General features: G+C 43.4%; 52 protein-coding genes, 1 other RNA gene and 1 other annotated feature (2 of these 54 cut by a window edge). Of the genes, 33 read left to right on the top strand and 20 right to left on the bottom strand.

Going from position 1 to position 57,671, the window contains the following annotated elements; translation table 11 throughout:
* On the bottom strand, positions 1–959 hold the start of the coding sequence (locus tag QQK21_RS10240) for a tetratricopeptide repeat protein (RefSeq protein WP_284192094.1). Its footprint begins 1,030 nt before the window's first position; only the first 959 of its 1,989 coding nucleotides appear in the window; the start codon lies at positions 957–959; the stop codon falls past the left edge of the window.
* Positions 960–1,442: 483 nt separating this feature from the next.
* Here QQK21_RS10240 and QQK21_RS10235 point away from each other — a divergent pair, with 483 nt between their 5' ends.
* Together QQK21_RS10235 and ilvN are read left to right on the top strand one after the other, a co-directional pair.
* Positions 1,443–3,167 (top strand): acetolactate synthase 3 large subunit, encoded by a 1,725-nt coding sequence (locus tag QQK21_RS10235; protein ID WP_284192093.1) that lies wholly within the window; start codon positions 1,443–1,445, stop codon positions 3,165–3,167.
* Position 3,168: 1 nt separating this feature from the next.
* Positions 3,169–3,663 (top strand): acetolactate synthase small subunit, encoded by a 495-nt coding sequence (gene ilvN / locus QQK21_RS10230; protein ID WP_284192092.1) that lies wholly within the window; start codon positions 3,169–3,171, stop codon positions 3,661–3,663.
* Positions 3,664–3,728: 65 nt separating this feature from the next.
* On the opposite strand, the gene glpQ is transcribed toward ilvN, so the two are convergent.
* The 7 genes from glpQ to QQK21_RS10195 form a co-directional block, all read right to left on the bottom strand.
* Entirely contained in the window at positions 3,729–4,784 is a 1,056-nt protein-coding gene (glpQ, locus tag QQK21_RS10225) for a glycerophosphodiester phosphodiesterase (protein WP_284192091.1), read from the bottom strand.
* A 51-nt stretch (positions 4,785–4,835) separates the two neighbouring features.
* Entirely contained in the window at positions 4,836–6,194 is a 1,359-nt protein-coding gene (gene glpT / locus QQK21_RS10220; protein WP_284192090.1) for a glycerol-3-phosphate transporter, read from the bottom strand.
* Positions 6,195–6,464: 270 nt separating this feature from the next.
* Entirely contained in the window at positions 6,465–7,694 is a 1,230-nt protein-coding gene (gene serA, locus QQK21_RS10215) for a phosphoglycerate dehydrogenase (RefSeq protein WP_284192089.1), read from the bottom strand.
* 256 nt (positions 7,695–7,950) lie between these two features.
* Entirely contained in the window at positions 7,951–8,607 is a 657-nt protein-coding gene (gene rpiA / locus QQK21_RS10210) for a ribose-5-phosphate isomerase RpiA (RefSeq protein ID WP_284192088.1), read from the bottom strand.
* A 62-nt stretch (positions 8,608–8,669) separates the two neighbouring features.
* A complete protein-coding gene (locus QQK21_RS10205) occupies positions 8,670–9,257 on the bottom strand; it encodes a 5-formyltetrahydrofolate cyclo-ligase (protein WP_284192087.1) in 588 nt (195 codons plus the stop codon).
* A 31-nt stretch (positions 9,258–9,288) separates the two neighbouring features.
* Positions 9,289–9,471: non-coding RNA, 6S RNA (gene ssrS / locus QQK21_RS10200), on the bottom strand.
* 22 nt (positions 9,472–9,493) lie between these two features.
* Positions 9,494–9,802 (bottom strand): cell division protein ZapA, encoded by a 309-nt coding sequence (locus QQK21_RS10195; protein WP_284192086.1) that lies wholly within the window; start codon positions 9,800–9,802, stop codon positions 9,494–9,496.
* 237 nt (positions 9,803–10,039) lie between these two features.
* Here QQK21_RS10195 and QQK21_RS10190 point away from each other — a divergent pair, with 237 nt between their 5' ends.
* The 3 genes from QQK21_RS10190 to QQK21_RS10180 are packed head-to-tail and all read left to right on the top strand — an operon-like array spanning position 10,040 to position 13,056.
* The gene (locus QQK21_RS10190; RefSeq protein WP_284192085.1) at positions 10,040–10,615 is read left to right on the top strand and encodes a YecA/YgfB family protein; all 576 of its coding nucleotides are present in this window, start codon (positions 10,040–10,042) and stop codon (positions 10,613–10,615) included.
* A gap of 12 nt (positions 10,616–10,627) precedes the next feature.
* Complete coding sequence (gene ubiH / locus QQK21_RS10185) at positions 10,628–11,806, top strand: 2-octaprenyl-6-methoxyphenyl hydroxylase (RefSeq protein ID WP_284192084.1); 1,179 nt, start codon at positions 10,628–10,630, stop codon at positions 11,804–11,806.
* Between the two features lie 23 nt (positions 11,807–11,829).
* Entirely contained in the window at positions 11,830–13,056 is a 1,227-nt protein-coding gene (locus QQK21_RS10180; protein WP_284192083.1) for an FAD-dependent 2-octaprenylphenol hydroxylase, read from the top strand.
* Between the two features lie 41 nt (positions 13,057–13,097).
* On the opposite strand, the gene QQK21_RS10175 is transcribed toward QQK21_RS10180, so the two are convergent.
* The 3 genes from QQK21_RS10175 to ygfZ form a co-directional block, all read right to left on the bottom strand.
* Complete coding sequence (locus tag QQK21_RS10175) at positions 13,098–13,304, bottom strand: DUF1107 domain-containing protein (RefSeq protein ID WP_284192082.1); 207 nt, start codon at positions 13,302–13,304, stop codon at positions 13,098–13,100.
* Between the two features lie 614 nt (positions 13,305–13,918).
* Positions 13,919–14,392, bottom strand: a complete 474-nt coding sequence (locus QQK21_RS10170; protein ID WP_284192081.1) for an aminoacyl-tRNA deacylase — start codon at positions 14,390–14,392, stop codon at positions 13,919–13,921.
* Entirely contained in the window at positions 14,382–15,347 is a 966-nt protein-coding gene (gene ygfZ, locus QQK21_RS10165) for a tRNA-modifying protein YgfZ (protein ID WP_284192080.1), read from the bottom strand. The genes QQK21_RS10170 and ygfZ overlap by 11 nt, the downstream gene beginning before the upstream one ends.
* Positions 15,348–15,534: 187 nt before the next feature.
* On the opposite strand from ygfZ, the gene QQK21_RS10160 reads away from it, so the two are divergent.
* Together QQK21_RS10160 and QQK21_RS10155 are read left to right on the top strand one after the other, a co-directional pair.
* Entirely contained in the window at positions 15,535–15,795 is a 261-nt protein-coding gene (locus tag QQK21_RS10160; RefSeq protein WP_284192111.1) for an FAD assembly factor SdhE, read from the top strand.
* Between the two features lie 46 nt (positions 15,796–15,841).
* The gene (locus tag QQK21_RS10155) at positions 15,842–16,171 is read left to right on the top strand and encodes a protein YgfX (protein ID WP_284192079.1); all 330 of its coding nucleotides are present in this window, start codon (positions 15,842–15,844) and stop codon (positions 16,169–16,171) included.
* 11 nt (positions 16,172–16,182) lie between these two features.
* Here the strand turns inward: QQK21_RS10155 and nadB are convergent, their stop codons facing one another.
* Positions 16,183–17,790 (bottom strand): L-aspartate oxidase, encoded by a 1,608-nt coding sequence (nadB, locus tag QQK21_RS10150; protein WP_284192078.1) that lies wholly within the window; start codon positions 17,788–17,790, stop codon positions 16,183–16,185.
* A 383-nt stretch (positions 17,791–18,173) separates the two neighbouring features.
* On the opposite strand from nadB, the gene rpoE reads away from it, so the two are divergent.
* The 11 genes from rpoE to acpS all read left to right on the top strand — a co-directional run bounded on the left by rpoE (position 18,174) and on the right by acpS (position 27,292).
* A complete protein-coding gene (gene rpoE / locus QQK21_RS10145) occupies positions 18,174–18,752 on the top strand; it encodes an RNA polymerase sigma factor RpoE (protein WP_284192077.1) in 579 nt (192 codons plus the stop codon).
* 26 nt (positions 18,753–18,778) lie between these two features.
* The gene (locus QQK21_RS10140) at positions 18,779–19,396 is read left to right on the top strand and encodes an RseA family anti-sigma factor (RefSeq protein ID WP_284192076.1); all 618 of its coding nucleotides are present in this window, start codon (positions 18,779–18,781) and stop codon (positions 19,394–19,396) included.
* Positions 19,393–20,358, top strand: a complete 966-nt coding sequence (gene rseB, locus QQK21_RS10135) for a sigma-E factor regulatory protein RseB (RefSeq protein ID WP_284192075.1) — start codon at positions 19,393–19,395, stop codon at positions 20,356–20,358. Before QQK21_RS10140 ends, rseB begins: the two co-directional genes overlap by 4 nt.
* The gene (locus QQK21_RS10130) at positions 20,355–20,825 is read left to right on the top strand and encodes a SoxR reducing system RseC family protein (protein ID WP_284192074.1); all 471 of its coding nucleotides are present in this window, start codon (positions 20,355–20,357) and stop codon (positions 20,823–20,825) included. The genes rseB and QQK21_RS10130 overlap by 4 nt, the downstream gene beginning before the upstream one ends.
* 105 nt (positions 20,826–20,930) lie before the next feature.
* Positions 20,931–22,724 (top strand): translation elongation factor 4, encoded by a 1,794-nt coding sequence (gene lepA / locus QQK21_RS10125; protein WP_284192073.1) that lies wholly within the window; start codon positions 20,931–20,933, stop codon positions 22,722–22,724.
* An 87-nt stretch (positions 22,725–22,811) separates the two neighbouring features.
* Entirely contained in the window at positions 22,812–23,708 is an 897-nt protein-coding gene (gene lepB, locus QQK21_RS10120) for a signal peptidase I (RefSeq protein ID WP_284192072.1), read from the top strand.
* A gap of 15 nt (positions 23,709–23,723) precedes the next feature.
* Positions 23,724–24,401: a ribonuclease III gene (gene rnc / locus QQK21_RS10115; protein ID WP_284192071.1), complete on the top strand. Its 678-nt coding sequence runs from the start codon at positions 23,724–23,726 to the stop codon at positions 24,399–24,401.
* Positions 24,394–25,368, top strand: coding sequence for a GTPase Era (gene era / locus QQK21_RS10110; protein ID WP_284192070.1), 975 nt, complete (start codon positions 24,394–24,396; stop codon positions 25,366–25,368). Before rnc ends, era begins: the two co-directional genes overlap by 8 nt.
* Positions 25,369–25,446: 78 nt before the next feature.
* Entirely contained in the window at positions 25,447–26,175 is a 729-nt protein-coding gene (gene recO, locus QQK21_RS10105) for a DNA repair protein RecO (protein ID WP_284192110.1), read from the top strand.
* The gene (gene pdxJ, locus QQK21_RS10100; RefSeq protein WP_284192069.1) at positions 26,172–26,903 is read left to right on the top strand and encodes a pyridoxine 5'-phosphate synthase; all 732 of its coding nucleotides are present in this window, start codon (positions 26,172–26,174) and stop codon (positions 26,901–26,903) included. Before recO ends, pdxJ begins: the two co-directional genes overlap by 4 nt.
* Before the next feature lie 5 nt (positions 26,904–26,908).
* On the top strand, positions 26,909–27,292 hold the full coding sequence (gene acpS / locus QQK21_RS10095; RefSeq protein WP_284192068.1) for a holo-ACP synthase: 384 nt from the start codon (positions 26,909–26,911) through the stop codon (positions 27,290–27,292).
* Here acpS and barA read toward each other — a convergent pair.
* The gene (gene barA, locus QQK21_RS10090; RefSeq protein WP_284192067.1) at positions 27,277–30,051 is read right to left on the bottom strand and encodes a two-component sensor histidine kinase BarA; all 2,775 of its coding nucleotides are present in this window, start codon (positions 30,049–30,051) and stop codon (positions 27,277–27,279) included. The genes acpS and barA overlap by 16 nt on opposite strands.
* 170 nt (positions 30,052–30,221) lie before the next feature.
* Here barA and rlmD point away from each other — a divergent pair, with 170 nt between their 5' ends.
* The 5 genes from rlmD (at position 30,222) to eno (ending at position 37,871) form a co-directional block, all read left to right on the top strand.
* The gene (gene rlmD, locus QQK21_RS10085) at positions 30,222–31,541 is read left to right on the top strand and encodes a 23S rRNA (uracil(1939)-C(5))-methyltransferase RlmD (protein ID WP_284192066.1); all 1,320 of its coding nucleotides are present in this window, start codon (positions 30,222–30,224) and stop codon (positions 31,539–31,541) included.
* Positions 31,542–31,607: 66 nt separating this feature from the next.
* Positions 31,608–33,827 (top strand): GTP diphosphokinase, encoded by a 2,220-nt coding sequence (gene relA, locus QQK21_RS10080; RefSeq protein WP_284192065.1) that lies wholly within the window; start codon positions 31,608–31,610, stop codon positions 33,825–33,827.
* A gap of 69 nt (positions 33,828–33,896) precedes the next feature.
* The gene (gene mazG / locus QQK21_RS10075) at positions 33,897–34,691 is read left to right on the top strand and encodes a nucleoside triphosphate pyrophosphohydrolase (protein WP_284192064.1); all 795 of its coding nucleotides are present in this window, start codon (positions 33,897–33,899) and stop codon (positions 34,689–34,691) included.
* A 162-nt stretch (positions 34,692–34,853) separates the two neighbouring features.
* Complete coding sequence (pyrG, locus tag QQK21_RS10070) at positions 34,854–36,494, top strand: CTP synthase (protein ID WP_284192063.1); 1,641 nt, start codon at positions 34,854–34,856, stop codon at positions 36,492–36,494.
* Between the two features lie 78 nt (positions 36,495–36,572).
* On the top strand, positions 36,573–37,871 hold the full coding sequence (eno, locus tag QQK21_RS10065) for a phosphopyruvate hydratase (RefSeq protein WP_284192062.1): 1,299 nt from the start codon (positions 36,573–36,575) through the stop codon (positions 37,869–37,871).
* A 90-nt stretch (positions 37,872–37,961) separates the two neighbouring features.
* Here the strand turns inward: eno and QQK21_RS10060 are convergent, their stop codons facing one another.
* Entirely contained in the window at positions 37,962–39,194 is a 1,233-nt protein-coding gene (locus tag QQK21_RS10060) for a multifunctional CCA addition/repair protein (protein ID WP_284192061.1), read from the bottom strand.
* A 90-nt stretch (positions 39,195–39,284) separates the two neighbouring features.
* On the opposite strand from QQK21_RS10060, the gene QQK21_RS10055 reads away from it, so the two are divergent.
* Positions 39,285–40,883 (top strand): ExeA family protein, encoded by a 1,599-nt coding sequence (locus QQK21_RS10055; protein ID WP_284192060.1) that lies wholly within the window; start codon positions 39,285–39,287, stop codon positions 40,881–40,883.
* Complete coding sequence (locus QQK21_RS10050; RefSeq protein WP_284192059.1) at positions 40,880–41,635, top strand: general secretion pathway protein GspB; 756 nt, start codon at positions 40,880–40,882, stop codon at positions 41,633–41,635. The genes QQK21_RS10055 and QQK21_RS10050 overlap by 4 nt, the downstream gene beginning before the upstream one ends.
* Before the next feature lie 48 nt (positions 41,636–41,683).
* Here the strand turns inward: QQK21_RS10050 and QQK21_RS10045 are convergent, their stop codons facing one another.
* From QQK21_RS10045 to QQK21_RS10035, 3 genes are all read right to left on the bottom strand, one after another.
* Positions 41,684–42,295 carry a TIGR04211 family SH3 domain-containing protein gene (locus QQK21_RS10045; protein ID WP_284192058.1) on the bottom strand — a complete coding sequence of 204 codons (612 nt, stop codon included), beginning with the start codon at positions 42,293–42,295 and terminating at the stop codon, positions 41,684–41,686.
* A 168-nt stretch (positions 42,296–42,463) separates the two neighbouring features.
* A complete protein-coding gene (locus QQK21_RS10040) occupies positions 42,464–43,723 on the bottom strand; it encodes an inorganic phosphate transporter (protein ID WP_284192057.1) in 1,260 nt (419 codons plus the stop codon).
* Positions 43,724–43,843: 120 nt separating this feature from the next.
* On the bottom strand, positions 43,844–44,524 hold the full coding sequence (locus QQK21_RS10035; RefSeq protein WP_284192056.1) for a TIGR00153 family protein: 681 nt from the start codon (positions 44,522–44,524) through the stop codon (positions 43,844–43,846).
* Positions 44,525–44,727: 203 nt separating this feature from the next.
* Here QQK21_RS10035 and QQK21_RS10030 point away from each other — a divergent pair, with 203 nt between their 5' ends.
* Complete coding sequence (locus QQK21_RS10030) at positions 44,728–46,245, top strand: CYTH and CHAD domain-containing protein (RefSeq protein ID WP_284192055.1); 1,518 nt, start codon at positions 44,728–44,730, stop codon at positions 46,243–46,245.
* 30 nt (positions 46,246–46,275) lie between these two features.
* On the opposite strand, the gene QQK21_RS10025 is transcribed toward QQK21_RS10030, so the two are convergent.
* Positions 46,276–47,040 (bottom strand): potassium channel family protein, encoded by a 765-nt coding sequence (locus tag QQK21_RS10025; protein ID WP_284192054.1) that lies wholly within the window; start codon positions 47,038–47,040, stop codon positions 46,276–46,278.
* 122 nt (positions 47,041–47,162) lie between these two features.
* On the opposite strand from QQK21_RS10025, the gene QQK21_RS10020 reads away from it, so the two are divergent.
* The 3 genes from QQK21_RS10020 (at position 47,163) to hldE (ending at position 52,855) form a co-directional block, all read left to right on the top strand.
* Complete coding sequence (locus tag QQK21_RS10020) at positions 47,163–48,419, top strand: methyl-accepting chemotaxis protein (protein ID WP_284192053.1); 1,257 nt, start codon at positions 47,163–47,165, stop codon at positions 48,417–48,419.
* A 100-nt stretch (positions 48,420–48,519) separates the two neighbouring features.
* A complete protein-coding gene (glnE, locus tag QQK21_RS10015) occupies positions 48,520–51,363 on the top strand; it encodes a bifunctional [glutamate--ammonia ligase]-adenylyl-L-tyrosine phosphorylase/[glutamate--ammonia-ligase] adenylyltransferase (RefSeq protein ID WP_284192052.1) in 2,844 nt (947 codons plus the stop codon).
* A gap of 61 nt (positions 51,364–51,424) precedes the next feature.
* Positions 51,425–52,855, top strand: a complete 1,431-nt coding sequence (hldE, locus tag QQK21_RS10010) for a bifunctional D-glycero-beta-D-manno-heptose-7-phosphate kinase/D-glycero-beta-D-manno-heptose 1-phosphate adenylyltransferase HldE (RefSeq protein ID WP_284192051.1) — start codon at positions 51,425–51,427, stop codon at positions 52,853–52,855.
* Between the two features lie 60 nt (positions 52,856–52,915).
* Here hldE and arcA read toward each other — a convergent pair whose 3' ends face one another.
* Complete coding sequence (gene arcA / locus QQK21_RS10005; protein ID WP_284192050.1) at positions 52,916–53,632, bottom strand: two-component system response regulator ArcA; 717 nt, start codon at positions 53,630–53,632, stop codon at positions 52,916–52,918.
* A gap of 324 nt (positions 53,633–53,956) precedes the next feature.
* On the opposite strand from arcA, the gene QQK21_RS10000 reads away from it, so the two are divergent.
* Positions 53,957–54,346 carry a DUF3293 domain-containing protein gene (locus QQK21_RS10000; RefSeq protein ID WP_284192049.1) on the top strand — a complete coding sequence of 130 codons (390 nt, stop codon included), beginning with the start codon at positions 53,957–53,959 and terminating at the stop codon, positions 54,344–54,346.
* A 28-nt stretch (positions 54,347–54,374) separates the two neighbouring features.
* Positions 54,375–54,860, top strand: a complete 486-nt coding sequence (locus QQK21_RS09995) for a putative 4-hydroxy-4-methyl-2-oxoglutarate aldolase (protein WP_284192048.1) — start codon at positions 54,375–54,377, stop codon at positions 54,858–54,860.
* A gap of 19 nt (positions 54,861–54,879) precedes the next feature.
* On the opposite strand, the gene QQK21_RS09990 is transcribed toward QQK21_RS09995, so the two are convergent.
* Positions 54,880–55,341, bottom strand: a complete 462-nt coding sequence (locus tag QQK21_RS09990; protein ID WP_284192047.1) for a hypothetical protein — start codon at positions 55,339–55,341, stop codon at positions 54,880–54,882.
* A 271-nt stretch (positions 55,342–55,612) separates the two neighbouring features.
* Here QQK21_RS09990 and thrL point away from each other — a divergent pair, with 271 nt between their 5' ends.
* Positions 55,613–55,690: a thr operon leader peptide gene (gene thrL / locus QQK21_RS22315; RefSeq protein WP_431313108.1), complete on the top strand. Its 78-nt coding sequence runs from the start codon at positions 55,613–55,615 to the stop codon at positions 55,688–55,690.
* Positions 55,626–55,744 (top strand) — a sequence feature (Thr leader region). (Overlaps the previous gene by 65 nt.)
* 29 nt (positions 55,745–55,773) lie before the next feature.
* Positions 55,774–57,671 carry the 5' portion of a bifunctional aspartate kinase/homoserine dehydrogenase I gene (gene thrA / locus QQK21_RS09985; RefSeq protein WP_284192046.1) on the top strand. It continues 562 nt past the right edge of the window, so 1,898 of the gene's 2,460 nt are visible here — the first part of the coding sequence; its start codon is at positions 55,774–55,776; its stop codon lies beyond the right edge, outside the window.

Below are 57,671 nucleotides of genomic sequence, written 5' to 3'. Positions count from 1 at the left end.
TCTCTATCGTGGATGGCGAAAACTTTTGCCATTAAATACATGGTGGCGTGAGCATGAAAATCCGCGCTAAAATAGCCAATCCGGAGGCGTTTTGGTCTTTTAGTCGGCTGAATATTGGTCGGTAAGTCGAGTGTCAGACGTTTGGATTTTACGAATAATTCAGAGCGAAGCTGATGCCGCTTAGGGCAATCTTCCAGCGTCAGAGCCGCAAAAGGCGAAACAGCTTGGTGATGAATACCAAGATTATCAAGGTGAGATATTTTTTGTTCCATGGCTAACCAATCACAGATTTGTGCTTGTTGATAAAGCATTTTCACTTGTGCTGATTCGTTGTTTGGGCTGATATCCAACACTTTTTGGTAAGCCATAATGGCAAGTTCTGGCTTACTTTGTTGTTCAAGTAATGCCCCCATATTGTCATAGGCTTCAATGTAGTTCGGCTGGAGTGATAGAGCTTTTGTATAGCATTCATAGGCGGGTTTGAGTTGGCCTTGTTCCTGAAAAATAATACCTAAGTTATTATGCGCCTCGGCATAATCTGGTTTTATTGCCAGTGCTTGTTGATAGGAGATAAGGGCTTCTTGCAAGTGGCCAAGATCTCGAAGAGCCACTCCTTTGTTGTTGAATGCTTCTGCATAGTCGGGTTTGAGTTCAATGGCTCGATCGTAATACTCGATCGCTTCTTGCAGTTTACCTTGGTCTCTAAGTACCACAGCCATATTGTTGTAGCCGCCAACATTTTCGGGGCATAAAGTAAGGACATTTCTAAAAGCTTGTGAAGCTCGCTCAATGTTGCCAGTGCTTTTACTTGCAACCCCTAAAATATTCCAAACCATAGGGTGGCTTGGATGCAGTATAGCAAGTGCTTCAGCTTCTTGAATAACTAAGCCCAGCTGGCCTCGATTGTACAGGTTAATGAGTTTATTTAAGGTTTCATTGAGTGGATCGTCAGTTGTCATGTTTTTATTCAACTCTTTGAGCTTTGCACGATTAATGTCATATCTATGAGGTAAAACCTTAACATATCGCGGAGTTTGATAGAGTGAACTCATATCAGCGGAGAGAAATAATCTGCAAATTTCACAAAACGAGCGGGCTACTAGAGTAGACAGCGCATTATCTTCAATATCTAATTATGATATTTATATCTAAATATAATCAAATTTCAATTCTTGAATCTGATTTTAAGATTTTAGTTAGCATGATTCACTGCTATCCCATTGGTAATTAGCATCTTGTTTAAATTGAGATCTAAATCGCATTAGATCATTTTTTGAGAAAACGTTACATTTGTTGCTCGAACTTGTTTTGTGTTACATCACAGCAAGGCATAGCCGAAAAAGTGGAAGTATTTCGATTAGGCTACGAATAAGCCCTAGACTATGTAAACCCAGCCTCTGTTGATTGACCTTATCAATAAGAGCGTTGGCGAGGAGAAAAATATGGCAGTAATGTTGTCCGGTGCAGAGATGGTGGTTCAATCTCTGATCGAGGAAGGTGTTGAACAAATTTTTGGTTATCCAGGCGGTTCTGTGCTGGATATTTATGATGCGCTACACGCCAAGACAGATCAAATTAAGCATGTTCTTGTTCGCCATGAACAAGCTGCAACACATATGGCTGATGGTTACACGAGGGCAACGGGTAAGCCTGGCGTCGTGTTAGTGTGTTCAGGCCCTGGAGCCACCAATACGGTAACCGGTATAGCGACCGCTTACATGGATTCTATTCCCATGATTGTCATTTCAGGCAATGTACCTAATAACCTGATTGGTAATGATGCGTTCCAAGAGTGCGATATCGTTGGTGTGTCTAGACCTATAGTGAAACACAGTTTCTTGGTTAAAGAGGCGAAAGACATACCAGAAACGATGAAAAAGGCGTTTTATATCGCGACTACAGGTCGTCCTGGCCCTGTGGTGATTGATTTACCCAAAGATGTCATGAACCCACTGAATAAACTGCCTTATGAGTATCCTGCTAACCTGTCGATGCGTTCATATAAGCCAACAACAACGGGGCATAAAGGCCAGATCAAAAAAGGCCTAAAAGCACTGCTTGCCGCGAAAAAGCCAGTTCTATACGTGGGCGGTGGTGCCGTCATTTCTCAAGCCGATGAATACCTGCTACAGCTGTCAGAGAAGCTAAATTTGCCAGTCGTGAGCACGCTCATGGGGCTAGGCGCTTTTCCCGGCACACATAAGAATTCTCTCGGTATGCTGGGTATGCATGGACTTTATGAAGCCAATATGGCGATGCACAATGCCGACCTTATCTTTGGTGTTGGTGTGCGATTTGATGACAGAACCACGAATAACCTAGAGAAGTACTGCCCTAATGCTAAAGTGATGCACATAGATATTGATCCCTCATCGATTTCTAAGAATGTGAAGGCTGATCTGCCTATTGTGGGGTCGGCGGAAAAAGTTTTAGCAAGCATGCTGTCATTATTGGAAGAGCAAGGCGCTATCAATGATGCTCAAGCCTTACAAAACTGGTGGGATGATATTCAAACATGGCGCGACAGGAAATGTTTGTCATACGATACGTCTTCTGAGCGTATCAAGCCCCAGCAAGTGATTGAAACGCTTTATAAGTTGACCAATGGTGATGCTTACGTTGCTTCTGATGTTGGGCAGCACCAAATGTTTGCTGCACTTTACTACCCGTTCAATAAATCACGTCGTTGGATCAATTCTGGTGGCCTTGGCACTATGGGTTTTGGTCTTCCTGCAGGTCTTGGGGTTAAGTTTGCTAAACCCGAAGAAGAGGTGGTGGTGGTCACTGGAGACGGTAGTATCCAAATGAATATCCAAGAGTTGTCGACGGCAATGCAATACGACATTCCAGTTAAGATCATAAACCTCAACAATCGATTTCTTGGCATGGTCAAGCAGTGGCAAGACATTGTCTATCAAGGCAGGCACTCGAACTCATACATGAGCTCAGTGCCCGATTTTGTCGCCATTGCCAAAGCCTATGGACATGAAGGGATCAGGATTGAGACGCCAGATCAACTGGAGTCCGGACTCAAGCAAGCATTAGAGATGAAAGACAAGCTGGTTTTTGTTGATATCAGTGTTGATGAAACAGAGCATGTGTATCCGATGCAAATTAAAGGCGAGGGTATGGATAAGATGTGGTTAAGCAAAACGGAGAGAACCTAACATGAGACACATTATTTCATTGCTAATGGAAAACCAACCGGGCGCGTTATCTCGGGTGGTGGGTCTGTTCTCACAGCGTGGCTACAACATTGAATCTTTAACCGTCTCGCCGACCGATGATGAAACCCTTTCACGCTTGAACATTACCACGATTTCAGATGACATGCAGTTAGAGCAAATTCAAAAGCAGCTCAACAAACTGATTGATGTGTTAAAAGTTCAGGAAGTGACGGAATTTGACCATGTTGAACGCGAACTTATGATGGTTAAAGTCAAAGCTAGCGGTATGGCTCGTGAAGAAGTCAAACGTACCGCCGATATTTTTCGCGGCCAGATTGTTGATGTTACTGCTTCACAATATACGGTTCAGCTAGCCGGAACCAGTGAAAAGCTCGATGCGTTTATCCAAGCCATCTCTGAAGTGACCGAAGTGATTGAAGTCGCAAGAAGTGGTGTCGTGGGTATTGCGCGCGGTGAAAGAGCATTGAAAGCATAACAGAATCGTTGTTTAAATAATAAAGCCTTAGCATATGACTAAGGCTTTATTATGGAAAGTTGACGCTATTGGTTTAAAAAGCTCACCGCTTTATCAGGGAAATCAGTGAATAAACCATCGACTTTTACTTGGTTGTAGAATATATCCATCATGCCTTCAAAGCTGTCTGTGTAGGCTGGGATGCGGCCAGAGTCGGCGCGGAAAGTATAGGGATGAACATCCAATCCAGCGTCTTTTGCTTCTTTCATTAGTGGCTTGATGATGATGTTAGTCTTAGTGGATTTATCATCGACCAGCATAGGCTTCCATGGGCCAATGCCTTCAGCGTACTTGGCAACTTCTTTCATGGCGCCGGGCTCAAACATCCAATCGTAGCTGTAAGGCGTTGCTTTATCGCCCTGATAAACCATGGTTTCATTCCAGTCAGTGTAAGCGAGCAATTGAACCAGTTTGAGATCCATACCCATTTGGGGCATCAATTCATCATTGATACGTTTTAGCTCGTTTGCGTCAAAACATTGCAAGTACACTTTATCGTCTTGCGAGTCATAGCCATATTGCTTGAGTACTTTAAGTACCGCAGCTGAAATATCTTTACCTTCATGACGGTGAAACCAAGGTGCTTTGATTTCTGGGTAGATGCCGATATTGTAGCCAAGTGATTTATTTAGACCTTGAATAAGCTCTATTTCTTCCGCGAGTGTTGGTACGCTAAAGTCTGACTTCCACATTGGGAAGCGCTCGGGAAAGCCTGCCGTCTTGTTTCCTTTATCATCGATGTTAAACCCTTCAGTGACTTTAAGCGTTTTGATTTCAGCGAGGGTAAAGTCAATCGCGTAGTAACGACCATCCTTGCGTGCTCTGTCTGGGAAGCGCTCTGCCACATCAGTGACTCTGTCTAGATAATGATCGTGCAGTACGACTAGTTGATCGTCTTTGGTCATCACAACGTCTTGTTCAATGTAGTCAGGCTTCATTGCATACGCCATGGCTTTTGCTTCGAGTGTGTGTTCTGGTAAGTAACCAGAAGCACCGCGATGAGCAATGACAAGAGGTTTGGCGATAGCACCAGCAGAGAAACTTAACGCCAAAAAGGCTGTTGTGAGAGAGAGAGTTTTCATTGTTGTTGTCCTTGATAAAACAAAGGCAGCTAGGCTGCCTTTCATCGTGATTTAAGCAAGTGCGGCTTTTTGTTTTTGTTCATGGTGCGCCTTTTCACCTAAAAAGGCGTAAATGAGACACACTATGGACGTAATGCATGAGCCGACCAAGATGATAAAGCCACCATCCCAACCAAAATGATCGACGGTGTAGCCTAATACAGCATTTGCAGCGACAGCACCTCCTAAGTAACCAAATAAACCGGTAAGTCCAGCGGCGGTTCCCGCTGCTTTTTTCGGAGCAAGTTCAAGAGCATACAGCCCAATTAACATAACAGGACCATAAATTAGAAAGCCAATTGCGACTAAGGCCATCATATCGATAGCGGGATTGCCTGCTGGGTTAAACCAATACACAAGTACGGCAACCGTCACCAACGCCATAAATAAGATACCAGCAGGTGCGCGGCGGCCTTTGAAGAGTTTGTCTGATATCCAACCACACAATAAGGTGCCGGGGATGCCAGCCCATTCGTAAAGAAAGTAGGCCCATGAGGATTTATCAACCGTGAACTCTTTGGCTTCTTTTAAGTACACAGGTGCCCAGTCCAATACGCCATAGCGAATCAAATAGACAAACGCATTGGCAATGGCAATAGACCAAAGTAATTTGTTTGAGAACACATACTTAAAGAAAATTTCTTTGGCCGTCATTTCTTTTTCATGTGAAGTATCGTAGCCCTCAGGGTAGTCATCTTTATATTCTTCAATTGGGGGTAAACCGCATGATTGTGGGGTATCTCTAACCGTCATCCAAATGAATACAGCGACCAATGTGGCAAAGAAGGCCGGAACATAAAATGCAGTTTTCCAATCGTCGCTAAATGCCCACAGTCCGAGTAGGAACATAGGACCAATCAGACCACCGCCCACATTGTGTGCCACGTTCCATACCGAAACTATCTCGCCACGTTCCTTACGTGACCACCAGTGCACCATGGTTCGGCCACATGCAGGCCAGCCCATGCCTTGAAACCAACCATTGAGAAATAGCAGGATGAACATGGCAGTAATACTTCCGGTTGCCCATGGCATAAAACCAAAGCAGAACATCACCAGAGCTGACATTAACAGCCCGCCACTTAGAAAATAGCGAGGGTTTGAGCGATCAGACACACTGCCCATCAAGAACTTTGATAGGCCATAGGCGATAGAAACCGCCGCTAAAGCAACGCCGAGATCACCTCGGCTAAACCCTTGCTCAATCAGATAGGGCATAGCTAAGCTAAAGTTTTTGCGTACTAAGTAGTAGCCTGCATAGCCAACAAAAATACCGATAAAAAGTTGCCAACGTAGGCGTGAATAAGTGCTATCGATCTGACTGGAAGCAAGTCGATCGATATGCGCCTTAGGTTTGAAAATTCCAAACATAGGACCTCATTGTATTTGTGCGATGGTGATAAAAATGAAAACAGAACGAGCAAAATCAATTTCGTTCGAAAGTGTTCGGAATTGTATGAATAATAAAAGCTATTTCTGTGATAAATACTACATAAGTGTTAAATATTGATGAAATTAAGTGATCTAATCTGGAGAACTTGGATCTGGATGCAGTAAAGCGCAATTTTTGAGCTTGTTAGGAAGAATGAATGAGGGGGGAGAATAAAGCCGCCGCTTTGGGTATGCGGCGACGAAATAGGGTTAATGCAGGATACGAGCGCGAATCGTTCCTTCTATGCTCTTCAGTTTCTTTAATGCTTCTTCAGAGCGGTCACTTTCAACGTCGATAACCACATAGCCGATATCTGCATGAGTTTGTAAATACTGACCCGCAATATTGATTCCTTCTTCAGCGAAGATGGTGTTTATTTGAGTCAAAATACCAGGGCGGTTTTTATGGATATGTAGCAAACGTGAGCAATCACGGTGCTCTGGTAATGATACTTCAGGGAAGTTAACGCTCGATAGTGTTGAGCCATTATCTGAATATTTGGCGAGCTTGCCCGCGACTTCAACACCGATATTTTCTTGGGCTTCTTGTGTTGAACCACCGACATGGGGGGTTAAGATCACATTATCAAATTTTTGCAGTGGAGACTCAAACGGATCGGCATTCGTTTTCGGCTCTGTTGGGAACACATCCACGGCGGCTCCAGACAAGTGCCCTGATTCTAATGCATCGCAAAGAGCGGGAATATCAACCACAGTGCCGCGAGCGGCGTTGATAAAAATAGCGCCTGGTTTCATCAGCTCGAATTGCTCCGCTCCCATCATATTTTTGGTTTCTGGCGTTTCTGGTACATGCAGAGAAATGATGTCACATTTGTTGAGCAATTCAGTCATGGTATGTACTTGAGTGGCATTACCAAGGGATAGCTTATTCTCAATGTCATAAAAATAAACTCGCATCCCAAGGTTTTCGGCGATAATGCCAAGTTGCGTACCAATGTGACCATAACCAATGATCCCAAGTCTTTTGCCTCGTGCTTCGTATGAATGGTCTGCACTTTTCTTCCATACACCACGGTGAGCAAGAGCGTTTTTCTCTGGGATACCTCTTAGAAGCAGCAATACTTGTCCAAGAACTAACTCGGCGACACTACGAGTATTGGAAAACGGAGCGTTGAATACTGGAATGCCTTTTGCCGCAGCAGCTCCAAGGTCAACTTGGTTTGTGCCAATACAAAAACAGCCTATGGCCACAAGCTTTTCAGCAGCATTAATCACCGCTTGTGAGAGATGTGTTCGAGAGCGGATTCCGATAAAATGCACGTCTTTCACTGCGTCAAGCAGCTCATCTTCTGGTAAAGAGCCTTTGTGATACTCGATATTGGTGTAACCAGCAGCTTGTAATACTTCGAGTGTCGAAGGGTGAAGTCCTTCGAGAAGCAGAATTTTAATCTTATCTTTTTCCAGTGAAACTCTGGCCATAGTGGTGCTCATCCTTAAAGTTTAAATTTGGGGGCTTAAGTCGCGTGCATGTAACGTAACAGTATTAAAGCCAACATTACTTGAGTTCTTTTTCTGACGCAAACGTTTTCGTTATGTATCTTCTGTACATTAAACTACCAAAAAAATACTCTTTTTGGTAAGAAAATAAAAGTATAAGGAATAATTTTTAATAGGATAGATGAAAAAACAGCACCTAGTGGTGCTGTTTTCAATGAAGCGTCTGAAAGTGTGAGAACTAACTTTCGATTTTTGCACCTTGTGGTGTGCCTGTGATGACGACATCTGCCCCTCTGTGGGCGAATAAACCAACCGTAACCACGCCAGCAATGGCATTCACTTTATCTTCAAACTGTTTTGGGTTGGTAATTTGAAGACTGTGTACATCTAAAATGACATTACCGTTATCGGTCACGACACCTTCTCGATAAACAGGGTCACCACCAAGTTTTACCAGTTCACGAGCTACATAAGAGCGAGCCATAGGGATGACTTCTACTGGCAGAGGAAAACGACCTAAAACGTCAACGGCTTTGGTGCCATCGACAATGCAGACAAATTTATTCGAGATAGCAGCAACAATCTTTTCTCTGGTCAGAGCCGCACCACCACCTTTGATCATTTCACGCGCTGGGTTAATTTCATCAGCACCGTCTACGTACACATCAAGGTATGCAACATCGTTGCAGTCAAAGATTTCAATGCCTAAGGCTTTAAGTTTATCCGTAGAAGCTTCAGAGCTAGACACCGCTCCTTTGATGTCATCTTTTATGCTACCCAGAGCATCGATGAAGTGATTGACTGTCGAGCCTGTACCTACACCTACAATACTGCCTTTTTCTACGTACTTAAGTGCAGCCCAACCCGCTTCCTTTTTCATTTCATCTTGCGTCATGCCCGTCTCCTAAACTGGATGTTATATGCGTCAGAGGATGGGATTATATGATCAATTCAAGGCTATTCCCAATCCCAGATTTGTTTTGCAGTGATGATTTTTGGCAGAGGTACGTCCCATGCTTCAACAGGAAGTTGTTCGACTTCCTGACACGCATGAGCCAGACCAATAGGCTTTGGTCCAGATTGATAATGAAACCAAGGCTCTAGCGTACGATCATAATAGCCACCGCCCATGCCGAGTCGATGGCCGTGCTTATCAAAAGCAACCAAGGGGGTACATATTATATCTAACTGAGCGACAGGTATTATTTTATCTTTTTCAAGTTTTGGTTCAGGGATATGGTAGCGATTATGTACCATAGCGGTAGTCAAATCATAGCGAAGAAATAAAAGGTGACCGCTAGAGAAAGGGTGAATCACAGGAAGATAAATGTTTTTGTTTAGATGACGCAACTGGTCAATAATTATTGAGGTATCTATTTCACCATCGGCAGGCAAGTATAGGGCAATATCTTGCGCTTGTTTTATCTCGGGTAAGGTCAGGAAGTGCGTGGCTAGCGACTCAGCAGATCGTTTTTGTTCTTCTTGAGTCAATTGGTTACGTTGGGTACGAATGAGTGTTCGGTAGTCTTGCCGAGAAAGAGTCATGAGAATACCATAGGTGAAGCTACATTTGGTAGAGTACCCCAGAGTGTCGTTGGAGATTTCGACCCTTGAACCAGCTGGTTCAAGGCGGATCAGCAATGGTAACCGTAGGCTTCTCGGTTCAAGCCGAGCTTGCTCAATAGCTATCAAGTACCAACCCTTATGTATTGCTTATCGGCTCAGGGACTTAATCCCCTAACGAACACTCCAGGGTAAATTCTATTGTTAGTATAACAAGTTTATTGCTGTTTAAGTGTCACTTGACTAAGCGCATCGCTAAGCGACGCCGTCAGTTGTTCTAACTTGTTAGTTAACGCTTTTTTCTGTTCTGCTTCTAATGTATCACGGCTTTCGAGTTCATGACAGACGTTCAGTGCCACAAAGGTGAGTAATTGGACTTCGTTGGTGATTTTTGTTTTTGAAGTCATCTCTTTTAGACGCTCATCAAGTTGCTGAGCTGCATTACGCAACGACTCTTCTTGCCCCTCTGGACAATTTACCCGAGTTAACTTGCCTAAAATTTCAACTTCAACTGCTTGATTACTCATAGCGACTCTAAATACGTTAGTAGGGTGTGATATGTAGATGATCACCAAGGAAGAAACTATAGGAAAAGGCTTGTTAAGATTCAAGCTTTTCCCTGCGAAGTCGAAGAAATCCCTCACAAAGATACACTAATTAATCAAATTGTATAAAAGCCGTCCAGATTACGCTAATCCTTCGTTTTCGCTCCTCTCAGTAAATGCTAGAATCGATATTATTTACTTATTTTTTGGGGCGCTTGTATGAGCGAACATAAGTTGCCAGCTTACCTTACTCTGGCAAGTGAACTACAAACGGCAGGTTTAGCCGTCAATCCTGCTGAATTACACGGTTTACTCGCGGGTATGTTGAGTGGAGGCTTAAGCATAACCGACAATAGCTGGCAGCCGATGATTTTTGATTATACCAATGATGGTATGGGATGGCCGGCGAAACCATTACAACTCGCTCAATCAACCTTGGATGCTACCATTGCTGAGTTTACTGATTCGGCCATGAACATCTCTATCTTGCTTCCAGATGAAGATGCAAGCGCGAGCTTATTTGATGTTGCAGATGGTGTAGCTGAGTGGGTCAATCATTATATTTCTGGACTTGGCTTAGTTGGCATAGAGCTTAAACATGCCTCCAAGGAGAGCAAAGAAGCGCTGACGGACTTAGAAGAAATCTCCAAATTGGCCATCGATGAAGAAGATGATCTTGCAGAACAGGCCCAGCTTCTTGAGCAAGTCATTGAACATATTAAAGTTTGCGCACTAACCATTCACGCTGAATTTGGTCAAAAGCCGATCGAAAAAAAGGCTCCGACTATTCACTAGATAGGACGTTTCATGAAGCAATTTGACATTGTTATCGCCGGAGGTGCAATGGCGGGGATGACACTAGCTCTTGCGATAAATAAGTACTCACAAGGGGCATTATCCATTGCTGTCGTTGAGCCCTATCAGGCTGACTATGATGCTCATCCTGGATTTGATTCGCGTGCAATTGCTTTGTCTTTGGGAACAGTGGATCTTTTCAAGCAATTTGGTCTTTGGCAGGATATCTCTCAATTGGCTACCGCGATAAAGCATATTCACGTGTCCGATTGCGGTCATGCAGGGATGACCGACATTGATCACCAAGAGATCGCGGCTGAGGCACTTGGATACGTTATCGAGTTGGCGGATGTCGGTCGATACTATAATGATAGAGTGAGCGGGTGTGATGGGATTCACATGTTGTGTCCCGCTCATGTTAGTCAGATTGAAAGGTTTCAGCATGAAGTGCGCGTTACATTAAATGATGGGCAGTCGATAGTAGGAAAACTTTTGGTGGCTTCTGATGGTGCGATGTCAACATGTTGCGAGTTGCTAGGCATTGAGTCTAACTTGCATGATTTTGATCAGGTTGCAGTAATTGCAAACGTCAAAACATCCCAAGCTCATCACGGGCATGCTTTTGAGCGCTTCACTTCTTCGGGGCCTTTAGCATTACTGCCTATGAGTGAGCATAGAATGTCCTTGGTTTGGTGCCTTAACCCTGAACAAGCAAAGCGAATGATGTCTTTAAATGACGTCGCTTTTATGCAGTCTTTGCAAAATACATTTGGTTGGCGATTGGGGAAATTTGAAACTATCGGGCAAAGAAGTTGCTACCCATTGACACAAAGTTTTCGTCAGCAAAATGTTTCACATCGATTTGCAGTAGTTGGTAATGCGGCGCAAACCTTACATCCAATAGCGGGTCAGGGCTTTAATTTGGGGATTCGAGATATAGCCACGTTGACGGAATCTATCATGTCTCGACTTGATGATCCCGGTGCCTATCCAGTCTTGAGTGAATATAGACGTCGCCGAGAGCAAGATAGGGTGGCGACGGCTTCACTAACCTCGTCTCTGGTCGGTATTTTTTCCAATGACTATCTAAGTTTTAGAATTGCTCGTAATCTGGGCTTGGCAGCATTGGATAATGTTGCGATGCTTAAAGTACCATTATTAACAAGAACACTAGGTTTGGTTGCTAGATAGTAACCTGAGTGAGGAATGATTCGATGATGCAAAGTGTTGATATCGCCATTGTTGGTGGGGGTATGGTAGGTCTTGCACTTGCCGCGGCCTTTAAAGACACAGAATTGCGAGTGGCAGTAATCGAAAGCCAGATACCAGACTGTGAAATCAATGACCTCCCTGATATCCGAGTGTCGGCTCTTAGTCGCTCGAGTGAAATTATTTTACGCAACTTAGGTGCGTGGGAAGGGATAATACAGCGAAGAGCAGCCCCTTATTCTGCTATGGAAGTTTGGGAGCGGGATAGCTTTGCTCGTATTGAATTTGATGCAAAGAAACTTGCTCAACCAGACTTGGGACACATTGTAGAAAATAGAGTGATTCAATTATCTCTTCTTGATAGAGTCAAGCAAATGCCTAACGTCAGCCTTCATATGCCAGCACAATGCCATTCCATGGCGGTTGGTGAAAGTGAAGTGTGGCTAAACTTGGCCAATGGGCAAGGAATTACAGCCAAACTGGTGGTTGGGGCGGATGGTGCAAACTCATGGGTACGAAGACAGTTAAACATTCCTCTTACTCATTGGGACTATGGACATAGCGCGATAGTGGCCAATATTTGGACGGCTGAAGAACATGGAAAAGTGGCGCGCCAAGTCTTTACTCCTCAAGGGCCACTTGCTTTTTTACCTATGAACCAGAGTAATATGAGTTCAATCGTGTGGTCAACCGATCCAGAGCGAGCTGAGTATTTGGTCGCTATGCCCGACGAAGAGTTTAACAAAGCACTGACGACCGAGTTTGATGCAAGGCTCGGTCTTTGTGAAGTGATTGGCAAGCGTGCTTCGTTTCCCTTAAAAATGCGCTATGCACGAGACTTCGCCGTCGATAGAGTCGCATTGGTTGGCGATGCGGCACATACCATCCATCCTCTGGCTGGACAAGGGGTCAATTTAGGGTTGCTTGATGCTGCGAGTTTAGCTCAAGAAATTCAAGCCAATTGGCGAAGAGGTCATGATATTGGCAGTCGTCGCCATTTACGCAGTTACGAACGCTGGCGTAAGTCGGAAGCGGCTAAAATGATTGCATCCATGCAAGGCTTTAAAGATTTGTTTGCTAGTGATAATCCTGCCAAAAAGCTTATTCGAGGGCTAGGCATGACGCTCGTTGGTCAATTGCCGAGTGCCAAAGATGAGATCATGAAAAGAGCGCTTGGTCTTAAAGGAAAGTTGCCTGCTTTAGCTAAGTATATTGAACAAGAAGTGGTATGACTCAATGACAAAGGGCTGGTTTGCCCAGCCCCTTTAAAATTTTATATGTATGCGCAACGCAGCCGCATAATTTCTTGATTGACTTCTTTCACCGTTTGAAAGTGGCGTTTTTCGGCTCTTTCTGGCAATACCAGCTTCCCATTATCGAATTCAAACTTGCCAACACCGTAAATATAAATCCTTCCCTTAAACAGTCGACTTACGTGTTTAGCAATCATTCCCGGTGTGTAGCGCTTAAACAGTCTCATAGAGTGATCCTTATATGTAGCAAGCTCTGCAAGTATATAATTCCCCATTCGATATTAATGTGATGATACTGGGAATATATGCAGTATAATGAGTTTTTTAAGGTATTTGTGCGTTATTAGAAAAAATTACAGATAAATACCCATTTCTATGTGATGCCTTCCCCAATTATATTCTGCTTATGGAACTTGTTTCGTTGTTCAGTCATGAAATAGTAAACCCGAGATTTATGACATTTTTAAGAATAGTTTAATTTTTTTATTGTGTGACAAGATAAGGTGAATTTTTTGCATAAAAAAAGCCCGCTTGTAGCGGGCAAATAGTCACAGATGCATTACGCAAGAGTAAAATTCGATGTAATCCGTAATTTCACTTTGCGGTTGGAAACCGAGTTAGTACTCGTAACTAAAGGCGAGCACATCAATTACAGGTACAGTTTGGGCTAAGTTCTAGCCACTCGGTATCCAACAAGAGTAAGTGTAATTGAAGAAATGAAAAATGATTTTATATGCCTTCAATTCGAATAAAAATAATCAAGATTTAACCCATTACTGAGTAATGACTCACATTTAAATGTCACTTTTTGGATCGCTTCTAGAGGATAATTAGATATGTATCAGCGACAAATATCAGCGAGTATAGGAGCGCATAGGTTTATCAAATCATCGGTTTTTAACGCGATACCTGCGAGTAATGAGCCACTGCTGATGGTGACCTCTGGCTGAAGTAATATACTGTGGTCAAAAAAAATCGGCATGTATCTAGGCAACAATAAAGGGGTTAGTGTTCCGATTTGAGAGCCAGTAAGAGATTGAACGTCGTCGCGCTCCACACAAGTCATGCGCCGACAGTTGAGTATCTTTCGGACTTTCCTAGGATCAACCAAACGGTCACCGGGGACACAGGCTAACACATATTCGCTGTCCATATCCCGTAGAAGAATGCACTTGACCATCTGTTCTGGCCTAATACCTCTTTGCTTTGCGGCATCCTCTATCGTTGTTGCTGGAGAATGGTGAGGTAGTAATCTAAATGAAACCCGCTGTGATTCAAGATAGCGGGTTATGCTCGTTTCGAATTTATTCGTCATCATCCAATGAGTAAGGCAGAGGTTGAATTTCCCATCTTGTATCAGGTTGGTCTGCGAGACGAAATTGAGTATTTGCGTCTAGATTGTTGGGCAAAACAATAAGACCTATTGCTTTATTATCACTAAACTCATAACTCGCCATTAATGTGCCAGCACTGCGCCAATTATCACCAACTGAGCGTTCTAACTCGGCATTAGCCAGCGGTTTGTTACACTCACCTGATACAATTTGTAAGGCACGTTTATTGATTCCACGGTATTTGGCTCTGGCAACCGTTTCTTGTCCCGTATAACATCCTTTGCTGAAACTGATTCCACCAAGAGCTTGAAGATTCAGTGCTTGTGGAATGTGTTCATTTTGTACAAGGTCTGAAACTATAGGCATGGCTGCTTGAATGTCTAACAGCGTCCAAATCTGATCAGAAACTTTTTGAGCTTCGATAGATTGGCACAGTTTGTTTGCCGCTTCCTCACTGACGGCAAGTAACCACCTTTGTTGATCAATTTTGACCGCGGTACCACCCTCAATCTCTCTCACATCGCTTCGTTGCGATGATAGATTATCTATAGTGGTAGTGGCATGTGTTCCGACAAGGCCAAGCAATACGTCATGGCTCGCTTGAAACTCAACTTTAGAAAAAATGGCATACTTTTTCAGCTCAGCAAGTTCTTTGTCGATGGCTGATTTAGGTTGAAACATTGCGTAACCAGAGAGATGGTGAAACAAGCGAAATATGCTCCACGTTTTGCCTTTTGCATCGCAATGAGCACCTAATGTGCTTTCTTCTTTAGTGAGCTTGACCACATCACATGTGACCTGACCTTGCAAGTAAGACTTTTTGTCATCTCCTTGGGCGATGATCATTCCCCACGAAGTCAAATGAGTCAGTAGGAGTTTGGGAAGGGAGTCATTGCTTGATAGTGAGAGTTGGTCGAAGTCGTTTTGCCAATCCATGATATTTACCTGAATACGATAGTATGTTTGCTATGTTAGCGCTGAATGGCCCCAAGAAACAACCTTTCAAGGGTTTTAGGGAGAGTGAGAAATTTGTTACCTTGATCGGGATTGTGACTAAGTTAGTGGTTGTTCGAACTATGGATTGTTACACTCGCGGCAAATAACCGAAAAGGTGGGAATGAAAATGTATACTCCAGAAGAAAAAGCGCGCATTAAGTGGGCATGTCGCCGAGGTATGTTAGAGCTGGATGTTGTGATTATGCCATTTTTCGAAGAATGTTTTGAAGCGCTTCAAGATGATGAAAAACATGATTTTGTGGCACTTTTAGAGTGTGATGATCCAGATCTGTTTACTTGGATTATGGGGCATGGTCGAAGTGATAATTTAGGCCATGCGTCCATGGTTGACAAAATTGTTGCCCACAACCTCAGTAAAGTACGTTAGGTTATTGGCCACAACGTCATTTTTCTCTTGTCAGGCCAACTTCAGTATGTTGATTTTGGCCTCTTGCTGGTTTTCAGTTTCTGAAATGCCTTTGCCAATCACTGTGTATCTTGTTGGGTACTTGTCGGTATTTCATTTACGTACCAATTGGTTGGCCAATGCGTTCAGAGGCCAGTTAGTTATGTCCAATTCCGGAGTCTGTTTTGTCAATGGGAAAGAGACTCGAATCCAAAAGATAACCACGAGCCTATCTGCGTTTGGCTTGTTAATGCAATTTTCTGACGGCGAAAAATATATCTTGTGGCGCGATAGTGTCTCTGATGAGCACTACAGGCAGTTGTTACTGTCGTTAAAAAGGGAGCGTTACGCTCCCTAGGCGTGTAACCTTTACTTGGTTGGACAAAGAATCGTTGGGCCACTATTTTCTGCTGGCTCTGGATAGTCGAGAGTGTAGTGCAACCCTCGGCTCTCTTTCCTTTCCATTGCACAACGAACCATGAGCTCAGCCACTTGGAGCAGATTGCGCAGTTCAAGCAAATTATTCGATACTCTGAAGTTGCTGTAATACTCGTGTGTTTCTTGTTGAAGTAATTGAATTCGACGTAAGGCTCGTTCAAGACGTTTATCAGTACGGACTATTCCCATGTAGTCCCACATAAATAAACGCAGTTCATGCCAGTTATGTTGTATGACAACTTCTTCATCAGAGCAGCTAACCTGGCTCTCATCCCATGCTGGAAGTGGAGGGGGCAAAGTTGATTTATCGAGTTTTTCTATAATATCGTTGGCAGCAGACCACGCATAAACCACACATTCAAGCAAGGAGTTTGATGCCATACGATTAGCCCCATGAAGACCTGTATAACTGACTTCACCAACCGCATAAAGTTGTGACAAGTCGGTTTCCCCTTGTTTATTCACCATTACGCCACCACAAGTATAATGGGCCGCTGGGACAACAGGAATGGCTTCTTTGGTCATATCAATGCCCAAATCCATGAGACGGCTATATATGGTTGGAAAATGTTTCTCGATAAAATCAGCGGGTTTATGGCTGATATCCAAATACATACAATCCGCCCCAAGACGCTTCATTTCAAAGTCAATTGCTCTCGCTACAACATCACGAGGAGCCAGCTCTTCTCTTTCGTCAAAATCAGGCATAAAGCGAGAGCCATCAGGTCGCCTCAGAAAAGCGCCTTCCCCTCGCAGAGCCTCAGTGAGCAAAAAGTTTCTTGCTTCAGGGTGATATAAACACGTTGGATGGAATTGGTTGAACTCCATATTGGCGACTCGACATCCAGCTCTCCAAGCAATGGCAATACCATCTCCTGAGGAGACATCTGGATTGGAAGTATATTGGTAAACCTTGGAGGCTCCGCCTGTTGCGAGCACAACAAATTTGCTTCTTACGGTTTCGACATGTTCTTGGTTGCGGTTCCAAATATAAGCGCCAATCACTTTGCAAGAATCACCCCCAATTTTGTCTTCGCATATTAAATCGAGAGCATTGTGCCGTTCCAATACGGTAATATTGGGGTGATTATGAGCGTTTTCCTGCAGAGAGTTTTGCATTGCCATGCCTGTTGCATCAGCGGCATGCAGAATTCGTCTGTGGCTATGCCCGCCTTCCCTGGTCAAATGGTAACGAGGCTTATCATCACTGTCTCCATCCTCACGGTCAAAAGGGACACCTCCGTCGATTAACCATTGAACACAGGTTTTTGCATTTTGAGCGATAAACTCCACGGTTTCCTGCTCGCATAAACCAGCACCAGCAATGAGGGTATCTTGAACATGTGATTCGATACTGTCTGACTCATCAAAGACGGCAGCAATACCACCTTGCGCGTAGTATGTCGACCCCTCGCTTCTTGGTCCCTTACTTAAGACTATGACTTTGCCGTATTCGGCTACACGCAACGCTAACGACAGACCAGCCGCGCCACTCCCTACCACTAACACATCACATTGATGTTCACGGTTCGCGTTCATAACACTTTTAAATTCCTGAATAAAATACTACTGACACCCTAATAAACATAGGATATCAGCCATTGAGCATTGTTGCTCGTTAAGCTGATTTATACACCTCAATTTAGCTCTGATAAACAGGCTAAACCGATAATATTAGCATCGGAATGAGTGCAATTCTTTGTAAATAACATTGCTTTTAGGTACGTTCGTCCCCACAATCATTGAGCTAAAGTCTTAGAATCATCACTTATTGGAATAAATTCTGCAGAAAGTTTGAACTTTATCTTTACTGCTGAGTCACAATAGTGCTCAAGTAAGCGGTGGTGTCAATACTACATTTTGAATAATTAATGCTCATATCTGTAAGGTAGGGGTCGATAACAATAGGAGTACACGCTCGAATGAACGAGCAGCTGACCGATCAAGTGCTTATTGAGCGAGTTCAGAATGGAGATAAGCAAGCCTTTAATCTTTTGGTCATAAAATACCAAAATAAAGTCTGTAATCTTATCTCTCGCTACGTCAACAATCCTGGTGATGTGCCAGACGTAGCACAAGAAGCATTTATTAAAGCGTATCGTGCTATACCTAGTTTTCGAGGTGAAAGTGCCTTCTATACTTGGTTATATAGGATAGCTGTCAATACTGCTAAAAACCATATTGTTGCTCAGGGGCGTAGGCCGCCTGCTCAGGATGTGGATACTGAAGAAGCTGAATACTACGAAACAAGTAGTGCACTAAAAGAAATTTCGAACCCTGAGAACTTAACGTTGTCCAAAGAATTGAAGCGGGTAGTTTTTAGTGCGATCGAAGCACTGCCTGATGATTTGAAAACCGCAATGACGTTACGAGAACTTGACGGTTTAAGTTACGAAGAAATTGCGGATGTTATGGATTGTCCTGTTGGAACGGTACGTTCTCGTATCTTCCGGGCTCGTGAAGCGGTTGAAAAGAAAATTCAACCACTGATACAACGCTAATGCCACTAAAGTTAATGGTGAAAAGAATGGCTGACAAAGAAAAAATTTCAGCGCTCATGGATGGAGAGTTGGTTGATAAAGCTCTAATTAGTACGCTAGAGCAAGACCAATCTAACCAACAGACTTGGAACAATTACCATTTAATTGGTGATGTCATGCGAGGCGAAGTTCCGCAAAAAATAGAGTGGAACATAGCCGAACGCGTGGCGCTTGCTCTGGAAGAAGAGGCGGCTCATTCAAGGGTTTCTCTAGAAAGTGTGGCACAAATCCACGCCGCTGTTGAACAGCCTCATCCTGCTAAAGCTCGGCGCCAATTACCTGCTTGGCTGAACCAGTTTGGTCAGGTCGCAGTGGCTGCATGTGTATCCTTGGCTGTCATTATCGGCGTTCAGCAATATGGTGGTGAGACTGGGCAAGCTGAGCTCGAGCAACTTCCAGTACTGCAAACTATCCCATTTACGGGGACTGCGGAACCTGTAAGCTTAACCCGCAGCTCGGTTGAACAGCCAGTCACAAATAATGCAACTAATGTTCAAGAACAGAGGCGTCGAATTAATGCCATGTTACAAGATTATGAATTACAGTTGCGTTTGAATAGCAATGACTCTGAACACAATGACAACTCAAAAACGGTAGTTGAATGAAAAAAATTCTGACCAGTGTACTGACACTGTTCAGTTTGAGTTCGCCACTCGCCTTTGCAGAAGAAAAAACTGCAGAGGCGTTGTTGCATCAAATGAACGAGGCTAGTCAGCACCTCAACTATGAACTGTCTTATATTCTGATCAAGAAAAATAGCATTGAGCCTCTATTGTATCGCCATGCTCGAAGTAATGATCAGCAGCTTGCCCATCTCGTTTATCTCAGTGGTCCATATCGCGAAGTCATAAGACGTGGTGGCGAAGTCAGCTACATTGAACCTGGGGTTGAGCCATTTACGATAGAATCCGGCAATATAGTTGCGCCTACTATTCCGCTGTTGAACAATGATGTAGAGGAACTTAGCCAGTTTTACGATTTTATTGAGGTTGGCCGAGCTCGTGAAGCTGGCGTTGCTTGTCAAGTCCTTAGGGTTGCTTCAAAAGATGGTCTTCGTTATTCCTATATTCTGTGGGTTGATGAGAAAACGAAGTTGCCACTGAGGGCCGATTTAGTTGATCGTGATGGGGAAGTACTCGAGCAGTACCGTACTATATCTTATAGTGTGAATGACAGTATTTCTGAACAATTAAGTACGCTCAATACTAAAAAATTGCCCAGTGTATTATCCCTGCCTAAAGGTGAGTTAGAAAATAGCTTCTGGACAGTTGGTTGGACTCCGATTGGCTTTGAGTCAACAGAGCTGAATCGCTATCGAATAGGCAATTCTGAGCGTATGGTAGAGACGCAGATGTTCAGCGATGGTTTGTTCAGCTTTTCTGTTTATGTTTCAGAGAGTGACAATTATTCATTAAAAGGCCAGCTTGTGCGACAGGGCCGTAGGACACTGCATAGCTATGTTAAAGGTGACAAAGAAATCTCAGTTGTCGGTGATATACCGCCATCTACGGCAAAAAGGATTGCTCAATCTGTTACTATTAACAAAGCCGTGGGCAAGCCGCAATGATGACGGCTCTCGCAACCGTCTCTTCAGTCACTCCGACTAATGGGGGGTATGCTCTGGAGCTAAGCTGTGATCAGCAAACCAGTTGTTCTAGCTGCTCATCGCAAAAAAGCTGTGGCACTGGAATGATCTCCAAGGCTTTGGGAAGCAAGTCTTTGCATTGGTATTTGTATACTAATTTACCGGTTAAACAGGGGCAATTGGTTGAAATAGGTCTTGCCGAAAGAGACATATTGCAGTCTGCTGTTGTCGTTTATCTTGTGCCTTTGCTCTCAATGATTTTTGGTGCTATCGCTGGTGAATGGCTGCTGAGCCCCTTATTAAACCTTGGAGAGGGCCTCACCATTTTGTCTTCAGCCCTTGCTACGCTTGGTGGAATATATTGTGCAAAACGCTTGGTGGCTAAACTTGAGCGGCGATCGCTTCGAGATGTCAAACTGTTGCGAGTGTTAGGTGAACCAATTAGCTAGTGCGAATTGTTTAGAAATTGGTTAGAATCTGCCAACTTTATTGAAGCGCCGCAAAAATGCGGCCTTTTTATGTCCCTATTTTTAAGAGTTTAGTCACACTAAATCATGAAGCACATTCGTAATTTTTCGATAATCGCCCACATCGACCATGGTAAGTCGACCCTATCTGACCGTTTGATCCAAGTATGTGGAGGATTGAGTGACCGTGAAATGGCGGCTCAAGTCCTTGACTCTATGGACTTGGAGCGTGAACGTGGCATCACTATTAAATCTCAGAGTGTGACACTCAATTATACGGCCAAAGATGGTGAAACCTATCAATTAAATTTCATTGATACTCCGGGGCATGTGGATTTTGCCTACGAAGTTTCTCGCTCTCTTGCTGCTTGTGAAGGTGCGCTTCTCGTCGTTGATGCTGGTCAAGGCGTTGAAGCTCAGACCCTCGCAAACTGTTATACGGCAATTGAAATGGACCTAGAAGTGGTCCCTATTTTGAACAAAATTGATTTGCCAGCAGCGGACCCTGAGCGTGTTGCTGAGGAGATTGAAGAAATTGTTGGTATTGATGCAATGGAAGCAACGCGCTGCTCTGCAAAAACAGGGATGGGTATTGAAGATGTGCTGGAAAATATTGTTTCTGCGATCCCCGCACCTGAAGGTGACGAAAATGCCCCATTGCAAGCACTGATTATTGACTCTTGGTTTGATAATTATCTTGGCGTTGTTTCTTTAGTCAGAATTAAAAATGGCACTTTGAAGAAGAATGACAAAATCAAAGTCATGAGCACAGGTCAAGTTTGGGGTGTGGATCGTCTTGGTATCTTTACGCCGAAGCAGGAAGATACGACTCAACTAAATACAGGTGAAGTGGGCTGGGTTGTGTGTGGTATCAAGGATATTCTTGGTGCTCCAGTTGGTGATACGTTGACGCTTGCTAAACATGGCTGCGAAAAGCCGTTGCCAGGCTTTAAAAAAGTGAAACCACAGGTTTATGCAGGTCTTTTCCCTGTATCATCAGATGATTATGAAAACTTTCGTGATGCCTTGGGTAAGCTGAGCCTTAATGATGCTTCTTTGTTTTATGAACCAGAAAACTCAGCAGCACTTGGTTTTGGTTTTCGTTGTGGTTTCCTGGGTATGCTACACATGGAAATCATACAGGAGCGTCTTGAGCGGGAGTACGACTTAGATCTTATCACTACCGCACCGACCGTGGTATATGAAGTCAAGAAAACGGATGGCGATCTACTGTATGTGGACAGTCCAGCCAAACTGCCTGCTGTGAATGATATTGACGAAATACGTGAGCCGATTGCCCGCTGCAATATTCTTGTTCCTTCTGACTATCTAGGTAATGTTATTACTTTGTGTGTAGAGAAGCGCGGTATCCAAGTCGATATGGTTTATCACGGCAATCAGGTCGCAGTCACTTATGATATCCCTATGGCAGAAGTCGTGCTTGATTTCTTTGACCGCCTGAAATCAACTTCGCGTGGTTATGCTTCATTAGACTACAATTTCCAGCGCTTTGAAGCGTCTAATATGGTTCGGGTCGATGTACTGCTTAATGGTGATAAAGTTGACGCTCTGGCGTTGATTACGCATAAAGATAATTCTCAAACTCGTGGTCGCCAGCTCGTCGAAAAGATGAAAGAGTTTATTCCTCGCCAGATGTTTGATATTGCGATTCAAGCTGCAATAGGTAACCACATTATTGCTCGTTCTACGGTGAAACAGCTGCGCAAGAACGTGATTGCAAAATGTTATGGTGGCGATGTAAGTCGTAAGAAAAAATTATTGAAGAAGCAGAAAGAGGGTAAAAAGCGTATGAAGCAGATCGGAAACGTAGAACTGCCTCAAGAAGCTTTCCTTGCGATTCTGCATGTTGGTAAAGATTAGATAATCGTTTTCTGATAAATTAACCTATGACTAAGTGAAGGGGTTACGGCTCTTTCACTTTCGTGTTTTAAGAGATAAGGGAAGTCAATGGCGAATACATTTTCACTGATCCTAGTTATTGTCACTTTGGTAACCGGTATTGTTTGGGTACTGGAAAAGTTGGTGTTTGCGAAAAAACGTCATGCTCAACTCGCGACAATCGAAGCTCAAACTCAAGAGCTTGATGCTGCAGTGACAGAAAAAGTGGTTAAGCAGCCATGGTGGATTGAAAACTGTGTGTCTATTTTTCCGGTGATTGCAGTGGTGCTGGTGTTGCGCTCATTTATTTATGAGCCATTTCAAATTCCATCGGGTTCTATGATGCCAACCTTGCTCGTCGGAGATTTTATCTTAGTAGAAAAATACGCTTATGGTCTTAAAGATCCGGTATGGCGCTCTCAATTGGTTGATGTGGGTAAGCCAGAACGTGGTGATATCATTGTATTTAAGCATCCACCTCAGCCTAGTGTCGACTATATCAAGCGTGTGGTTGGTTTGCCTGGTGATCTGATTCGTTATAGTGATGATAAACAGTTATGTATCCAAAAGGCAGGCACGTCAGTGTGTGAACCTGTTAAACTGTCTAATGTTGAACAAAGTGAGTTCCGTGATCGAGGTATTCAGCAAATTCAAATGACAGAGCAATTGGGCAATGTCGCACATAATATTTTGGTTAATCCGCTGGTTCGTAACCCTATCGAGCAATACTATCCTCGTAGTGGTACCACTGAGTGGGTGGTACCTCAAGGCCAGTACTTTGCAATGGGCGATAACAGGGACAACAGTTCCGACAGCCGTTTTTGGGGGTTTGTACCTGAAGCAAATTTGGTTGGTAAGGCTGTCGCTATATGGATAAGCTTTGAATTTGATCGTGATGCTGACAGTATCTTGCCTTCATGGATCCCAACAGGTGTGCGTTTTAATCGCATCGGTGGTATTAAGTAAATATATCGAGAGAGCATGAATTCTCCCATATCTAAATTAGAAAAAAAGCTTGGCTATTCTTTCAATGATGCTGAGCTTATTCAATTGGCGCTGACACATCGCAGCGCTCATGGAAAACACAATGAACGTCTAGAGTTTCTGGGCGATTCAATTTTAAGTTTTGTCATTGCCGATGATCTTTATCACCGTTTCCCTGAGATTAATGAAGGGGATATGAGCCGTATGCGGGCAACGTTAGTTCGAGGGAATACTCTCGCTGAATTGGGGCGTGAATTCGAGCTTGGAGATTACTTAAAATTAGGTCCAGGTGAGTTAAAAAGTGGCGGTTTTCGCCGTGATTCGATTCTTGCAGACGCGGTTGAAGCTATAATTGGTGCCATTTATCTCGACAGTGATATTGAAGTTGTTCGTGGCATTATCCTAAGTTGGTATCAACAGCGTCTTGAGGCTATTGAGCCTGGAGTCTCGCAAAAAGATCCTAAAACTCGTTTGCAGGAATTTCTGCAAGGGCGAAGAAAACCACTACCTGTCTATACAGTGACTAATATTAAAGGTGAAGCGCACAATCAGCAGTTTACTGTTTCGTGTGATGTGGCGGGCATAGGAACGTCTGTTATTGGTAAAGGCACCAGCCGCCGCAAGGCAGAACAAGCGGCTGCAGAAATAGCATTAGAGCAACTTAGCAATGACTGATTCATCGGACAAAAACGAATTTGACATTGACGCTTTTTTCGCAACGAGTGGCGAAAAAAGCGCTCCAGACAACCAACATTGTGGTTTTATCGCCATAGTGGGGCGACCAAATGTCGGCAAATCAACACTGTTAAATCGAATTCTTGGGCAAAAGATTTCGATAACTTCGCGGAAACCACAGACGACGCGTCACCGAATTATGGGCGTCGACACTCAGGGTGACTATCAAGCCATTTATGTCGATACCCCAGGTCTACATATCGAGGAAAAGCGAGCGATTAACCGCCTGATGAACCGAGCGGCAAACTCGTCGCTTAGTGATGTGAATTTGGTGTTTTTCCTCGTCGATGGAACTCACTGGACAAGCGATGATGAGATGGTGCTCACTAAGCTTCAGAAGTCTAACTTCCCAGTTGTACTGTGTGTGAACAAGGTTGATAACGTTCAAGACCGAAACGAGGTCATGCTGCATATGATGGAAATGTCCAAACGGATGGAATTTGTCGATGTGGTGCCAATCTCTGCCAAGCACGGTAAAAATATTGACGTGTTACGTAAACATGTTCGAGAGCATTTACCTAAAGCAACGCATCACTTTCCAGAAGAATACGTCACGGATCGTTCCCAGCGTTTTATGGCGTCTGAGATTGTTCGAGAGAAGTTGATGAGGTTTACCGGTGAAGAATTACCTTATTCTGTCACTGTAGAAATTGAGCGCTTTGACTACAACCCTGATACAGATGGGTTCCACATTAATGCTTTGATCCTTGTAGAACGTAGTGGCCAGAAAAAAATGGTCATAGGGAAAGGCGGCGAGAAAATTAAGACCATAGGACGAGAGGCTCGTCTAGATATGGAAGAATTGTTTGGTCGCAAAGTATATTTGGAAACTTGGGTTAAAGTGAAATCAGGTTGGGCTGACGATGAACGAGCCTTGAGATCGTTAGGGTATATCGATGATCTTTAATTTGGTGTGAGCCTTTATTGCTCCAGCATCACACAGATAAGGAGCCACTTGGCTCCTTTATTCTTTGGACGGGAAAAAATGATTGCAGAAGGCTTACAACGTTGTTTTGTGCTTCATCGACGTCCTTACAGCGAGTCAAGCCTTATCCTTGATGTATTTAGTGAGGAATATGGGCGGCAGACATTGATGTCCAAAGGCGCTCGAAGCAAACGCTCTCAACTTAAAGGAGCGCTTCAGCCGTTTACCCCTTTGCTGCTAAAATGGTCAGGCAAGGGGGCGATGAAAACACTGCGCCATGCAGAACCTATTAGTCTCGGTCTACCTCTTTCTGGCCTTACCCTGTATTCAGCAATGTATGTAAACGAGCTGTTAGCAAGAGTTTTGATGGCTGAAGTTCCTATGCCTGGTTTGTTTCATGATTATTTGGCTGCGCTCACTGAACTGGCTCAGTGCGAAAATCCTGAGCCTGCTTTAAGGCGCTTTGAATTATCACTTCTGTCAGCAATGGGGTATGGCGTTGACTTTCTGCACTGTGCGGGGACTGGAGAGCTTATTGAGCCTGATATGACCTACAGTTATCGAGCGCAAAAAGGTTTTATTGCTTCAATACGAAAAGATAATCTGACCTTTTGGGGTAATGAGTTGATTGCTATTAGCGAACGTAGATTTACGACAAAAGAGCAATTAAAAGCAGCAAAGCGCTTTACACGCATGGCATTAAAGCCTTATCTTGGCGGTAAACCATTAAAAAGTAGGGAATTATTTACGCAAGTATTAGTCCCCAAACCACGGAGTATCGAAAAATGAGTTCTATTTATCTGGGTGTGAACATTGACCACATTGCGACGCTGCGCAACGCTCGTGGAACCAGATATCCTGATCCTGTTCATGCCGCTGAAATAGCGGAGCGTGCAGGAGCGGATGGTATTACGATCCACCTAAGGGAAGATCGTCGCCACATAAAAGATCGCGATGTGCATATTTTACGTGAAACCATCCAAACTCGCATGAATCTTGAAATGGCAGTGACAGATGAGATGGTTGAAATTGCGCTAAAAACTCAACCTGAGTATGTCTGCCTAGTGCCTGAAAAGCGTGAAGAGCTGACAACAGAAGGTGGACTGGATGTTGTTGGACATTTAGAGAAAATCAAAGCAGCGACCAAAACCTTGACTGATGCTGGAATTAAAGTGTCTTTGTTTATCGATGCAGATAGAGAGCAGATTGATGCAGCGAAAGCGTGTGGTGCGCCATATATTGAGCTTCATACTGGGCACTATGCGGATGCGGAAAATGATGCTGACCAGCAAGATGAGCTGAAAAAAATTGCAGCGGGTGCGAGCTATGCTGCTGATTTGGGTATCACTGTCAATGCTGGGCATGGTTTGACTTATCATAATGTTGCTCCAATTGCTGCTATCCCTGAAATTTATGAGCTCAATATTGGCCACTCAATTATTGGCCGCGCGGCTTTTGATGGTCTGCATAAAGCGGTTGCTGATATGAAAGCGCTAATGGTTGAAGCACGTAAGTAACTAAGATGGCGATTGTAGGTATTGGTACAGATATTACTGAGATAGAGCGGATTGAGAAAGCTTTCCATCGCTCTGGCGACAGTTTTGCACGACGGGTATTAACTGAGCAAGAGCTTGAGAAATTTCAGACTTTAAAACAGCAAGCTCGGTTTTTAGCCAAGCGATTTGCAGCGAAAGAAGCGGCATCTAAGGCGCTAGGGACAGGCATTGCTCAAGGTGTCACATTTCATGATTTTACTATTACCAATGACCAATATGGTGCTCCCTATTTGTCATTATCTGGTAAGGCATTTGAGATTGCGCTAGCAAAACAAGTCGCACACATTCACTTGTCGATATCTGATGAGCGCCACTATGCGGTGGCCACCGTTATCTACGAATCTAAATAATGTGCAGCACTTTTCGTCACCATTTCCATCTCATCTTGTAACTCAAATAATTCTGGCTCAAGCTCTTCGATGCTTGAGCCAGAATTAAGCGCTTTCTCTATCGTGGCACAAATTTGTTTGAGTCGAGGCACGCCACAGTAAGCGCTACTACCGTGAAGCTTGTGAATACAGTGAAGTAACGTTTTATTGTCGACACCTTTCTGGGTCAATGACGACGCCACCACTTCTCTGACTTCAGGTATGTAGTCGATGAGCATTTGTAGCATATCTCGTGCAAGTTCCGCTTTGTTTGCCGATTGTTTTAGTGCAGCTTGCCAATCGATAGTCATTGAATGGTTTAGGCTTATATTATCAGGAGAGTTGTTTTTAACTGTGGTGTCATTACCACACGTACTCTCTTCGTGTTTTGATTTTCCCCAATGTATTAGTACATGTTGAAGGACATGCTCTTCGATGGGCTTAGTGAGGTAATCGTCCATACCTGCTCTAAGTAATCTATCTCTTTCTCCTGTCATTGCATGCGCCGTAACTGCGATGACAGGGGTGTTGGCATTGAATTGCGTCGTTTTGATTTTATGACATGCAGTGACCCCATCCATATGGGGCATTTGAATATCCATAAAAATAATATCAAATTTTTGTTTTTCAGCTTGAAGTACAGCGTCTTGACCATTGGTATGGGTCACAACCTTCTCGACTCTTTCTTGCAGTAAAGCACTAATTAATTTGAGGTTAGCTGGATTGTCGTCTACAGCCATTACAACCAGTGGCAGTGTTTCGCTGTATGTTGGCTCATGCTCTACTATTGGGCGTGCGTCTTGATTTGTTGCCAAAATATGTAGCAGTTTTCTGCGAGATAGAGGCTTGGTAATACAATCAACATCATGAGCTTGGATAAGGTGATCGGCCAGAGCGAGATTTGTGCTAGGAATGCCAACAACCACATGAGGGGCACATTGTTTGACTTGCTGGACCCAGATTTCAACTTGTTCTAACGAGTTGGTTTTGTTTGGTGCTAAATTTAGCAAAATGTAATCATAACAATTTTCCTCGTCATCTGGCACTGACGAGCGATAAGTGACATTCAAACCTTCTTGAGTCAGGTATTGTTGGATAACAGATGCCGCTTGCATATTGGGTTCTATCAGTAGCAAAGTACGCTGTTTAAGAGACTGGGCTTCTACCAAACCATTAACTGGCATATCCGTTGAATGGAGCTTTAAGGTGAACCAGAATGTAGAGCCTTGGTGAAGCCGACTGGTAAGACTAATCTCACCGCCCATTTGACCCACGAGTTTTTGCGTAATAACCAGTCCCAAACCTGTCCCACCATAGCGGCGAGAAATGCTCGCATCCGCTTGGCTGAACGCTTGGAAAAGTTGAGCTTGCTGTCTTTCTGAAATACCGATACCCGTGTCGCGAACCATAAACTGTAGTTCGATGAGGTCTTCTTTTTGAGAGCGTAGTTCAACGCTGATATCTATGTTTCCGCGTTCAGTAAACTTGATAGAATTACCAACTAAATTAGTCAGAACTTGTTGAATGCGCAGTGGATCTCCTACCACACCTACAGGTATTTTAGGATCAATTTTGAGTGTCACTTCAAGACCTTTTTCGTGGGCACTGGTTGCTTGTAAGCTAACCACTTCCTCTAGTGACTCTTGAAAATCAAATGGAATATTTTCCAGCGCGAGTTTTCCTGCTTCAAGTTTTGAGAAGTCAAGAATATCGTTAATAATGGAAAGTAGATTATTAGCTGATTTCTCAATGGTTTGTAGGTAATCAGTTTGGTTGTTGGTTAGCTTGGTTTTGAGCATTTGACGAGTAAAGCCAATCACACCGTTAAGAGGTGTACGGAGTTCATGAGACATGTTAGCCAAAAACTCAGATTTGACTCTCGCGGCCTCTTGAGCACGCTTTTTGGCAATATCTAGCTCAACATTCTGGATTTCAAGCTGTTCGAGTGTTTCTCTTAGATCTGATGTGGCTTGATCTATACTGTGTTGCATCTCGACATGATACTCAGATAACGACACGGCCATGGCATTGATACCATTTTTGAGTGTGTCTAATTCACCGTGCATTTTGCCTTCAATTCTCACATCCAAATGTCCGCGACGAATCCGGTCGACCATATTTTTCATATGTGAGATAGGGCGAGTGACATCATGCATTAATCGGTGAGCAAAGACCGCAGATAGACCGAGTCCCGAAACTAACACTAGGAAGGCAGAAAAAACTTCTTGGTATTGTTGAAGCCGAAGTGAAGAGAGATCCAGTTCTATAGCGATATAGCCCAATGCAGCATTATTATTTTGTCCTTTCGCTGCCGCAAGTAGTCCTGATTCTGCTACTATAGGTGCCCTCAGAATGAGCGTGTTTCCCTCCAAATCAGAAGTAACAAGGAGAGGGATGGGTTCATTTCGAGGGAAAGTCAGAGATTCAAAATTGGGATGAAAGTTAGAGGTAACAAACAGTTCATGGTTGTAATCAAAAACGGCAATGCTTCGAACAAATTTAGAATTTTTGCGGTGAGCATAGCTGATAATTCGTCTGACTGCTTCACGGCTGTTGCTTTTTAAACCGTCTTCACTAGCAATGGCTAGAGGTTCGACAATACTTAAGCCCGAGTTCATCACCTGTTTTTCAAGATCGTGATAGCGGTTAAATGAAAAAAATGCACTCAACAGCAAGCCAATGATTAAGGTTGGCGCTAAGGTAAGTGTAATAACGCGGGCGCGTAAGCCATATCTGGTCATTATTATCTAAACATCGTGGTATGGATATGGGAAAATAACTTCCATGCAAAAAGAAGCCGTCGAATACTTAAGCATAATAAACTCGCTCGGCTCAGACAATCATTCAGGTATGAAAAGGTGATACTTGGATACCAATAACGAGCAATTGTAACAAGGCAAAGAACAGAGTTATGGCGCGTTTCTTCCAACCCAAAAAGAAAACTCAATTGAATACCAAGCATCAAGCACTGACCATCGAAAAGCTTGATCATCATGGTGCAGGTATCGCCTATCAAAACAACAAACCTATTTTTGTTGAAGGGGCATTGCCCAAAGAACAAGTTTTAGCTCAGCTAACCGAGAGTAAAAGTAAGTTTTCACGAGCATCCTTAATTAAAGTTTTGCTTCCAAGTGAAAAACGTATCCAGCCATTTTGTTCCCATTATGAGCAATGTGGTGGTTGTAATTTTCAGCATTTAAGTAGCCAAAGTCAGTGGGAGTACAAACAGCAGACTTTGAGTCAGCTGATGAGAAAATTTGCTGGGAAAACGCTAGATCTAGAACCACCGATCGTTGGACAGACAAAGGGGTATCGCCGACGGGCGCGAGTGAGTGTATTGCGAGATAAAAAAACACACCAGCTCAAGTTTGGTTTTCGTAAAAAACACAGCAAGGATATAGTTACCCTAACCGATTGCCCTGTTTTAGTGCCTGAACTGAATGCGGTATTGCCAGATTTATACCAATTGTTGCAGGCTTTTTCTCAGCCAGAGCATATTGGTCATGTAGAATTAGTCAAAGCCGACAACACATGCATTCTTGTGCTGCGTCATACTCAACCATTATCAAATGGAGATCGGCAAGCTTTGCTCAATTTTGTTAAAATTCGGAAAATGAGTTTGTATGTGATGCCAACGAGTGAGGACCTAGTGCTCGAATTTGGTCAATCAGGTGTTTACAAAGAGACTGGGCTGACGATTCCATTTGAACCGAACAACTTTATTCAGGTTAACCAAGAGGTTAATGCCCAAATGGTGATGCAGGCTTTAGACTGGCTGGAACTTTCGCCGCAGGACAGAGTGCTAGATTTGTTTTGTGGGTTAGGGAATTTTAGTTTACCTATGGCCAAACAAGTGAAGTCAGTCATCGGAGTTGAAGGCGTTGATGAGATGGTTGATAAGGCGACTCAAAATGCCCAGGTAAACAAGATTGAAAATGCGACATTTTTTCAAGCTAATTTGGAACAAGATGTGTCAGAGCAGCCGTGGGCAAAGCACAAATTTGATAAAATACTGCTCGACCCAGCAAGAGCTGGCGCTCAGAGTATTGTAGAGCAAATGTCTGCTTTAGGGGCTAAACGGGTGGTGTATGTGTCTTGCAATCCGGCTACTTTGGCGCGAGATTCTCACCGTTTACTCAATCAAGGTTATGAGTTGAAGCGACTGGGAATGTTGGATATGTTTCCCCACACAAGCCATTTAGAATCCATGGCACTATTCGTTAAGGCTTGATAAGAACTTACCTCGTTTAAAGAAGTCTTACTTCAAGAACATAGAAAGTAAAACAGGATAAAGATAATGGTTGCGGTACGAAGCGCGCACTTGAATCAAGATGAAGAATTTGATTTGGATATTTGGGTCGCGAGTTTAAAACAAGATACCAAGGTGGCTAAACGTCTCAAGGAGGTATACCTCCACTGTGAAACCATTTTGGCAGATAATGAACAAAAGGCTTTGCTGTTGTGGCGTGGCCGTGAAATGATCGAAATCCTGACCACGCTTTCTATGGATCGTGCAACATTGGTTGCTGCTTTATTATATCCGTTGGTATCAAGTGGTGCTTATGGCCGTGAAGCTTTAGAAGATGATTTTGGCAAAGAAACTGTCAAATTGATCGATGGCGTTGAAGAAATGGCCGCGCTCGGTCAACTCAATGTGACAATCGAAGGGAGTGCAGCTTCTACTCAGGTAGATAATGTTCGTCGAATGTTGTTGGCTATGGTGGATGATTTTCGCTGCGTTATTATTAAGCTGGCTGAAAGAATTTCTAACCTGATTGAAGTTAAAAAGGCGCCAGATGAAGTTCGTTGTGCGGCAGCCAAGGAATGTACCAATATATATGCACCTCTTGCTAACCGTTTGGGTATAGGCCAGCTCAAATGGGAAATTGAAGATTATGCATTTCGTTATCAGCAACCAGAAACCTACAAGCAGATAGCCAAGCAGCTCTCCGAGCGACGTATTGTACGTGAACAATATATTAAAGATTTTGTCGATGACCTTTCCAAGGAAATTGAGATCTCTGGGATAAATGCTGAAGTCAGTGGTCGTCCTAAACACATCTATAGCATTTGGCGGAAAATGCAGAAAAAAAGTTTGGCATTTGATGAATTGTTTGATGTTAGAGCAGTGCGTATCATCGCAGATAAACTGCAAGATTGTTATGCAGCATTAGGTGTTGTTCATACCAAATATAAACACTTACCTAGCGAATTTGATGATTACGTAGCCAATCCCAAACCAAATGGTTATCAATCGATACATACAGTCATTCTTGGACCTGAAGGCAAAACCATCGAAATCCAGATTCGTACTAAAGACATGCATGAAGATTCGGAACTTGGCGTGGCGGCTCATTGGAAGTACAAAGAAGGTGGCGGTGGGCGCAGTGGTTATGATGAAAAAATCACTTGGCTGCGTAAGCTGCTCGACTGGCAAGAAGAAATGTCAGATTCTGGTGAGATGCTCGATGAGGTTCGTAGTCAAGTTTTTGATGATCGTGTCTATGCCTTCACCCCTCGTGGTGATGTGGTTGATTTGCCAATGGGTGCAACGCCGCTTGACTTTGCCTACCATATTCACTCTGAAGTAGGTCATCGCTGCATTGGTGCTAAAGTGGCGGGACGAATTGTTCCATTCACTCATAAGTTGGCTATGGGCGATCAAGTTGAAATTATAACCTCTAAGGAACCAAACCCATCTCGTGACTGGCTAAATCCATCGATGGGGTTTGTGACTTCAGGGCGAGCACGAGCGAAGATTAATGCTTGGTTTCGCAAACAATCTCGAGAGAAAAACTTAGAGGCGGGCCGTGAGATCCTTGAAACTGAGTTACATAAAATTGGTGCAACGCTAAAAGATGCTGAGCGCTATGCCCTTAAGCGATTCAATGTTAACAGTGCTGATGAGCTTTATGTTGGGGTGGGTAGTGGTGACTTGCGTATCAACCAGATTATTAATCATATTAATGCCTTGGTTAATAAACCCACGGCTGAAGAGGAAGATCAGCAAGCGCTTGAAAAACTTCAAGAGGCGGAAAACAAAGCGCCAGCCATGAGTCGCCCTCAAAAAGATGCCGTGGTTGTGGAAGGTGTTGATAACCTGATGACACATTTAGCACGCTGCTGCCAGCCTATTCCTGGTGATAATATTGCAGGTTATATTACCCAAGGGCGTGGAATTTCAGTTCATCGCGCAGATTGTGAACAACTTGAAGAGCTTCGCCTTCATATTCCGGAAAGAATTATCGATACCGTTTGGGGAAGTGGCTATGTTGGCTCTTATATCCTCACTGTTCGTGTTGAGGCGATGGAGCGCAGTGGATTGCTAAAAGACATCACCACATTGTTTGCTAACGAAAAAATAAAAGTCACCAGCATGAAAAATAGAGTGGATTATCGCAGCCAGCTATCCATCATGGATTTTGACCTTGAAGTGAGCAATGTTGAGGTGTTATCACGTTTATCTAAACGAGTGGAACAAATAAAAGACGTGGTGTCGGTTAAGAGATTGGGGTAGTCAATTCTCAATTTAATCTAGGGTGAGTGGTGTATTCCACTCGCCTTTTGTTTTTATAGGAGCGCAATAATGAGTCATCCGATTGAAGAATTAGAACAAATAATGACAAAACTACGTGACCCTCAAGAAGGATGTCCGTGGGATTTGCAACAAACCTTTGACACTATTGTGCCTCATACCATAGAAGAAACTTATGAGGTTGTTGATGCTATTCACCAGCGAGACTGGCGTAACCTGCAAGAAGAGTTGGGGGATCTGCTGTTTCAGGTGATTTTCTACAGCCAACTGGCCAAAGAGCAGGGGATGTTTGAATTCTCCGATGTGGTTGATGGCATAAACCAAAAATTGACTCGTCGCCATCCTCATGTGTTTTCCGATGTGGAATTTGCCAATCAAGATGAGATGTCTGACGCTTGGGAAGCGGAAAAGGTGAGAGAGAAAGCCCTGCAAGGGAGCTCTGAATCCAGTATTTTGGAATCGGTTCCAAGTGCATTACCAGCCTTAGCTCGGGCCAATAAAATTCAAAAAAAATGTGCTCGCTATGGATTTGATTGGGATTCTTTGGGGCCGGTGGTGGATAAGGTTCGTGAAGAAATTGATGAAGTGATGGATGAAGCACTCCAAGTGTCACCAAATGAAGAAAAACTCGAGTTGGAGTTGGGGGACTTGCTATTTGCGACGGTCAATTTAAGTCGCCACCTAGGTCAGGACCCAGAATCAGCGTTGAGCAAAGCCAATCATAAATTTATACGCCGGTTTAAAGGGGTTGAGTCGATTGTTGCAACACAAGGTAAGCAGTTGAAAGATTTTGATTTAGAGCAGCTCGATCAGTTTTGGAATCAAGTGAAGCGACAAGAACCCTAGTGTTGACTATCTAAAATTGAACTATTCTAATTTGATTTGAAGCAAAAAATAAAAAACTACTGTGTGATAGATTTCACGTTGTGGGGATGAGGGTCTTCTGGTATAGTTATCTCCCGTCCAGAAGAAATCCATTTCCCTCATTCAACCAATTTCAGGTTAAACATGACGACAAATTATATTTTTGTTACTGGCGGGGTTGTATCCTCTCTAGGTAAAGGTATTGCAGCAGCATCACTTGCCGCTATTCTTGAAGCTCGTGGTCTTAAAGTGACTATGATGAAGCTTGATCCGTACATTAACGTTGATCCAGGCACAATGAGCCCAACTCAGCACGGTGAGGTATTCGTGACAGAGGATGGTGCAGAAACTGATCTAGACCTTGGTCACTATGAGCGTTTTATTCGTACCAAGATGACGAAGCGCAACAATTTCACAGCAGGTCGTGTTTATGCTGATGTTCTTCGTAAAGAGCGTCGCGGTGATTACTTGGGGGCGACCATACAGGTTATTCCTCATATTACCAACGCAATAAAAGATCGCGTTATCGCCGGCTCTGAAGGTCATGATGTGGCCATTGTTGAAGTAGGCGGCACTGTGGGTGATATTGAATCCCTGCCTTTTATGGAAGCGATTCGTCAGTTGGCTGTTGAATTGGGACGCGAACGTGCGATGTTTATGCACCTAACTTTGGTGCCATATCTTGCTGCAGCTGGTGAAGTGAAAACGAAACCCACTCAACACTCAGTGAAAGAGCTCCTTTCTATCGGAATTCAACCTGATATCTTGGTTTGCCGTAGTGATCGTATGATCCCAGCCAATGAACGCAAGAAAATTGCTTTGTTCTGCAATGTGCCAGAGAAAGCGGTCATTTCAATGAAAGACGTTGATTCTATCTACAAGATCCCTCAGCTGATCAAGTCTCAAGGGCTTGATGATCTTGTTTGTGCTCGTTTTGGTATTGACGCTCCTGAAGCGGATCTGTCTGAATGGGAGCAGGTGATATATGAAGAAGCGAATCCAACAGGTGATGTCACCATTGGTATGGTCGGTAAATATATCGAATTACCAGATGCCTATAAGTCAGTGAATGAGGCTCTCAAACACGCAGGTCTAAAGAATCGCCTCAATGTCACCATTAAATATATAGATTCTCAAGATGTCGAGAGTAAAGGGGACGAAGCTCTGACTGGTCTTGATGCGATTCTAGTACCGGGTGGCTTTGGTGACCGTGGTATTGAAGGTAAAATTCGCTCTGCTCAATATGCCCGTGAAAACAATGTGCCCTATTTGGGTATTTGCCTTGGAATGCAGGTTGCCCTTATCGAATATGCACGTAATGTTGCAGGTCTTGAAGGCGCTCATTCAACAGAATTTAATAAAGATACCAAATATCCAGTGATTGGCTTGATCACAGAATGGGTTGATGGTGACGGTAAAGTAGAAGAGCGCACAGAAAGTTCCGATCTTGGCGGTACAATGCGTCTTGGTTCTCAGTTATGCCATTTAGAAAAAGGCACCAAAGCGAGAGAGTTATACGGTAGTGCGACGATACATGAGCGTCACCGCCATCGCTATGAAGTCAATAACGTGCTTCGTCCTAAAATTGAAAAGGCGGGTTTGAAAGTGTCCGGCTTATCGGCGGATAAGAAGTTGGTTGAAATGATTGAAAACCCAGCTCACCCATGGTTTGTAGCGGCTCAATTCCATCCAGAATTTACCTCTACACCGCGCGATGGTCACCCGCTATTTGCTGGTTTTGTAAAATCCGCAGGGCAATACTCCCGCGGTGAGTTTGAGAAATAAAAGAGATACAGGCAGTTGCTAAAGTTGTGCTGCTGCCTATTAAATTTGACATTTATATTTGAACGAGAGGAATCATCAATGTCTAAGATCGTTAAAGTTCTAGGTCGTGAAATTATCGACTCACGTGGTAACCCAACCGTTGAAGCGGAAGTTCATCTAGAAGGTGGTTTCGTGGGTATGGCGGCAGCGCCATCTGGTGCTTCTACTGGTTCACGTGAAGCTCTTGAGCTACGTGATGGTGATAAAGCACGCTTCTTAGGTAAAGGTGTTCTTAAAGCTGTTGAAGCGGTAAATGGTGCGATTGCAGAAGCTCTAGTTGGCAAAGATGCGAAAGATCAAGCTGCTGTTGATGCGGTTATGATTGATCTAGATGGCACAGAAAATAAATCTAACTTCGGTGCGAACGCTATCCTAGCGGTTTCTCTAGCGAATGCTAAAGCCGCTGCCGCTGCCAAAGGTATGCCTTTATTTGAGCATATTGCTGAGCTTAACGGTACTCCAGGTCAATTCTCTATGCCTTTGCCTATGATGAACATCATCAATGGTGGTGAGCATGCAGATAACAACGTTGATATTCAAGAGTTTATGATTCAGCCTGTTGGCGCAAAAACTCTGAAAGAAGGTCTACGTATCGGTGCAGAAGTTTTCCATAACCTAGCGAAAGTACTGAAAGCGAAAGGCATGAGCACAGCAGTTGGTGATGAAGGTGGTTTTGCGCCTAACCTAGAATCAAACGCTGCTGCACTTGCAGCAATCAAAGAAGCGGTTGAACTAGCAGGTTACGAGCTTGGTAAAGACGTTACGCTAGCGATGGACTGCGCTGCATCTGAGTTTTATGACAAAGAAGCGGGTAACTACAACATGAAAGGTGAAGGCAAAGTCTTTACTTCTGAAGAGTTTAACCACTACTTAGCTGGTCTAGTTGAAGAGTACCCAATTGTTTCTATCGAAGACGGCCTCGATGAGTCTGACTGGGATGGCTTTAAGCACCAGACTGAACTTCTTGGCAACAAGATCCAACTGGTGGGTGATGATCTCTTTGTTACTAACACTAAGATCCTTGCTGAAGGTATTGAGAAAGGCATTGCAAACTCAATTCTTATCAAGTTTAACCAAATTGGTTCTTTGACTGAAACACTAGCCGCTATCAAGATGGCTAAAGATGCAGGTTACACAGCGGTTATTTCTCACCGTAGTGGTGAAACTGAAGATGCAACCATTGCTGATCTAGCAGTTGGTACAGCAGCAGGTCAAATCAAAACAGGTTCGATGAGCCGTTCTGATCGTGTTGCTAAATACAACCAGCTAATCCGTATCGAAGAAGCGCTAGGTGAACGTGCTCCTTACAATGGTCTTAAAGAAGTTAAAGGTCAATAATTGATTGATTTTTAGTAAACTTTAGTAGAAGTCGCCGCCAAATTTGGCGGCGATTTTTTATTCGCTTTTTAGATAAGACTTTTTTAAAGCTTAAAAATCCCTATTGGGTCGTATGCCATTTTTTATCGCTGCTATTTTTCGTTTTTCCATTTCTTCTCGAATTGCAGCCCCTTGGTAGCCATCTTTGATAACCTGCTGAGCATTGACAGACAAAGCCGCATTATAGGCTTGCTCAAAAATTGCTTTTTGAGGGTAGTCGATATCTTCATATCCAGTTCGCCCACGGCTGTCTGCCATACAAGCAATAAGTACTTGTTCGAGTCTTTCTGGTTTACGCCAAACATCAAAACTGTTGAGTACCTTGAGCAAAGTTTCGGGCCTCAATTCCGCTGCGCGATGAACATTTGAATGCTGTTGACAGACGATTAATGCTAGCTCTCGATAGTCATTTGGTACTCGTATTCTGTCACACAAAGTGTTAATAATTGCTTGCCCTGTATGGCAGTGCTTTTTGTGACTGGGCCACTCATGTTTTGGCGTGATACCCTTACCCAAATCATGCATTTGTGCGGCGAAACGAATTTTGGTTGAGGGGGTCAATCTTGCTGCTTGTTTGGCAACCAGTAAGTTATGAATCCCTGTATCTATTTCAGGATGCCATTTTTCTGGTTGGGGGACACCAAATAGGCTATCGAGTTCTGGAAGAATAACGTTAAGTGCTCCACAATCACGAAGTACTGATAAAAAGATTTGTGGATCTTGAGTCGACAGAGATTTGTACCATTCTTGCCAAATACGTTCGGCTGTTAAATGTTCAAGTTCTCTAGAGGCAACGATCGCTTTCATCAAATCGAGCGTTTCATCGGCAATAGTAAAGCTAAGATGATGTAATTTAGCGGCAAAGCGAGCAACTCTGAGAACACGCAAAGGATCTTCAACAAAAGCATGAGAAACATGTCTTAAGATACGATTGTTTAGATCGAGTTGACCACCATAAGGGTCGATTAGTTTACCTGTATCATCTTGAGCCATTGCATTGATGGTAAGGTCGCGACGAAGTAGGTCTTCTTCGATGGTAACATCGGGTGAGAAATAACAGTCAAACCCTTTGTAACCGGTTCCTGTTTTTCTCTCTGTTCTCGCCAAAGCATATTCTTGCTTGGTCTCGGGATGCAGAAAGACGGGAAAATCTTTGCCGACAGCAGTAAAGCCCTTTTCGAGTAAGCACTCAGGAGTTGCTCCGACAACAACCCAATCTTGGTCATGTACATCAATATTAAGTAGTTTATCGCGCACAGCGCCACCAACTAGGAGTATTTGCACAGATGTCCCTCTTATATTCAGATATTTGCATTGGCTATTGGTGCTAGCAATGTTACTTTTCTTATCAGTAAATTCCCAGAGACGAGAGACATGTATAAGAAATATTTTGGATTCACCGAGTTACCTTTTTCAATAGTGCCAAACTCTCGTTTTCTCTTTCAAAGCCAGCGACACAAAGAAGCCTTGTTTCGTTTGCAGGCCGGGCTTGGGGAAGGGGGTGGTTTTGCCATGTTGTCAGGTGAAGTTGGTACAGGAAAAACCACTTTAGTGAGGGCATTGCTCAAATCTTTGGGCAATGATACTCAATCGGGTTTAATCCTTAACCCCACATTCTCAAGCATAGAGTTGCTAGAAGCGATCTGCGACGAATTTTCTATTAATTATCCGTCAGGGGCGACACTCAAGCAATGTAATCAAGCGATTCACGAATTCTTGCTCAGTAGCTATGCAAATGGCATTCAAACGTTATTGGTGATCGACGAAGCGCAACACCTCTCTGCTGATGTTCTTGAGCAATTGAGGTTATTGACCAATCTTGAAACGGACAACCAGAAGTTGCTAAAAGTGCTGCTGGTTGGACAACCTGAACTTCAGCAGAGATTACAAATGCCCCAGTTACGTCAATTGGCGCAGCGGATTACCGGTCGTTATCACCTACTACCTTTAGATGTCAAGGAAGCCACACTTTATATTCGTCATCGTCTAGAGTTAGCTGGTGGAGCTAGCGACTTGTTCTCATCTAAATCGTTAAAACTGATATCTGAGTATTCCTTGGGAATTCCACGTCTCATCAACCTGATTTGTGATACCGCATTAAAGCGAGCGTATAGCCTTGGTGAGTCGGTTCCAACTCATGCTAGTGTAGAAGCTGCTTGTCATGAGATCATGAGTTTCCAAACCACCTATCAGCCTGTAGAGCCAGTTTCTCGCAGTTTGAGTTGGTTGAAGGTCAGTGCTCTTAGTGTGTTACTCGCGTTAATCAGCTATTGGGGAGCTCCGAAACTCGCAGAGAACCAAATTCGCCAGCATATTACTCAACTCTATCCACCTCAACCTGTCACTATGGTTGAAGAAGAAGTTTTTCCTCCTCAATTACAAAGGACTTTGTCACAGTCAAATAACTTTCAGCAAGCAATGGAAGACCTTTATCAAGTGTGGGGCATTAAGGCCTCTGTTGTAGAGAGATTATGTCGGCAGGGTGATGAGAGCGTATTTCGCTGTATTAAGTCTCGAGGTACATTGCCAGAATTGAGAAAAGCAAATGTTCCCGTACTACTAACCTTAAACAGTGAAGGGCAGCAAAGCTATGCGGTTTTGTATCAGTTAGGTGATGAAACTGCGCAGCTATTGATTGCAGATCAAAGGGTACAGATGCCCATTGATAAACTTAGAGCGTTATGGAGTGGCGACTACCATCAAATTTGGCAAGGCTATTGGCATCAGACACTGAAACCTAAGATGTCAGGGCCTGCAATTTATGAATTAAACCGACGACTATCAAAAGTTTTGGGCGAATCTGAAACAGATAACGATTTCTACGATAATGAACTCATTCGCAAGGTTAAGTTGTTCCAGCAGTGGCAAGGTTTACATGTCGACGGTATCGCAGGAAATCAAACCTTACAGCGTTTAGAAAAGCTATCTCAGGATAAGGCTCCGTCACTGAGTAACTTCGAAGGGGAAGTATGATGTCAAAAGTATTGCAGGCTCTAGAGCATTCAGAGCAACATCATCAGACATTTAAGATGTTTGACTCAGGTCAAGCGACTATTGATACATCAAAAACTCGCACGATACCAAGTTGGTTACTTGCCACTCTCATTGGTGCTCCTGCCTTGGCTAGCGGTGTGTTGGGCATTTACCAAAACTATGCTGACCAATTGGCAGTATGGCAGACTTCCAATCAGCCTAAATCACAAGTTCAACATATGCCTTTTCAGTATCAAACGCTGGTTTACCCTTCATTTGGTGCTCTTAGAGAGAGTTCAGCGTTGTTACCTTTGTTAAGTGCTTCTCCTCAGTTATCTGAGCAGACACCTAGGTCTAATCTTGCTTCGTCTTCTCAAGAAGAAAAGGTGGCAACAAGCACAGAGAATGATACCTTGTTAGAGGATCTAGACTTGTCAGGATTACCCCCTGAACTTGCGCTACGCGTGGAGTCTGCACTTGAAAATCGCGACGATTTTAATCAAAGCAATTCATCTGATCTTGCTCTAAATGCTCGAGAATGGCAGGGTAAGCTTCCTCCTCTTAACTTTCAAACTCACGTTTATTCAAGCAATCCAAACAAGCGTTGGGTTAAAGTGAATGGCACTGAATATAGAGAGGGAGACTGGATCAACGATAACATTCAGTTGCAGCACATTGACTCACAGCACAGCATAATATCTTTCAATGGTACTGAAATTCAAGTACCGGCACTGTATGATTGGCAGGGATAAAAAAGGTCGCGATGTGCGACCTTTTCAAATTTTTATTGATACGGAGAGTTATGCCCAGCCAGAGGGTGAACGTCTCCTTCGCGGGATAATATGGGGCAGAACTAGCCCAAACAATAATCCAATCCCTGCGACACCACCGCCATACATAAAGTATTTAAGTAGCAGATCATCTTTTTGAGTATCAAGCTTGGCTCTCAGGTTACGCACTTCTTCCTGTGATGCCGTAAGTTGTTGGCTGATTTCACCATAACTTTTCTCTAGATCGGCGATTTGGCGATTTCTTGTTTCCAAAGAGTCCGCTAGCCCCGCTTTTTCTTGATCGGCATTGGAACGTGCATTCGCGAGTTTCGCTTTCACATCCGCAAGCTCTTTTTCAAGTTTGGGCAAACGTAATGCCATACTCTCACGGGTAGTAACGAACCGACTTTCAACCCAGCCTTTACGACCTTTACTGTCTTGGATTTCAGTGTACCCTGTTTCTTTGTTTGCAGTTAGGTAAGTCACCTTATCACCCGCATCGACACTGCCGATAATGCGGAATTGGTTACTCGGACCTGAGTGCATATAAGTAAATAAGTTATCTGCGATATAACGGTTTTGAGCAAAAGCCGCTGGTGCGACCAATATTGAAGCTAAAACCAAGCAAACCAGTTTTTTCACGATCAATCCTTTAACAGTCTTTTCTATCACTTGCTGGGCTCACAAACCCTAATACCAAATAGTAAGTAGTTTCAGATGCTACTGCAACAAAGAAGGGAGGCTAAACCTCCCTTTCTGTGGATTTGAATCAATAATGACAGTGAGTTAACACCTCTTTGACCTTATTGATTAAGCAAACATCGCTTGAATGGCATAGAAGAAAACAACCGCAAGTAGCGCGCCAGCGGGAAGTGTCACTATCCATGAGGCCACAATGTTGCGTACAACGCCCAAGTTTAATGCTGCAATGCCACGCGCAAAGCCAACGCCAAGTACCGCACCAACAAGTGTTTGCGTGGTCGAAATTGGCAGTCCTGTTCCCGAAGCGAGCACGACGGTACAAGCTGTTGCAAGCTGAGCGGCAAATCCACGGCTTGGTGTAAGTTCAGTGATGCCGGTTCCAACAGTTGCCATCACTTTATGTCCAAGTGTGGCTAATCCCACCACGATACCAAAACCGCCTAAAGGCAAAATCCACCACGCGATGGTGCTTTTATCTGTCACTTCACCCATGTGCTCGATTGTTGAAGCAACGGCTGAAAGAGGACCAATTGCGTTGGCAACATCATTGGAGCCATGTGCAAAAGCCATCGCACAGGCGGTAATGACCATCAGGATGCTGAAGATACCTTCTACACCAGCAAAGCCATGGTCGTCTTCACGGCTAGAGAACTTCTTCTGGATGTACAAGTATCCACCAATCATCACGATTGCTGAAATGATTGCTGAACATACCCAAGCTTCACCGTTAGTTAGGTGAAGACCTACGTGCTTTAAGCCCTTTTTTATCGTAACCAGTGCAATCACCATGGTAGTGATGAACATATAAACGGGAACGAAGCGTTTGGCATTAAATAATGGCTTTTCGGTATCAAAAATGAGCCGCTGTGCACTAACAAAAATGACGTAGGCAAAAAAGCCTGAGATCACAGGGGTAATAATCCAGCTGCCTACAATACCTTTGACTGAGCCCCAGTCTACGGCTTCAGTGCCGACGGATACGCAGGCAAAGCCTATAATTGCACCAATGATTGAGTGAGTCGTGGACACTGGCCATCCCATGTAGGAGGCGAGAAGTAGCCATGAGCCGGCGGCAAGTAGAGCGGACATCATACCAAATACTAACACATCCGGTTGGCTTGCAAAGAGTGATGTTTCGATTACACCTTTGCGAATTGTGTCTGTTACTTCACCACCTGCAAGGTAAGCCCCTGCAAACTCAAAGACCATTGCGATAAGGATCGCTTGTTTTACGGTTAATGCTTTAGAACCTACCGATGTTCCCATTGCATTGGCCACATCGTTTGCACCAATACCAATTGCCATCATAAATCCAAAAGCGGCTGCAATAATAATCAGGACAGTACCGTAGTTCGCAAGGATATCCATCGTAATACCTAGTTGTTGATAACAAGCGGAGCAAATTAGACATAATATAACCCCTTAGCGTATCGTTGGTATCGCCTAGTAGGGGGCTAAAATGCTCTTCGTTATTTAGTTACTTATTGTTTATGAGCGAGATAACATGAGTTCAAGACGTGCGCCAACGCGCTGTGCCTGATCTGCTATGCCACCGACCCATTCAAGAATTTTATAAAGGAACATCACATTGATTGGATTCAGATCATGTTCGATCGCCATTAGCTGTTGGCGAAGATCGATCTGCATCGCATCCGTGTCATCTTCAATTACATCGAGTTGGTGGATCATTTCCGCGACAAGTGTCACCTCGCGGCCTTTAAATCCAGTTTCCAATAATTCGTCGAGTTCGTTGATCACTTTTTGCGCCTGATTAGCAGCATCAAGACAGCGCTTGACGTACGCAATGAAGTTTTCTTGGAGTGGTTCGGGGATCACCAATTGACGGCCATAAACTCGGCCAGCAATATCCTTTGCTAGGTTTGCCAGTTTGTCTTGCTGGGTAAGTAGTTCGAGCATATCGCTGCGATCAACGGGCATAAACAAACCGCGAGGAAGTTTGAGACGAATTTCACGTTTTAGAACGTCAGCTTCTTTCTCTAAATGTGAGATTTGTGCACGAATTTCGGATGCTTTTTCCCAGTCACCCTTTGAGCTTACTTCGAAGAAGTTGACTAGATGAGAGCAACATTCGTTTACGCACACGACGTGGCGCTGCAAAGGCTTGATGGGGGACTTTGCAAATAACCCCATAATTGTATTCACTGGCATGGTCATTCAACCTATTCATATAACCTAAAAATAACATATACCATTCATGGCGAAATGTTGAACGATGGCTATAAAGGCGCGCATGTTAACGCATTAAATCCATCATTAAAACTGTTTTAGATCATCATTGGTATGATATTTCTTTCTTGCTCGGTAGGAAAATTGGCAATATTCTGTCTATATCTGCTTTAAAAGGGACAGTTATGGAAAATGAGATAGAACTGAAGTTTTTTGTTTCTCCTGAATTTTCAAACACTTTGCAAGACCTTATTGCACAAGAAAAAGTGCTTCAGCATAGCCAGCGCGAACTCGGCAATATTTATTTTGATACGCCAGAAAATTGGTTACGTGTTCATGATATTGGTTTACGTATTCGTCGTTTTGATGATGTGTATGTTCAGACGGTCAAAACGTCAGGTCGTGTTGTCGCGGGACTACACCAAAGGCCTGAATACAATGCTGAACACAATAGTAATGAACCTCTATTGAATCTCCATCCACTGGATATCTGGCCAGAAGGCAAACATGTTGATGAGCTGCAAGCTGAAATTGAGCCTATCTTTGCCACCAATTTCATTCGTGAGCAATGGTTGATAGCGATGGCTGATGGCAGTCAAATTGAAGTGGCTTTTGATCAAGGTAGCGTTGAAGCTGGAGACCAGCAGGAGCCTATCTGTGAGATTGAGTTGGAGCTAAAATCAGGGCAAACGGACGCTTTGTTTACTTTAGCCCGTCGTTTATCAGAACAAGGTGGTTTGCGCCTTGGCAATTTAAGTAAAGCGGCGAAAGGATATCGGCTTGCGAGTCACTATGTAGGTGATGAAGCTAAACCGTTAGCTCTGGTTGACACGGATAAACAAGATACTGTTGAGTCTTGCTTTATTCGCTCCTTAGAACATGGCTTATCTCATTGGCTTTATCATGAACAAATTTATTCTGAACGTGAGTCCATAGAGTCACTGCGTCAAGTACAAAATGCGATAAGTTTTATTCGTCAGGTACTTAGTGTCTATGGTGGTATTGTGCCTCGCAGAGCTAGCGCGTTAATTCGCCAAGAGTTGGAATGGTTAGAGCAGTCTTTGGAATGGCTCAATGACTTTGAGTATCTTGACGCATTACTGGATGATAAAGGGCATGCGTTACGCAAACTTGATGCTCGTAAATTTTTGGTCAGTGAGCTTAAACTCATCCAAGAATCTTTACCTGATCGAGAGGAAGTATTAACACTATTCAACTCGGCCAGATACATTGGTTTATTGCTGGATCTCAGTCGCTGGATTCTCACTCGAGGCTGGCAGCCGTTTCTTGATGAGAAAGATCGAGAAAAAATGGCCCAAACGGTAGAAGCGTTTTCGTTTAAACAACTGGACCGCTCATGGGCTGAATTGATCGAAGCTTTTCCACCAGAACGTTCGCTTGGCAGTCAGGACTACATCGAACAGAGGTATCGCTTAATGCGAAACTTATATACAGGATTAAGTTTTGCCAATTTGTTTGATGTCGAGGAGCGTAACCGTTTTAGACTGCCTTGGAGTGATCTGCTGCATGGCATCGATGATCTACTAAAGCTCAGAACTTTGGATAATTTGGTCGAGAAGTTGGATGGTGAAGAGCAAGAACAGCTTAAACGCTGGCTGTCTCGCCAAGAGAGTTCAATCTTGCACGCCATGGAACAAACACGAGTCATTTGCATTGAAGCTCAGCCGTATTGGCAAGAATAGTTTTTAGTCACTTATCCAGAACAAGGAGTCTCATGACTCCTTATTTTTGTTTTGCTGCTTTTCTATGCACTCAAGACGCATGAGGATCTCTTGTTGTTTCTCTAGTACTTCGAGTAACAACCTTTCTTTGTTTTCTGAGCGTTTAGCTTGTACTTCCGTGGGAGAGGCGAGAAGTGAGGTAATAAGACCTGAAATCATACCAAAAATACCCACCCCACAAATAATTAAGCCTGATGCAAGCACTTTTCCTGCGTTGGTAACAGGATAATGATCACCGTATCCTACCGTTGAGATTGTTACCAAAGCCCACCACATGGCGTCGCCCCCGGTTTGTATATTGGCATTGGGGGCTTTGCTTTCCACAAACAGCATCATGCTTGAACCTATGGTGAGTAAAATCACCATCAGTAGGAGTATGGAAGCTAAGGTTGTCTCACGACGGTTTGTCATCAATTGTTTAATTAAAGAATGGCTTGAGCGTATAACCAAAATGACGCGCAAAATATGAAATAAGCGAGCAAAGCGCAACGGTTCAACCATAGGAATGCTGGCCAAGAAATCAACCCAATGACGTTTGAGATATTGAAGACGATTGGCAGAGCGAATCAAGTCAATAGTGAGTTGGAGTAAAAAAACACTACAGATAATGAAGTCAAGCCCGATAAGTACCTGACGTGTCGATTCTTTGAGTGGAAAAAAGAGCAGTGCAGAAATCACAAATAGAGCCATGAATGACAAGATTAGTGACAACAAGCTCATTGGTTTTACATCGTCTTTGATATCATTTCGTTTCATTTCATATTGGACTCAGGTTAATACACGGTTTCTATTCAAACAACACAATGAACAGCAGTTTGAAATGCTCAAATGCGTCCTAAATTGCTGGTAACTATATAAGAATTAGTGGAGAACTAACAATGACAAAAATGGCATTTAAGCCATGGGAGCGAGTCATTACCGATATTAGATTGGTTCCCAAAATGGTGCTTCTGATGGTCTTTAGCACCCTATTGATCATAGGAAAACAATTGTGGGATGCGAACACTTTTTATCAATCTCTTCTTGTTGCAACCCAGAATATTCAAGTTGCCCAGCAGCATTACGAGAACTATCTTGTTCAGGTCTTTTGGCAGACACTGGCTATGATTTTAATTTTTGTAGTCTTACTTCTATTTGCCGCCAGAATCATGCTGCGTCAAACACAATACCTTAACAAGGTTATTAAATTAATGGCTGAACGTGATCTCTCGGTTCCGATTGAGATGGATTGCAAAGATGAATATGGCGACGTTGCGCGTGAGTTGGAAAAAACTCGCATTCAACTGCAAGATATGATTCGTTTGCAAGTGGATGCTTCGCAAGAGTTGTCCGGTCTGACGGAAGTCATGACAATCAGTATGTCGGAAACAAAAGAATCGGCTCAAGAAGAGTTTAGCGAAATTGATCAACTGGCAACGGCAATGAGTGAAATGTCCTCGACGGTACAAAATGTTGCCGAGCATGCACAACATGCCTCTATGTTAACCGAAAGCGCTTCAGACCAAGCTCAGACGGGGCAACAGTTTATTCGTGAAACGGTTAGCAAGATTCGTCAGTTGTCAGACGATATCTCTGTCTCTGCTTTAGCACTCAATCACGTTGAGAAAAGTGTTCATTCCATAGGCAGTGTTATTGGAACGATTCGTGGCATTTCAGAGCAAACTAACTTATTAGCATTAAACGCGGCAATAGAAGCGGCTAGGGCGGGGGAAGCAGGTAGAGGTTTTGCGGTGGTAGCGGATGAAGTTCGGCATCTTGCTCAGCGGACTCAACATGCGACGGTTGATATTCAAGATATGATCACCGAACTGCAATCGAGTGCGAAGTCTGCCGTAGATGTGATGGAAAGAAGTGTTCATGAAGCCACTGCTGGGGTTGAGTTGGTCACAAATGCGGGAACTGAGTTAGATGGTATTGTTACTCAAGTGGCGCAAATCAATGAAATGAATTTCCAGATTGCAACGGCTGCGGGACAGCAAAGTAGTGTCGCTGAAGAGATGAATCAAAACTTGACCAATGTTCGTGAGTTAGTTGAAGCTTCCGTTATTGTTGTTTCTGAGCTTTTGGATACCTCTGAATTAATGCAAAAGAATGCTCAAGCACTGGATGCCAAGATCACATCCTTTACGGTTTGATTGTCAGAATATCGTTCAATACACGCCCACTCATTGTTAGTGGGCATTTTTTGTTGGTATAACACTGTTACCAATCTTTTCACTCGTCCGAGGAACAACGATGCAGCTGCCCCACAATCTGGTTTGTGTGTCTCAAAAAGCGCTAGAGTCTCTGAATAACGCTGATGCTATTCAGCTTTGGCCAAAAAATTTGCGCGAGCAACTAAGTTATATTGCGGGTTTGAGTCAGTTTGTTGTGGATTCATTACAAAAAGATCAGAACTTACAACAGCAGTTGCCCGATATGTTAGCTCAGCCAACACGCCATCCCAAATATCGTACTCAACTTGCTAGCCTGCTTGCTGAGTGTCACGACGAAGCAGCAGGACATCGAGTTTTAAGGCAATTTCGCCGCAGAGAAATGGTTTACATCGCATGGCGAGACTTTATGGGTAGTTGGTCTTTAGAGCAAAGTCTTGAGCATTTATCCAAACTCGCAGAGGCCATGCTGTTTGAGACCTATCAATGGCAATACCATGAGTGTTGTAAATTATGGGGAACACCTTGTAATTGTTCAGGTAAAGCTCAACCCATGCTAATTATTGGTATGGGTAAGCTTGGTGGAGGTGAGCTTAACTTTTCATCTGATATCGATCTGATTTTCACCTATCCAGAAAATGGCGATACCCAAGGTGCTGCTCGCAGTTTGCCCAATGCACAGTTTTTTACTCGTTTAGCACAGCGAGTGATAAAAGCGTTGGTTCAGCAAACCTTTGACGGGTTTTGCTACCGTGTCGATATGCGTCTGAGACCTTTTGGTGAGAGTGGTCCTTTGGTGATGAGTTATGCGGCTTTGGAAGACTATTACCAAGAACAAGGTAGGGACTGGGAACGTTATGCAATGATTAAAAGTCGTGTGATGGGCCGAGAAATGTACTCCGAATATAGAACACTGCGCCAAATGCTCAGGCCTTTTGTTTTTAGGCGCTATATCGATTTTAGTGCCATTCAGTCACTACGCAGAATGAAATCAATGATAAGTAGTGAAGTTAGACGTCGAGGCCTTAAGAATAACATCAAGCTGGGAGCTGGAGGGATTCGTGAAATAGAGTTTATTGCTCAGGTATTTCAGCTGATTCGAGGAGGACGAGAGCCAAGTCTACGTCACCGAGGGTTATTGAAAACTCTCTCTGCAATCGAAAAACTTGAGCTATTGTCTCGACAAGACGTGACACACCTTAGGAATGGGTACCTTTTTTTACGACGTCTAGAAAATCTGCTTCAGGCAATGGCGGATCAACAAACTCAAACGCTACCTAATGATGAACAAGAACAGTTGCAGCTCAGTGTTGCAATGGGCTACCAAGATTGGGCTTCTCTGCTTAAAGATGTACAAATGAATATGCACAACGTCCATCATATTTTTATCAGCTTAATTGGTGATGACGATGATGATGATTCTTTGGAGGTTGCCAAGCATTTCCATGAACTGTGGGACATGGTCGACAAGCCCGATGTTATCGAAGAAATTCTTGCTCATGACATTGGCAGTCCACTCTGGACAGAGATGGCTCAAACGATTACTCGTTTCAAGCAAGATTTAGCTAAAAAAACCTTAGGACCAAGAGGTCGGCAAGTGCTTAATCGATTGATGCCTAAAGCCTTTTGTGCCATCTATTCACATCAAGATGCGCAGTATGGGCTGCCTTGCGTTCTTAGCTTGCTAAATAAGATTGTGACTCGAACGACCTATTTGGAGCTATTGGATGAATATCCTGCCGCACTCACTCAATTAGTGCGTTTGTGTACTGAAAGTCCGATGATTTCAGAGCAATTGGGACGTTATCCTATTTTACTTGATGAGCTGATTGATCCTCATCATCTGTATAACCCTATTCCACTTGACAACTATCGTTCTGAATTACGTGATTTTTTAGCTCGCATTCCTGAAGATGATATGGAACAGCAAATGGAAGCGCTGCGCCAGTTTAAACAAATTTGTATATTACGGGTGGCGGCAGCGGATATTGCAGGTGTATTGCCAGTGATGAAAGTCAGTGATCACCTGACCTATCTTGCTGAAGCTATTGTCGAATCTGTTGTGAATCAAGCTTGGCAACAAGTGGTCGAAAAATATGGTGAACCAACCCATATCAAAGATCGAGATGGCCGAGGGTTCGCGGTCATTGGCTACGGTAAAGTTGGAGGGTGGGAACTGGGTTACAATTCAGATTTAGATCTCGTTTTTGTTCACGATTGCCCAGCAGATGTATACACGGATGGAAAAAAAGAACTTGACGGGCGACAGTTTTATCTTCGCTTAGCACAAAGGATTATACATATATTTTCAACTAGAACGGCTTCAGGCACTTTGTATGAAGTTGATACACGTTTGCGTCCATCTGGCGCATCTGGTCTGCTGGTCACGACTTCTGAGTCATTTGATGAGTATCAACGTAATGAAGCATGGACATGGGAACATCAAGCGTTAGTTCGTGCTCGCATGATCTATGGAGATTCTGCGCTTGAGAAGGCTTTTTCAGACACAAGACATCAAATCCTGAGCCAGTCACGTGAAGCGTCTTCGCTCAAAAAAGAGGTGCTTGAAATGCGGATTAAAATGCGCGAGCACCTAGGGGGAAAAAAAGCAGGACGTTTTTTACTCAAGCAAGACCCTGGTGGTATTACAGATGTTGAGTTTCTCGCTCAATATCTGGTGTTAAGATATAGCCACGAAAAGCCGAAGTTAACACGCTGGAGCGATAATGTGAGAATTTTCGAATCTATGATAGCTCAAGGCATAATGGAAGAAACATCAGCAATGGCTTTGACTCATGCTTACACCACGATGCGCAATCATATTCATCATCGCAACTTACTCAATTTAGAGGCTGATGTGGATGAGGAAAAGCTAGTGAAAGAGCGGGAAATTGTGAAGGCTCTTTGGCACCAGTGGTTAGAATAGATTTCGAGCTTTTATCGGCCTGTGATAGACTTTTGCCCGAATTAAAATTTGGAGACCCGCAATGAAACCAATCCTACCGAACTATAGTGATTCCGGTGTATTGATTATTGGTGACGTCATGTTAGACCGTTACTGGTATGGCCCGACTGGACGTATTTCTCCAGAGGCGCCAGTCCCTGTAGTAAAAGTAGAAAATAACGAAGAGCGCCCAGGTGGAGCGGCTAACGTGGCAATGAATATTGCTTCTCTTGGTGGGCATGCCCATATTGTTGGTTTAACTGGGATTGATGAGCCCGCCAAAGTGCTGAATGAGACTTTGTCTGCGCTGAAAGTAAAATGTGATTTCGTGGCCTTGCCAAGCTATCCGACCATTACAAAATTGAGAATATTGAGTCGTGGTCAACAACTTATCCGTTTGGACTTTGAAGACAAATTTGAAAATGTTGATGTGGAACTCATCCTAGATAGAATGGAGCAAGCACTCCCCAAAGTGAAATCAGTTGTCTTATCGGATTATGACAAAGGGGCGCTTGAGCATGTCCAGCAGTTTATTCAAAAAGCACGAGCAGCTAAGGTGCCTGTTTTCATTGATCCTAAAGGTACCGACTTTGAGCGTTATCGTGGTGCGACATTGCTGACCCCCAATTTAACTGAGTTTGAACTTGTAGTTGGCAAGATAAAAAGCGATCAAGAGCTCGTAGAAAAGGGACTTGCGCTGATTGAACAGTTTGATTTTGAAGCACTCCTTGTCACTCGTAGCGAACATGGTATGACTCTGTTGCGCCGTGGACAAGAACCGTTTCATTTACCAACTTTGGCAAAAGAAGTGTATGACGTGACAGGTGCTGGTGACACGGTTATCTCAGTGTTGGCAGCTTCAGTGGCGGCAGGGAAACCTTTGGATGAAGCGTGTGCTTTAGCCAATGCGGCAGCGGGTGTTGTGGTTGGAAAACTTGGCACATCGACGGTATCAACCATAGAACTTGCGGAAGCGGTTCATGGAAGTAAAGACACCGATTTTGGTGTTGTGACTAAGAAAACCTTAATCGAAGTTGTCAAGAAAGCTCAGGCCAAGGGAGAGAAAGTCGTCATGACCAATGGTTGTTTTGACATTCTTCATGCAGGACATGTTTCTTATCTTAATCATGCGGCGGAACTTGGCGATCGTCTGATTGTTGCGGTGAATACAGATGAATCGGTCAGAAGTCTCAAAGGCCCGGGGCGTCCGGTTAACCCTACTGATCGCAGAATGGCAGTACTAGCAGGTCTAGGAGCGGTAGATTGGGTAGTGCCTTTTGAAGAAGAAACACCACAGAGCCTTATTGCTGAAGTGTTACCCGATCTGCTGGTTAAAGGTGGTGATTATAAACCCGAAGACATTGCTGGTGGCAAAGAGGTTATCGCCAACGGTGGCGAAGTGAAAGTACTTAACTTTGAAGAAGGCTGTTCTACCACCGAAATTATCGATGCTATTAAAGGTGGCAAAGGATAAATCTTTCGCTGACATAAAAAATGGAGCCAAGGCTCCATTTTTTATTGTTAATTGAGTTATTTACTCTTCAATGTCACCACAGAAACGATAACCTTCACCATGAATAGTCGCAATAATTTCTGGAGTACCTGAAACAGATTCAAAATGTTTACGTATTCTTCGAATCGTTACATCAACCGTTCTGTCATGAGGTTTAAGCTCACGGCCAGTCATTTTTTTCAGCAAATCTGCTCGTGTTTGAATCTTGCCCGGGTTTTCACAGAAATGAAGCAAGGCTCTGAATTCTGAACGAGGAAGTTTGTAATCCTCACCGCTTGGGCTGACCAATGAACGACTGTTGATATCTAAAACCCAACCATTAAACTGATATTTTTCAACGCTGCGTTTATCTTCGTTTACTGTGCTGGCGGTCATTGAACGACTCAATAGATTACGAGCACGAATAGTCAACTCACGTGGGTTGAAGGGCTTGGTGATATAGTCATCCGCACCAATTTCTAGGCCTAAAATCTTGTCAACTTCATTGTCACGTCCTGTCAAGAACATTAATGCTACATTAGCTTGTTCACGGAGCTCTCGTGCAAGGAGAAGACCATTTTTTCCTGGAAGATTGATATCCATAATGACCAGATTAACCTGATTGTCAGACAGCACTTGGTGCATCTTTTCACCGTCACTGGCCTCAAAAACAGCGTATCCCTCTGCTTCAAAAATACTTTTTAGAGTGTTACGAGTTACTTGCTCATCTTCGACAATAAGAATGTGCGGGGTTTGCATTGGCGGTACCTAAACTTGTGAAAAAATTGTGCTAATAGAATAAATTCTAGGCAATAACCTAACATACAGGTAATGTGATGCAGATAATAAACCAAAGACTGCCAAAGTGCATTGTTTCTTTGGTTGCCCGCCATCCATGGGCTCAAATGCGTACTTGAGATCCCTTATTTTCACGCTTTCTATTAGTCTTTGCTGCGGATTCTATAATGTTAACAGCATGCTAACAATGTCAGAATGTTAATTCCATTCACTTTGTTGATTTATATCAAGAGTTAGAATGTAACAAAAATTAATCGTCGATAACATAACTAAAGCATGATGAATATGATGATAGATGCATTTCTTTGGCAACAATATTCAAATCCTTACTTCAAATTAGTTCATCAACCTGACTTTGAGGAGTTTGCTATTATCACAGCATGGAATCCAAAAAGTCACAGGCGTGGCAAATTAGAAAATGATCGCAGTAATCACAGCTTGGTCAAAGAATTTGGCCATACTTGTTATACCGAAGTCTTGGTCGGGGATCGAGATTTTAGCTGGGTAGAAATCAGCTTTGCGGTAGCACTTTCTGAGCAGCAAGCATTGTACTTGGGTCGGAAGTATCAGCAGAATGCGATTTACTATGTAGTGAGAGATGAGTTGTTTCTACTTTCTTGTTGTGCTGATAACACGAAAGTGAGTCTTGGTGGCTGGAGACAGCGTTGCGGGTAGTGAATAGAGGTATTTCCTTGGAGGAATGATGAAAGATATAACATCAGATATATGTGACAAACACGAAGATAAAGTGACTTTATTGGACATACCTTTACACACCTTTGGTAATAAGTGCGCTTTCTGGGGAGAGATAGTGACCGTTCGTTGTTACCATGATAACTCAAAAGTGCGGGAGGTCTTAAGCCAAGATGGAAAAGGTAAAGTCCTCGTTGTTGATGGTCATGGTTCTTGCCAACAAGCGTTACTTGGTAGCCAATTAGCGATTTTGGCCATAGATAATCATTGGGAAGGCGTCATCATTTATGGAGCGATTCGAGATGCTGCTGCGATAGCTGAGATGGAGTTTGGTATCAAAGCCTTGGGCACTAGCCCTTTCAAGACCGAAAAACGTGGCTCAGGTGATTTAAATGTTACTTTAACGATTCATAATCAGATGATCCAACCCGGTGATTATGTATACGCCGATTGGAATGGTGTGCTTATGTCTACAGAGTTGCTTGATTGGAGTTGATGGCGAATTTTTGAAAAAATTAGAATCTGAATCCAATACCGACTTCAAACCCTTTCTGCCACTCTTGATGTTCAAGTGTTGCGTGTAAGTCGATATTTTCCGTCAACCTCATTCTGCTCGAGACTTCAGCAGAAATTACAGTATCACTGCCCAAATTGGTATTGTTTTCTTGATAAGAGCGCAGACTGCTCTGTACTGAGACTCTTGGAGTCACTTGATAACTTACCCCACTTAAGAAGCCACTTTCATTGATTGATGTATTTTGGTTGATACTCGCACCAACGTAGAAGTCTATTTTATTGAACAGATTGTACGAGTAACCACCGTCGATTGTCCATGTATCAAAGTCTTGGTGATTTGCTTCGCTAGATAAAAACAGTTTATGCGATGATGTTTTTTTTTGTGATGGCAATGAAGGAAGCTCAGCTGCTATTGAAGAGCAAGCTGCAAGAGCAAGCAAAAGGCTTAGTTGTTTTTTCATTTGCCACCCCATCATTTTAACTTCCCACCGCAGGATCAAGTAAAGCATAAAATACAGCCATAGCGAGACAGTTTTACGATAAAACTATTAATTACCACATATAAAACTTGTTTTATCTATTGTGTAATTAATGTAACCTCTTGATGCACATTGAAGAAGCTCGATGAGAGAGCAAAATGGAAAAAGTAAAAAAAATTGTTGACTCCAGGTAAGCAAATCGGTTAAACGTAAAGGAAAGCAAACACACTTTTTGTTATCATAAAAATCGCACATGAATCATTTTAGCCTATCAGTAATGACCACAACCATTATTATTACCGACATCACACATGTTGGGGCAGGCTGCTAAGCGAAATAAATTCAAAAAAAGGCCTGTATCCCAAGAGATACAGGCCTTTTTTTATACCCATTTACAAGCATTTGGAGGAAGAAATGCGTGTTTTAAAGTTTGGCGGCTCATCGTTAGCTGACGCAGATAGGTTTCTACGGGCAGCGGATATTATTGCTAATAATGCTCAACAAGAAGAGGTCGCAGTTGTCCTTTCAGCTCCCGGCAAAACGACCAATAAATTAGTCTCTGTTATTGATGGAGCTTTAAAAAATGGTGAGGCAGAGCTTCAGATAGCGGATCTTGAAGCATCTTTTAGGGACTTGTATCAAGAAGTAAAAAAATCCTTACCCAATATCGATGGTTCTGATTATGACAATCAGGTCAAAACCTCCTTGGGGCAGCTCCGTCAATTCGTTCACGGAATAAACCTATTGGGGATGTGTCCAGCTAATGTGAACGCTCGTATTATCAGTAAAGGCGAACGAGTATCCATTCAGTTGATGAAAGCCGTGTTAGAAGCAAAAGGCCAGCCGGCTAGCTTGATTGATCCAGTCAAGTACCTTTTTGCCAAAGGCGACCACTTAGAAGCTATGGTCGATGTTGAAGTGTCTACTCAAAATTTTCGGCAATATCCTTTGCCCAAAGGACACGTCAATATCATGCCAGGTTTTACTGCTGGTAATGAAAAGGGTGAACTAGTCACTTTAGGTCGTAATGGTTCAGACTATTCTGCTGCAGTTCTAGCCGCATGTTTACGTGCTGAGTGCTGTGAAATTTGGACAGATGTTGATGGCGTTTATAACTGTGATCCTCGCTTGGTTGATGATGCACGTTTGCTCAAGTCACTAAGCTATCAAGAGGCAATGGAGCTTTCCTATTTTGGTGCATCTGTACTGCATCCCAAAACCATTGCGCCTATCGCTCAGTTTCATATTCCATGCCTAATAAAAAATAGCTTCAATCCACAAGGCACTGGTACTTTGATTGGCCAAGACACAGGCGAAGATAACTTGTCTATCAAAGGAATCACAACCTTAAGTGACCTAACGATGGTGAATGTCTCTGGCCCAGGGATGAAAGGCATGGTCGGCATGGCAAGTCGAGTGTTTGGCGCCATGTCGGCGTCAGGCGTTTCGATTGTGTTAATTACCCAGTCATCTTCGGAATACAGCATCAGCTTTTGCATTGAAGCGGCAGATAAAGTTATTGCTCAGCAGGCGCTGAGTGAAGGGTTTGAGCTAGAGCTAAAAGAAGGGCTACTGGAACCGGTAGATTTTATTGATGATGTGGCAATTGTTACTTTGGTTGGAGACGGAATGCGCACTTCAAGAGGTGTCGCCTCTCAGTTTTTCTCTTCTTTAGCAGAAGTAAATGTCAACATTGTTGCTATTGCTCAAGGTTCGTCAGAGCGTGCTATCTCTGCTGTTATACCAGAAGATAAAATTTCAGAAGCCATTAAAGCCTGTCATGAAAATCTATTTAATTCTAAGCACTTTCTTGATGTTTTTGTGGTTGGCGTCGGTGGTGTCGGCGGAGAACTGGTTGACCAAATTCAGCGCCAGCAAGCCAAACTGGCGGATAAAGGTATAGTGATACGAGTTTGCGGCTTGGCAAATAGTAAAGGTCTATTGCTTGACAGTCAGGGGTTGCCTTTAGAGCATTGGCGAGATCGTATGAAGGACTCAACAGAAGACTTCAGCTTAGCTCGCCTCATTTCCTTGGTACAGCGTAATCATATTATTAATCCGGTGTTAGTTGATTGTACTTCATCTGAGTCCATTGCAAATCAATATGCAGATTTCCTCGCCGCCGGTTTTCATGTGGTCACTCCAAATAAAAAGGCCAATACCGCCAGTATGAGTTATTATCACCAACTTCGTGATGTTGCGCGTAGTTCTCGTCGTAAGTTGATGTATGAAACAACGGTTGGTGCCGGATTGCCAGTTATTGAAAATTTGCAAAACCTGATTGCTGCAGGTGATGAATTGGAACGTTTTAC

Source organism: Vibrio zhanjiangensis (genome assembly GCF_030161235.1).
Classification (GTDB): Bacteria; Pseudomonadota; Gammaproteobacteria; order Enterobacterales; family Vibrionaceae; genus Vibrio; species Vibrio zhanjiangensis.
The sequence above is the reverse complement of the archived record's forward strand: the minus strand, read 5'-3'. Positions and strand labels throughout refer to the sequence as shown.

Bases quoted from the DNA above. Each gene is read 5' to 3' on its own strand.
- QQK21_RS10235 (WP_284192093.1), top strand. From the start codon at position 1,443: ATGGCAGTAATGTTGTCCGGTGCAGAGATGGTGGTTCAATCTCTGATC.
- ilvN (WP_284192092.1), top strand. From the start codon at position 3,169: ATGAGACACATTATTTCATTGCTAATGGAAAACCAACCGGGCGCGTTA.
- glpQ (WP_284192091.1), bottom strand. From the start codon at position 4,784: ATGAAAACTCTCTCTCTCACAACAGCCTTTTTGGCGTTAAGTTTCTCT.
- glpT (WP_284192090.1), bottom strand. From the start codon at position 6,194: ATGTTTGGAATTTTCAAACCTAAGGCGCATATCGATCGACTTGCTTCC.
- serA (WP_284192089.1), bottom strand. From the start codon at position 7,694: ATGGCCAGAGTTTCACTGGAAAAAGATAAGATTAAAATTCTGCTTCTC.
- rpiA (WP_284192088.1), bottom strand. From the start codon at position 8,607: ATGACGCAAGATGAAATGAAAAAGGAAGCGGGTTGGGCTGCACTTAAG.
- QQK21_RS10205 (WP_284192087.1), bottom strand. From the start codon at position 9,257: ATGACTCTTTCTCGGCAAGACTACCGAACACTCATTCGTACCCAACGT.
- QQK21_RS10195 (WP_284192086.1), bottom strand. From the start codon at position 9,802: ATGAGTAATCAAGCAGTTGAAGTTGAAATTTTAGGCAAGTTAACTCGG.
- QQK21_RS10190 (WP_284192085.1), top strand. From the start codon at position 10,040: ATGAGCGAACATAAGTTGCCAGCTTACCTTACTCTGGCAAGTGAACTA.
- ubiH (WP_284192084.1), top strand. From the start codon at position 10,628: ATGAAGCAATTTGACATTGTTATCGCCGGAGGTGCAATGGCGGGGATG.
- QQK21_RS10180 (WP_284192083.1), top strand. From the start codon at position 11,830: ATGATGCAAAGTGTTGATATCGCCATTGTTGGTGGGGGTATGGTAGGT.
- QQK21_RS10175 (WP_284192082.1), bottom strand. From the start codon at position 13,304: ATGAGACTGTTTAAGCGCTACACACCGGGAATGATTGCTAAACACGTA.
- QQK21_RS10170 (WP_284192081.1), bottom strand. From the start codon at position 14,392: ATGACGAATAAATTCGAAACGAGCATAACCCGCTATCTTGAATCACAG.
- ygfZ (WP_284192080.1), bottom strand. From the start codon at position 15,347: ATGGATTGGCAAAACGACTTCGACCAACTCTCACTATCAAGCAATGAC.
- QQK21_RS10160 (WP_284192111.1), top strand. From the start codon at position 15,535: ATGTATACTCCAGAAGAAAAAGCGCGCATTAAGTGGGCATGTCGCCGA.
- QQK21_RS10155 (WP_284192079.1), top strand. From the start codon at position 15,842: ATGTTGATTTTGGCCTCTTGCTGGTTTTCAGTTTCTGAAATGCCTTTG.
- nadB (WP_284192078.1), bottom strand. From the start codon at position 17,790: ATGAACGCGAACCGTGAACATCAATGTGATGTGTTAGTGGTAGGGAGT.
- rpoE (WP_284192077.1), top strand. From the start codon at position 18,174: ATGAACGAGCAGCTGACCGATCAAGTGCTTATTGAGCGAGTTCAGAAT.
- QQK21_RS10140 (WP_284192076.1), top strand. From the start codon at position 18,779: ATGGCTGACAAAGAAAAAATTTCAGCGCTCATGGATGGAGAGTTGGTT.
- rseB (WP_284192075.1), top strand. From the start codon at position 19,393: ATGAAAAAAATTCTGACCAGTGTACTGACACTGTTCAGTTTGAGTTCG.
- QQK21_RS10130 (WP_284192074.1), top strand. From the start codon at position 20,355: ATGATGACGGCTCTCGCAACCGTCTCTTCAGTCACTCCGACTAATGGG.
- lepA (WP_284192073.1), top strand. From the start codon at position 20,931: ATGAAGCACATTCGTAATTTTTCGATAATCGCCCACATCGACCATGGT.
- lepB (WP_284192072.1), top strand. From the start codon at position 22,812: ATGGCGAATACATTTTCACTGATCCTAGTTATTGTCACTTTGGTAACC.
- rnc (WP_284192071.1), top strand. From the start codon at position 23,724: ATGAATTCTCCCATATCTAAATTAGAAAAAAAGCTTGGCTATTCTTTC.
- era (WP_284192070.1), top strand. From the start codon at position 24,394: ATGACTGATTCATCGGACAAAAACGAATTTGACATTGACGCTTTTTTC.
- recO (WP_284192110.1), top strand. From the start codon at position 25,447: ATGATTGCAGAAGGCTTACAACGTTGTTTTGTGCTTCATCGACGTCCT.
- pdxJ (WP_284192069.1), top strand. From the start codon at position 26,172: ATGAGTTCTATTTATCTGGGTGTGAACATTGACCACATTGCGACGCTG.
- acpS (WP_284192068.1), top strand. From the start codon at position 26,909: ATGGCGATTGTAGGTATTGGTACAGATATTACTGAGATAGAGCGGATT.
- barA (WP_284192067.1), bottom strand. From the start codon at position 30,051: ATGACCAGATATGGCTTACGCGCCCGCGTTATTACACTTACCTTAGCG.
- rlmD (WP_284192066.1), top strand. From the start codon at position 30,222: ATGGCGCGTTTCTTCCAACCCAAAAAGAAAACTCAATTGAATACCAAG.
- relA (WP_284192065.1), top strand. From the start codon at position 31,608: ATGGTTGCGGTACGAAGCGCGCACTTGAATCAAGATGAAGAATTTGAT.
- mazG (WP_284192064.1), top strand. From the start codon at position 33,897: ATGAGTCATCCGATTGAAGAATTAGAACAAATAATGACAAAACTACGT.
- pyrG (WP_284192063.1), top strand. From the start codon at position 34,854: ATGACGACAAATTATATTTTTGTTACTGGCGGGGTTGTATCCTCTCTA.
- eno (WP_284192062.1), top strand. From the start codon at position 36,573: ATGTCTAAGATCGTTAAAGTTCTAGGTCGTGAAATTATCGACTCACGT.
- QQK21_RS10055 (WP_284192060.1), top strand. From the start codon at position 39,285: ATGTATAAGAAATATTTTGGATTCACCGAGTTACCTTTTTCAATAGTG.
- QQK21_RS10050 (WP_284192059.1), top strand. From the start codon at position 40,880: ATGATGTCAAAAGTATTGCAGGCTCTAGAGCATTCAGAGCAACATCAT.
- QQK21_RS10040 (WP_284192057.1), bottom strand. From the start codon at position 43,723: ATGGATATCCTTGCGAACTACGGTACTGTCCTGATTATTATTGCAGCC.
- QQK21_RS10035 (WP_284192056.1), bottom strand. From the start codon at position 44,524: ATGCCAGTGAATACAATTATGGGGTTATTTGCAAAGTCCCCCATCAAG.
- QQK21_RS10030 (WP_284192055.1), top strand. From the start codon at position 44,728: ATGGAAAATGAGATAGAACTGAAGTTTTTTGTTTCTCCTGAATTTTCA.
- QQK21_RS10025 (WP_284192054.1), bottom strand. From the start codon at position 47,040: ATGAAACGAAATGATATCAAAGACGATGTAAAACCAATGAGCTTGTTG.
- QQK21_RS10020 (WP_284192053.1), top strand. From the start codon at position 47,163: ATGACAAAAATGGCATTTAAGCCATGGGAGCGAGTCATTACCGATATT.
- glnE (WP_284192052.1), top strand. From the start codon at position 48,520: ATGCAGCTGCCCCACAATCTGGTTTGTGTGTCTCAAAAAGCGCTAGAG.
- hldE (WP_284192051.1), top strand. From the start codon at position 51,425: ATGAAACCAATCCTACCGAACTATAGTGATTCCGGTGTATTGATTATT.
- arcA (WP_284192050.1), bottom strand. From the start codon at position 53,632: ATGCAAACCCCGCACATTCTTATTGTCGAAGATGAGCAAGTAACTCGT.
- QQK21_RS10000 (WP_284192049.1), top strand. From the start codon at position 53,957: ATGATGATAGATGCATTTCTTTGGCAACAATATTCAAATCCTTACTTC.
- QQK21_RS09995 (WP_284192048.1), top strand. From the start codon at position 54,375: ATGAAAGATATAACATCAGATATATGTGACAAACACGAAGATAAAGTG.
- QQK21_RS09990 (WP_284192047.1), bottom strand. From the start codon at position 55,341: ATGAAAAAACAACTAAGCCTTTTGCTTGCTCTTGCAGCTTGCTCTTCA.
- thrL (WP_431313108.1), top strand. From the start codon at position 55,613: ATGAATCATTTTAGCCTATCAGTAATGACCACAACCATTATTATTACC.